We start from the raw sequence: 57,671 nt of genomic DNA on the forward strand, positions 1-57,671 counted from the left end.
TATCCAGGAAGGTCTGGTTGGTTGATGAAACGGTGAAGATGGATTTCAATATGTGGTTTTGAAGGTATGTTCCTTCAGTATTCCTCGATAGCTCAGTCGGTAGAGCACGCGGCTGTTAACCGCGCTGTCGTAGGTTCGAGTCCTACTCGGGGAGCTTTTTTCGTACTATCCGATGAACCTGATGACTGGTAATACTACCCGGTTGACAGAGGCATGTAAATATGGTAGTATATATTTAAGGCCCCATGGTCAAGCGGTTAAGACATCGCCCTTTCACGGCGGTAACACGAGTTCGAACCTCGTTGGGGTCATTTAACTAAATATGGCGACATAGCCAAGTGGTAAGGCGTGGGTCTGCAACACCCTGATCACCAGTTCAAATCTGGTTGTCGCCTCTCTTATGAGAGCCTCAGAATCCTTTATTTATAAGGGTTCTGGGGTTTTTGCCTTATAATTTTGATGTTTGCGCGTGTTTGCGGTCTGAAAACAATGTGTTGTATGGGCAGTTATTTATCTATATTCATACAATAAATTGATTTGATCTTGAATATGGCACATTTCCAATGCATTAAAGAGACTATATATCGTTTGCGCAAGCGGGCCTATCAATGGCAATGAATATTACTGATCCGCTCATACATATAAAAAATTTGCGGATCAATAAGATCCTTTGTCTCAGTTATCTCTCGTAAAAAATATTTTGAAGAGTAGTTGTTTGCGCAAACAGCCATTCATAACTCGCTCATTAGGTTAGTAAAATGGTCACTATACCTTTAACCAAGGATAGCGGCCATTTTATTTGCAGTCTCTTCGTTGGAAGTGATATTGCATAAATAGTGTCGTGTCATGGAAAGCGTCGTATGTCCAAGCAGTTTTTGTAATTCGGTGTCTTCCATACCGTTCTTATACATGATAGATGCTGTCGAGAAACGCAGCTTATGAGAGGAACGGTATTCAATCCCTAATTCGTCACAACATTTTTTCAAATGCCGATTGAAGGTAACGGTTGCCAAAGGGCTGTCGCCACGATAGAAAATAAATTCCTGATCGTCAGGCTGTAACTTCCGGACCTGGCTAAGAATCGCTTTTGTTGCAGGTGTCAGCGGCATAGAGCGAATTCCATCTGCTGTGTTGCCCTTAATGGAATTGATGACACGGTTCTTGTCATCTATAAAGCGCTGTATACGTATGAAATCCCCATCAATGTCGGACCATTTTAATCCCTTTAGTTCTCCGATTCGCAGTACCATGTGAAAATCAAAGAGAATGGCCAGGGAGTAGAAGTCAGTCTCACCGGATAAAGGCTCAATGATCCGTAGCCGATCTGCCTCTGTGTAAGGGGTTATTTGCGTATTTACAGGCTTAAAATCGAACTGCTTATAATTAATGCTAACGGAAATTAGCTCAAGCTTCCGGATCTGCCATTCTCAAGGCTGGATGAATCATCTCTATTTGTAGTGAAGTGCCAAATTAAAAGTTATTCTGGTGAAACCGCTCCATTACAGAACAGGGGCTGTTGCCTAGCAAAAATATTTGTTAATGCAACAGCCCCTATAATATTCATACAAAATCTCTAAAAACAAGAATTATTAGGCTAGTTATTATGACTATGCTCCATACTTTTTGAATATGTTGAAATTTGGTTAGCGTTTGATTATTCCCTTCTATTTTTGCAATTGTTTTTAATTTTAATCCAAACAGTAAAAATATAAGCAAACAACATATCATTAAAATTCTGGTAACCGCAAAAATAGTATCATTTAACATTATAAAGCTATTAAGCAAATATACGCTAACAGATAGCATATAAGCAAAGGATGTTAAAGAAAAAAATATATACAATTTTTTGTTCATCAGTATTCACCCTCTTATACTTATGACAATTTTGTATAAACAGGTCCCACATTCCATCCCGGAACACCGTCATTAGTAATTCCTTCAAAAAAGTTCATTTATTCATTGGCATCATTCCTTTCACGTTTAAATATTTCAAAATTAGGCGCATCATTTATTGTGTGTAAATTTTATCATAATTATTTTGAATATGCAATATTTGTAAATAAATCATAAAAACGCTGTAAGTTTTTGGCTAAAATGTAAGGGATTATTCATTTTTATATGTGTATGTAGTAATACTATTCGCTTAACTATATTGTTTGTTTTATATCTTTAGCGTTATGCATAGAGTAAAGGGGGAAAGTTTTCAAATACCTTCAGATCTGAAGTCCAGAATATCCGCATCTCAGAAAATGTTTTTTACAACCGATTTATTTTAAGCAGTTAAAGAAGCCGGATGATTACGTGTAGTCATCCGGCTTTAAATATTGTGGGAATCTTCGCCCGCCTGTATTTCCTCACTAAGTAAAAGCAGATTCCGGTTAATCCGCTCAATTCGTTGCATCTGCTCTGCAACGAACTGTTCTCCCTTTTTTGTATTCCGGATTCTGGTTCTGGATTGTTGCCTGGCATCAGTTAATCCATATCTGACCTCTGACAGTGGAAGATCCTGGTGCAGTAAAATATATGCAAGTGCCGCTCAGAACGGTTCGCTGATATAAAAGCGATATGCCTGATACACGGCCGACTCCAGCTCTCCCAGTTCAGTCTCTATAAGCAACTTACATATATGATCTAATTCCTCATCTGGAATTGCAAAGCGGAATACTATCAATGCCGCTGTTTTTCGGCATTCAACAGGTATGTTTTCCGGAAAATACTCCCGATAGCAACCGATCAGGTCCATTAAAAATTTTTCTTTCATCGTTGATCACCTCATGGCTTTTTTTCTGTTATATAAAGAAATCATACCATAAAAAATTTCATTAACAGGATGCATATCGGGGAGCAAATAAACATGGGAGATTTCCCCCCCCCCCTGCATGCGGAAAGCACAGCTCTTTCCAGTGCGCGCCTGGGTAACATGCGAATGCACCATTTCCGTAATAATCGCAATACAATGATACCGTACAGAATTCGAATGGCGCGATTATTTTAATTATACGAGAAATTAAATTAAAAAAGGAAACTATTAGGTATACAGAAAAAAACATACATGTTATACTAATGTTAGGCTGCCGTTAGGCAAAAACGACAAAAGTGCTCAAGTAATATGTGAAAAATCCCGGAGGTTGCAACTCCGGGGTTTTTCTATTTTGTGGTTACAGGATGGATTGATCTCCCCGGCCTGAACCAGGCGTGGATGCTGTCCGGGATACTGATGCTCCCAGGAACCTTCCGCACATTCGTTCATCAGATATGCTTATCAAGTAAACGGTAACTGGAAAATTTCTGAATCTTATTTTTTCTGAACTATATTTTCTTATTTGACACCCATAACGTTACACGGTATAATATAAATATGATTAAATCATTTGCACACAAAGGCTTAAGGGAATTTTATGAAAGTGGTTCCAAGAAGGGAATCCAACCAGAGCATGCGCCAAAACTAGGAAGAATGCTTGATCGTCTTGATGCAAGTATAAGTCCACAGGATATGAATTTACCAGGATATCGATTACATCCTCTGAAAGGAGATAAACAGGATATGTGGGCTGTTACTGTTAATGGCAACTGGAGATTAACATTTTATTTTGAAGGACAGGATGCGTATCTCCTAGATTACCAAGATTATCATTAGAAGGAGGAACATGTATGACCAATAGAAAACCAACACATCCGGGAGCTGTCCTCCTGGAAGATGTTATAAAGCCGCTGGGTCTTACCATCACAGAGGCTGCCAAAATGCTTGGGGTCAGTCGAAAGACATTGTCAGAGTTTGTAAATGAAAAAGCAATGCTAAGCCCTGATATGGCAATTCGCATCGCGAAAGCAACGAATACTTCTCCAGAGAGCTGGATGAATATGCAACAGAAATTGACACTATGGGAAGCTGAACAGCATCTTCCAGAAAATGTCATTCCATTTCCATCCGTGCACTCTGAAGAGGCCGCTACATTACAAATGTAATAATAAATGGGGCTGTCGCCTAGCAAAAATATTGCTAATGCGACAGCCTCGTTGTATTTGGTCCATAAAATGGGTTGCAAGTTTTGCTAGAAATATGCCCTGTACAAAATGTCCGCTTAGATATCCGTCTCAAGCAGCACCGTCTAATTGCGCAACATGGCAGGCGGTTTGCCCCTCTGCGTAGGGACTGTGACCCTCCGATTACATAAATTTATATCTTTTTGAGACATTTTTATAAACAACGCACCATTACAATGTACCGGTATATTAAATCAGAAAAAATGAACTTAGAGCCAGAAAAGGTGAGATTTATGTGTTTGCGCACTGTTTGCGCCCGCAAACACAAGCATCAATCGGCATGTAAACTCCTTTCTTTATCTGGGTTTCGAGAGATGACAGGAGGTTCAAATCTGGTTGTCGCCTCTCTTATGAAAGTCTCAGAATCCTTTGTTTATAAGGACTCTGGGGTTTTTGTTTTACCAGAAAAAGTATGCAAAATATATGCGGGCAAGCGGATTGAGGAAGGAGCATCGAAAAAAAGAAATATAGAGACATAAGTACTTGAAGTCCTAAAAAAAGTGTACTATAATAATAAATGTCCCGCACTGACATATGTGTAGCGCGGGACATTTTTAGAAATGGACACATCAGCAGTTAAAAGCGATAAAGTGCTTAAAAATAAAATACGTGCTTAAAAGGTGATGATTTGGTTTTGCCAGCATTTGGATATTGAATGATGCAGTCTGGAACAGTTTGTTCGCGGTTCATATTCGATATAGAAAGGCAGGGCTGAATCTACATGAAAATAATATTTTGGGGGAGAAAATTATGTCATTCAATTACAAAAGTTTACTTCCGACACCGGCGCAGATCAAGGCGGAATTTCCGCTGACACCGGAGTGCGTGGAGTTAAAAGCGGCAAGAGATAAAGAGGTTGCGGATGTTATCACGGGAAAGAGCAAAAAGTTCCTCGTGATCATTGGACCGTGCTCCGCGGACCGCGAGGACGCTGTATGTGAGTACATGAGCCGTCTCGCCAAGGTAAATGAGCAGGTTAAGGATAAGCTGGTTATCGTACCGCGTGTATACACAAATAAGCCGCGTACCACAGGCGGCGGATACAAGGGAATGCTTCATCAGCCGGATCCAGAGAAGAAGCCGAATATGTACGAAGGACTTGTAGCGATCCGTAAGCTTCATATGCGCGTGATCGAGGATTATGGATTCACGACAGCCGATGAGATGCTGTATCCGGAAAACTACAGCTACCTTTCCGATGTACTTTCCTATGTCGCGATCGGTGCGCGTTCTGTTGAGAACCAGCAGCACCGCCTTGTATCCAGCGGTATGGACGTTCCGGTTGGAATGAAGAACCCGACCAGCGGCGACCTCGGTGTTATGTTAAATGCCGTTTACGCTGCACAGCATGGTCATGATTTTATCTACCGCACATGGGAAGTTGAGACAAAGGGTAATCCGCTGGCGCACACGATCTTAAGAGGCGCAGTCAGCAAGCACGGTCAGTGCCTGCCGAACTACCATTATGAGGATCTGGAGCTTCTCTACAGCCTGTATCAGGAGCGGGAGCTGTTGAATCCGGCCTGCATTGTTGACGCTAACCACTCCAACTCCAACAAGCGTTACATGGAGCAGATCCGTATCGTGAAGGAAGTTCTTCACAGCCGCCGTCACTCGGAGGAGATCCACAACTTCATCAAGGGCGTTATGGTTGAGAGCTACTTAGAGCCGGGCAGTCAGAAGATCGGCGAGCATATTTACGGAAAATCCATCACGGATCCATGTCTTGGATGGGATGATACGGAGAAGCTGATCTATGACATTGCGGATGAGATCAAATAAGAGATAGAAATTGCCGGTGCCGGCACATGAAATGTGTGCTGGAACGGGAAATAGAGTAAATATTAAGCCATCGGGATGAAAGTGAAAATTATCATTCCGGTGGCTTTTTATAGTCGTGCATCTGGAAGAAGCTGCCGGCAGCAGGTCCTAGACGTTAGCAGTCTGGGCTGCTTTTGATGAGAACTCTCTCTCATAAAAGAAGATATACTGCTGCAGCACACCGGCGAACCCCGGATATTTCGAGAAATTTTCTTCGATCAGCGCCTCGCAGAGCCGTGATTCGGGAACATGACTGGTGCAGCGGCTTTTCGGGGCATACTCCCGCAGCAGGATCTTTTTGATCCAGGTGTCCACCGGGAAGGCACCGATATGGTGCAGACCGAAGAGGCAGATGCAGTTGGCAACTTTGACGCCTATTCCGTAGCAGGAGAGAAGAGCTTCCATGGAGTCGGAGTAATTCAGTCCCCGCAGACGGTCAAGATCCATCTTTCCGGAGCAGACGTCTTCGCAGGTCCGCTTGATATACTTGGCACGGTAACCGAGTTTTAAGGCGAGGAGATCATCCAGGGAGGCGTGGTTTAACTCTTCAGGAGTTGGAAACGCATAATAATATCCGGAAGACAACTCATACCGTGTTCCATATTTCTCACTCAGCGCCTCCACTAGCGCTCGGATCGCCGGAATTGTCTTTTGTTGTGAGATAATAAAGGTGATGATCATCTCCCAGAGATCCTGGTTCAGGATCCGTATTCCACTGCCGAAAGCCGCCGCTTTTGAAAGATATTCATCCGCAGGGTCAACAGAGCGGATATAAGCACCATAATCCGTCCCAAGATCAAAATAATGATTCCAGAATGCAGACTCGTCATCGGGACAGTGAAAAATCACCTCATCCCTATTCTGCTCCACAATAAGAAAATGTCCGCTGCTGATGACCCGGTAAGCTGTCTGCGGATCATTCGGGGCACAGGGAATCATACGGAAACACTGACCGGAGTCGGCGATCTGGCGGAGGTTGAAGTCCTTTAAGTTTTTTGAAATCATAGAGTACCTCCTGACTGGTCAGCGGGTCTGCCTAGGAACAAAAGAAATTTTTAAAGTCATTCCCATTCCTTCGGCAAGGCGCTGAAGCAGTTTGATGGATGGATTTCGACTTCCATTTTCCAGACGGCTGATCTCAGTCTGGTTGATTCCTGTTCTTTCGGAAAGTTCTTTTTGCGTCATGTTCTGACTGATTCTGGCATCGATAATTGCCCGGATGATATCCATTTCCGGTTGAATCTCGTCATATGCGGCGGAAAAATCTGGATTTTGCATTTTCTGTTTTTTATATTCCTGAAGTGTCATGCATGTTCTCCTCTGAATATAGTTTCTTTTTCTCAAAAGTGTGGTCAATAATTCTTTCTTTGGAATTTTGTGTGTCTCCTTATATGATATGAGATATATCTCAATAAGTCAATAGAATTGTAATTTAGAAATAAAAAAGGTTAATAAATCATGAATCAAAAGATTTGATAAAGATTAAAAGAACCAGATTAAAACGAATTGAACATCAGAAGAATATTTATGAAATAAAAAAGAAAGCTGTCTCCCGCCAAATTTAGAGATGGCGGGAGACAAAAAATTATTCAGCAAGTGCCTTCTTGTTCGCTTTCGCCTGGAACTTTTCGTTCTGGATAATAAAGCGCTCGTGGCGGCCTCCGCCGATCTTTCCTTTGGCGTCGTAAGCGGCAACATCGAATACGAGACGACGTCCGTCTACCTCGACAAGTTCAGTCTCGCACCATACGGTCATTCCAAGCGGTGTCGGTGCGTCGTGTGTTACGTTTAAGAGTGTACCCACAGTACCACAGCCCTCGTCGAGCTGATCAGCAACGCTCATCCAGGCGGTCTTTTCCATTAAAGCGGTCATAGCCGGTGTCGCGAACACGTCGAGTGTGCCGCTTCCCATTGTTTTTGCGGAGTTTGCGTCAGAGACAACAACCTCCTGTCTTCCTTTTATTCCAGTTTCCAGCATAAGTTTGTCCTCCATGATTAAATGAATACCGTAACTGTTCAGTACCCTCACAGTTACGCGCAAAAATCCATTCTAAATCGGCTGTACCGATATGATTTTTGCCTTCTAGTCTAAGTTTTCTTACGGTCAGCGCAGTAAATGCGCAGACCTACTGAATAGTTACTGAATACCACAGTTTACAATACCGGAGATCCTGACAGTGACAGCAAAGATCCGGGATTTAAACCGGGGAAGTGTGATCAGCGCGGCGTTTTCCCGCCTGACACTGACATATAAAGTATAGAATACTCGTACACGAATTGCAAGAAAAAGACTTACTGGTCTGTGATCATTTTTTTCAGATTCTCAAAAAGTTCCAGATCGGATTTGGTCACGCGGATGTTGGAGGCGAGTTCTTTGCCGTCCGGTTCTGTAACCTTAAATTCGATGATCATGTTTTCCTGAATGCCATGTTTGTAGACCGCACGCCAGAAAGCCGGGAATTTCGGGTGGTTTCTTGTAAAGGTCTGCCAGGAGTTTTTGAACTGCAGAAACATCATTGGGTTTATACTCAAAATATTTTCCTCTTTTATAAAATTGTGTTTCAGGTAGTTGCGCAGCGGGTCGGATGGACGCCGATGCCACTGTTTGCGCAAGGCACGAACAGTAACATGCTGATGGATTCCAGTATAAAATATTTGAGCAGGAATTGCAAGATATGGGAATAGTATGCTACAATTAGCACTGAGAAAGTGGTTACTGTATACGAATCGAAATTTTCTGAACTGAAAATTCCGTACAATACAGTGGTGGTAGATTTTACCGATTTGGAATGCGAAGCATCGGGAAAACGATGGTCAGGCAGTTGTAAAGGAGAGATACGATGTTGGAGGACGCAAAAAAACGGATGGCAGAAAATGTCATTTGTAATTTGAAAAAAAGAAATATGGAGGGAATCTATTGCCGGGATAAGAAAGAGGCAGTGGAAACGGTACTCTCGCTGATCGAACCCGGTGCTTCCATCGGCTGGGGCGGCTCGGCATCGGTCCGGGAGCTGGGGATTCTGGCTGAATTGGAGAAATCCGGACATGAGATGCGGGATTATCCGATGAAAGATAAAGAGACGATGGGAAATCCTTCATATCTCGGCTCCTGCAGTGCGGACTGTTTCCTTATGGGAACGAATGCGATCACCGTAAAAGGCGAACTGGTCAATATTGACGGTGCGGGAAACCGTGTGGCCTGTCTGATCCATGGACCCAGACAGGTGATCATTGTTGTCGGAATGAATAAGATAGTGCGGAGTATTGAAGATGGGATCGACCGGATCCAGACGCAGGCTTGTCCGATCATTGCAGATGCTACCGGCCGGAAAACGCCATGTGGTGTAAAGGGAGTCTGCATGGATTGTCAGTCCCCGGACTGCATGTGCTGCTCGATTGTTGTCACACGGAGATCCCGATATGACGGACGGATCAAGGTTGTGATCGTTGGGGAAAATTTAGGCTACTAAAATAAGATTACTGGAGGAACCCAATGTTTTTTATTGGCGGAATTACTCAGGGGACAAAAGAGCTGGTTTATAACGCGGCGGCGATGATCTGTGGCCGCTGCGGGAGATATGGACGGTATCAGGTGTTTATGACCTATATGTGCCTGTCCTTTTTCTTTATTCCGATCTTTAAATGGGGACGGAAATATTATGTGAAGACAAGCTGCTGCGGGACTGTCTACCAGCTGAATGAGGAAGTCGGAAAGCGGATCGCCGCGGGAGAGGATGTTTCGATCCGGGAGGAAGATCTGACGCTCGTCTCAGAGGGACATGATGCCCCGGCCTGGGATGTGCCGTTGAAGCGGTGTTCGAACTGCGGTTATGAGACGAAGGAAAACTTTGAATACTGCCCGAAGTGCGGAAAGAGGTTTTAAGACATGAAGATCACATACATTCATCACAGCGCGTTTCTCGTGGAGACGGAGTCGGCGTACCTGCTGTTTGACTATTTCCAGGGGAAGCTGCCGGAGTTTTCGGAGGAAAAACCGCTCTATGTGTTTGCAAGCCACAGGCATCCGGACCACTTTTCGAAGGTGATCTTTGATCTGGAGGAAAAACATCCGAATATCCATTATATTCTGGCATTTGATATCTGGAGTAAGCGGGTGCCGGAATCTTGTAAAGGAAAGACAGAATTTTTAAATCCGGGACAGATCCTGAAGGATGGGACACTGAAGGTCGAGGGATTTAAGTCTACAGATGAGGGCGTCGCGTTCTGGTGCAGTGTGGATGGTCTGGAGATTTACCATGCAGGCGACCTGAATCACTGGTATTGGGATGGGGAAGATCCGCAGTGGAATAAGAACATGGCGAAAGCGTACCAGGAAGAGATCTCGAAGATGCACGGGCGGACAGCGGATATTGCGTTCCTGCCGCTGGATCCGAGACTCGGTGAATATTTTTACCTGGGAATCGATGATTTCGTGAGGGAAGTCGACACAAAACTTATTTTCCCGATGCATTTCTGGGGAGAATATGATGTGGCAGAGCGGTTGAAACAGCTGCCGTGTTCAGCGGGGTACCGCGAGAAAGTCATGGAGATCCATGAAGAAAGTGAAAGCTGGGAGATCTGACCGGCGATCAGAGTGCCGGAAAAGCTCTCTTTGAAAAAGCAAGTGTAAAGCTTAGGACGCGGCGAGACCGGGATTGAGGCTCAAAAAGAGTCGGAGAATCAGAAGCTGTTGATTATATAAAAAATGAATGGAGAGGAGCACGTTATGAAATTCACATTCGCGCACAACAATTTTAATGTAACAGATCTTGACAAATCCTTAAAATTCTATGAGGAAGCTCTTGGATTAAAGGAAGTAAGAAGAAAAGAAGCGCCGGACGGGAGCTTTATCCTGGTTTACCTCGGAGACGGTGTGACACCGCACCAGCTGGAGCTCACATGGCTCAGGGACTGGGAGAAGGATCACTATGATCTTGGAGACAATGAGTTCCATTTGGCATTCCGTGTGGATGATTTTGAGGCGGCCCATGCGAAGCACAAGGAGATGGGATGTATCTGCTTTGAGAATGAGAAGATGGGAATTTACTTTATCACAGATCCGGATAATTACTGGCTGGAGATCGTGCCGACAAGAAAGTGATAAAAGGTTCGACAGCCAGATATATAAAAATTCACACATCAGGCAGAGAGGAAGGAAAACATTCTCGCTGAAAAGAAAAATAGCAGCTGGTCAGAGATAGGAAACATAGAAACAGATAAAACAGGAGGAACTAAGATGATTCTGATTAAAAATGGACGTGTGGTAGACGCAAAGAGCAATACAGACGAGATCCTGGATGTTGTTATTGATGGCGGGAAGATAAAGACCATCGGAAAAGTGGAAGATGACGGAAGCTATGAGCAGGTGATCGACGCAGACGGCTGTGTCGTAGCACCGGGCCTCATTGATGTCCACGTTCACTTCCGCGATCCGGGACTTACATACAAAGAGGATATCCAGACAGGCTCCGCCGCGGCGAAAAAGGGCGGATACACAACGGTTGTCACCATGGCAAATACAAAACCGCCGGTAGACAATGTGGAGACCGTAAAATATATCATCGAAGAAGGAAAGAAGACAGGCATCAATGTTCTTCCGGCCGCATGCGTTTCTGTTGGAATGAAGGGTCAGGAGCTCACGGATATGGACGCTTTAAAGGCAGCAGGAGCCGTTGGATTCACAGACGATGGAATCCCGCTGATGAACGAGAAACTCGTCTACGAGGCCATGAAGAAGGCGAAAGAGCTAAATGTACCGCTGAGCTTCCATGAGGAAGACCCGGCATTCATCTCCGAGAACGGAATCAACGCAGGTGCAGTCGCAAAAGAGCTTGGAATCACAGGTTCCCCGGCACTTGCTGAGGATTCTCTCGTGGCCCGTGACTGCATGATCGCCCTGCACACAGGCGCGTCAGTCAATATCCAGCATATCAGCTCCGCCACATCCGTAAAGGCTGTGAAGCTTGCGAAAGAGCTTGGAGCAAACGTGACAGCGGAGGTCACACCTCACCATTTCACATTAGATGAGACTGCTGTTTTAGAACATGGCGCAATGGCGAAGATGAACCCGCCCCTTAGAACCGCGAAGGACCGCGAGGGCATTATCGAGGGAATCAAGGACGGTTCCATCGACATGATCGCCACAGACCATGCACCGCACAGCATGGAGGAAAAGGCAGTTCTCCCGGTATGGAAAGCGCCGAGCGGAATCATCGGTCTTGAGACCGCTCTCGGACTTGCTGTGACAGAGCTTGTGAAGAAAGGCCATCTGACCACCATGCAGCTTGTCGAGAAGATGTGCGTAAACCCGGCGAAGTTGTATCACTTTGATAAAGGATACCTCGCAGAGGGCGGGGATGCCGATATCGTGATCTTCAACGAGGACGAGGAGTGGACCGTCACAGACGATGAGATCGCATCCAGGTCCCACAATACACCGTTTATCGGAAGAACGCTTTTCGGACGCGTGAAGTATACGATCTGCGGCGGAAATATTGTATACAAGGATTAAAAAAATACAGCAGAATTCCCTGGCATCGGACCAATAAGTTCCACGCAGTCGGGACTGGTCCGATGGACGGGCAGTACAGATATTTTCAGTATGAGAGAGCAGATAGAACTGAAAATTGCAAGAAACAAAGAACAGGAGAAAATAAGTCATGAAAAAATACCAGGTGCTTCTTTTTGATGTGGATGGAACACTTCTGGATTTCGACAAGGCGGAGAGGATCGGCATCGAGCGGGTGCTTATCCACTTCGGCGTGCCAGCCACCGGGGAGAATATACAGAAATACCACCATCTGAATAAAAGCTACTGGCAGAAGTTAGAGCGCGGGGAGATCACGAGAGAGCAGGTTTTAAGCCTGAGATTCGAAGATTTCTTCAGTGACTTCGGGATTAAGGTAAATGGCGCTGAGGTCGACGGTCTGTATCGTCAGACATTAAATGAGAGCGCGTTCCTTTTGGACGGTGTTATGGACCTTCTTGGCGGCTTAAAGGAGCGTTATGAGCTTCATATCGTCACAAACGGCGTCGCGGAGACCCAGTATAAACGCCTTGCGGCAGCAGGCCTGGACAAGCTGTTTAAGGGAATCTACGTCTCCGAGGAATCCGGTTTCCAGAAGCCGCAGCAGGAGTACTTCGATTACTGCTTTAAAAAGATGGGAAGAAACGATGTGGAGAACATGCTGATCATCGGTGATTCCCTGACATCCGATATCCGCGGCGGAAATAACGCGGGGATCGACACGCTGTGGTATAATCCGCACCACCAGGAGAATATGGCCGGGGTGCATGTGGATTATGAGGCGGATACGCTGGAGAAGATCGGTGAGATGTTAAGCTGATTACAGAATGGCAGCAGCAGTTGACCTTTCACAGCAAAGTTATGTGAACTAAAAGAACCTAGAACGAGAAATATTGTCAGACATCTTGACAAATACGAAGATTTTTCTTATAATTATGCTTTCCCGGAAGGCATTGTCCGCCGCATACGGATCCGGTGAAGGGACAGAAAGAGCGGCGGCGAATATATAGAAATGAGGGGTGTATTTCATGAACAAGAACACGACAGATATCACATTATCGGCTTATTTTAATGACATCGTAATCGGATACTACGAGGACGAGGATCTGGTAAAACAGTTTGGAAGACAGCTTGGTTTCGACGTGGATATGGACACCTTTATGGCGGTATCTTTCCAGTATCCGTCTGATATGAATGTAAAACCGGAAGACCGTGAGAAGCTCACAGACGCGGCAAACGCGATCATCGCTCTCTCCGATATCAACAAGAAGATCGGTGGAAAGCAGATTATCACCTGCGACAGCGGCGTATGCGTGATCCTGATCATGAACGACAAATCCGCAATGCGTGACCTGATCCCGCAGATCAAGGAGACAGCCCTTGAGCAGGTAGAAAAGATCAATTCTGACAGAAAGATCCGCGTCGGCATCGGTACGATCGAGAGCGGAATCAAGGGAATCAAGCATACATACATCAATGCCCAGGATGCGGTAAAGGCCGGCGAGATCTTCAAGAAAGACCGTGTGATCCTTGAATACATGGGTATGGAGATTTACAGCAGCATCAACCAGATGGTTGTAAACTTCGGTGACCGCCTTACCAGAACCGTTTTAAAACAGCTCGGTGAGACTGAGAAGCGGGTTCTCGCGAAATACTACAAATGCAAAGAGGACATCGCTGAGACTGCAAGACAGCTCGGAATGTCTGAGGATGATGTAAAGACAAGCTTAAATATGGTCCGCATCAATACCGGACTTGACGTAAACGATACAGAGGATAACTTCAAGCTCCACTTTATCATGATCGCGAAGAAAGTCCTTGAAAACGACGAGAGAATCAAGAAGAATCGTTAATTCACCAGAAAGTTTCTGTTGCTGTCTGCCAATGGCATGAACAGCGGAGTGTAGAAGGTGGACGATACAGAAGAAATCAGCAACAGCCCTGCGCATAATATGTGCCGGGCTGTGAGCCGTTATGGATGGTAAAATGCTGAATGGTAAAAGATAAACAGGCGGGGATCTGCCGGACAGAAGGGGATACAAATATGAAGACAATGCTGGAGCGCGGAGCCGGAATTCTGATGCCGGTGTCAAGCCTGCCGTCACCATACGGAATCGGTACATTTGGCAGTGCGGCCTATGATTTCGTGGACTTCTTAAAGAAAGCAAGACAGAAATACTGGCAGGTTCTGCCGGTGGGACCGACAAGCTACGGGGACAGCCCGTACCAGTCATTTTCCGCTTTTGCGGGAAATCCGTACTTTATCGATCTGGATACCCTGGTGAAGGAGGGACTTCTCACACAGGACGAGATCAACGCCTGTTACTGGGGGGATAATCCGACCCAGGTGGCGTACGACGCGGTGTTCTGGTACCGGTTTCCACTGTTGAAAAAGGCGTACGCGAGAAGTGAGTACCGCGAGGAACAGGGCTACGAGAAGTTCTGTATGGACAGCTGGTTCTGGCTGAATGATTACGCATTTTACATGGCGTTAAAGTTCCATTTTGATAATAAAGAATGGCTGGCATGGCCGGAAGATATCCGGTTCCGGAAGAAAGAAGCGGTGGAGTCCTACCGCGAGGAATTGAAGGACGAGATCGACTTCTGGAAGTTTTTACAGTATAAATTCTACCAGCAGTGGGGAAAGCTCCGCGCATATGCGAATGAGCAGGGAATCTCCATCATCGGTGATATTCCGATCTACGTGGCACTTGACAGCGCGGATGTCTGGACCCACCCAGAGTTATTCCTTTTGGATGAGGAGAACCTGACTCCGATCAAGGTTGCCGGAGTTCCGCCGGACGCATTCAGCGAGACGGGACAGCTCTGGGGCAATCCGCTTTACCGCTGGGATGTTCAGGAAAAGACCGATTTCGCATGGTGGAAGGAGCGCATGAAAGCGTCTGCCCGCCTGTATGACGTGGTCCGTATCGACCACTTTATCGGTGTAACCCAGTACTACGCGATTCCGGCGGGTTCCGAGGACGGAAAGACAGGCGAGTGGTTAAAGGGACCTGGAAAGAAGCTCACAGATGCCATCAACATGGTCATCGGTGACACGAAGATCATCGCGGAGGATCTTGGAATCTTTGTTCCGGAGGTCAAGGAGCTTCTTGAGGAGACAGGATATCCGGGAATGAAGATCATCGAGTTCGCCTTCAGCGGCGACCGCTTCAACGAGCACCTGCCGCATATGTACTCCCCGAATTCCGTCGTTTACGGCGGAACCCATGACAACGAGACTCTGGTGGGCTACTTTAAGCCGGAGGCGCGCCAGTGGTGGGAGTTGCAGTATATCGCAGACTACATGGGTGTCTCCCATCAGCATGAGGTCGTAGACAAGGTCTTAAAGACCGCCTACGCGTCTGTAGCCAGCGTCGTGATCTTCCAGGCGCAGGATATCTTAAAGCTCGATAGCTGGGCGAGAATGAACACGCCGGGTACGGTGGGGAATAACTGGAGATGGAGAATGAAACCGGGAGAGCTGACGCAGGATCATATCAACCATCTTTCATGGCTGGTCGATACATTTGGACGGTTTTAGATTGAAAAAAATGCAAAAATCACGGCAGAATTACCGAAGGGAAAAGTCAATTTTTGTCGAGAAAAACAGATGTTTGCGGTACGCGGTACAGTGCCGAGAAATAAGGAAAAACGGGCGGTTCGTAAGGATAAAACAGACCGCCCGTTTCTTGGAAATTCGATTGACACAAGACCAGAAGTGTGATATTGTTAAGTTAATTCCGATGCACTATTGAACTCACATGTTTTTGTAAGTCATTTGCGCGATACGATGAATTACAAAAGCATGTGAGTTTTTTGAAATAAAGACCAACAGCGATGTGTGGGGATTTCCAATAGTCTTAGTACGGAAAAATTCAATTTTTTATGGAGGTACCAAAATGAACAACGGTACAGTTAAGTGGTTCAATTCTGAGAAAGGCTACGGATTCATCTCCAACGATAATGGCGGCGACGACGTATTCGTACACTTTTCCGCAATCGTAGGCGACGGCTTCAAGACTCTTGAAGAGGGCCAGAAGGTTACTTTCGACACAGAGCAGGATCCGAAGAACAGCAAGAAGCTTCGCGCTGTTAACGTAGTTAAACTCTAATTCGAATAGAAGAGAAACTAAGAGAACTGCCGTTCCGAGTTGTACTTGGAGCGGCAGTTCTTTTGTTGGATAGGATTTTTCCTTGAAAAACAGGCTTTTTTCGCGAAAAGCCTTGCAAAAACTTGTGTTCTTTAATAGAATAAGAAGGACTTTGATAACTGACCGGCAGGCTAGAGACATTTGCGGAAGGTTATCGTTTTAAGTTCTGCCAGGGTTTAGATCCGAGGCAGGCTGTTTGTGCCCGGCGCGGGGGATGCGCTAAGGCGCATTTCACAGATACCCCTTGTCAGTTAAAAGGAGATTTAGAAAATGATTAGTGCAAATAATGTGACACTCCGTGTCGGTAAAAAAGCTTTATTTGAAGACGTAAACATTAAATTTACAGAAGGAAACTGTTATGGTCTGATCGGTGCCAACGGTGCTGGAAAGTCCACATTCTTAAAGATCTTATCCGGTCAGCTCGAGCCGACAAACGGTGAGGTTGCGATCACTCCGGGTCAGCGTCTTTCCTTCTTACAGCAGGACCACTTTAAATACGACGAGTACACAGTTCTCGATACCGTTATCATGGGAAATAAGCGCCTTTATGACATTATGAAGGAAAAAGACGCGATCTACATGAAGGAAGAGTTCACAGACGAGGATGGAATCAAGGCTGCAGAGCTCGAAGGCGAGTTCGCAACCATGAACGGATGGGAAGCGGAGTCCGACGCTGAGAACCTGTTAAACGGTCTTGGTATTGAGACAGAGCTTCACTATAAAACAATGAAAGACCTTCTCGGACCGCAGAAGGTTAAAGTTCTCCTCGCCCAGGCATTATTTGGAAACCCGGATATCCTGCTCCTCGATGAGCCGACGAACCATCTGGATCTCGACGCGATCGCATGGCTTGAGGAGTTCCTGATCAACTTTGAGAATACTGTTATCGTGGTATCCCATGACCGTTATTTCTTAAATAAAGTCTGCACGCAGATCGCTGATATCGACTACGGCAAGATCCAGCTCTATGCCGGAAACTATGATTTCTGGTTCGAGTCCAGCCAGTTGATGATCAAGCAGATGAAGGAAGCAAACAGAAAGAAAGAGGAGAAGATCAAAGAGTTGCAGGAGTTCATCCAGAGATTCTCCGCCAACGCTTCCAAGTCCAAGCAGGCGACCTCCAGAAAACGTGCCTTAGAGAAGATCGAGCTCGACGAGATCCGTCCGTCCAGCAGAAAATACCCGTATATCGACTTCCGTCCGGCCCGTGAGATCGGAAACGAAGTTCTCTCCGTTGAGGGACTTACAAAGACCATCGATGGCGTAAAGGTTCTCGACAATATTTCCTTTACCCTGGGAAGAGAGGACAAGGTTGCCCTTGTAGGACCGAACGAGCTTGCGAAGACCACACTCTTCAAGATCCTCTCCGGTGAAATGGAGCCGGATTCCGGAAGCTACAAATGGGGTCTCACAACGACTCAGGCGTACTTCCCGAAGGATAACAGCGCAGAGTTCAACAATGATGATACGATCGTAGACTGGCTGACCCAGTACTCCCCGGAAAAGGATGTCACATATGTCCGCGGCTTCCTCGGAAGAATGCTGTTTGCCGGTGAAGATGGCGTAAAGAAGGTAAAAGTTCTCTCCGGTGGTGAGAAGGTGCGCTGCATGCTCTCCAAGATGATGATCTCCGGCGCGAACGTGCTGATGTTCGATGAGCCGACGGACCATCTGGACATGGAGTCCATCACAGCCCTGAACAACGGAATGAAGAAGTTCCCGGGCGTGATCATCTTCTCCTCCCGTGACCATCAGGTCGTAGAGACGACCGCAAACCGTATCATGGAGATCATCAACGGCCAGCTGATCGATAAGATCACAACCTACGACGAGTACCTTGAGAGCGATGAGATGGCGAGAAAGAGATTCACCTATACGATCACTGAGAGTGAAGAGGATGATGACTGATTCTGCCGCCTGAATTGAGATAGAAAATGGCAGTGTAAACTGCCTGCAGAAAAAACAGAGCATATATTCAACCATACCCTATGTAAAACATTGGCATGCGAAGATATATGCTCTGTTTTTGCGTATTTACACTTAGTTTTGGCGGAACCGGTTAATTAGCCCCGGCTTTCGCCAGAACCTTCTTCATTGAAGTGAGATACACGATCACCGAAGCAATCGGTCCAAGGATATCAGATACCGGTTCTGCGTAAAATGCCGCTTCAGCTCCGAACATTGCGGGAAGCAGGAAAAGGGATACGAAGTATGTGCCTTTTCGGAAGAAGGAAAGCGGCAGGGCAACCTGTACCTGACCGAGGCCGGTGAAACCGTCGACGATCTCATACTGGAATGCCAGCGGAATGATCGCCAGAGTGAAGATCCGGATCGCCCGGATCGCCTCTGCGGCAACAACCGGGTCTGCTGTAAAGAGACGGACAAACAGGCCGCCGATGGTACGCGCAAGGACGAAGAGCAGAGCGGTGTATGCCGCAGCAAGGCTAAAGATGTACTTCTGCGCATTCTTTACGCGGTCGGTCTTTCCGGCTCCGAAATTGTAGGCAAGAACAGCCTGAGTTCCGCTGGTGATACCGCCGAGAGGCATGGTGACTACGAGCATGAAGCTCTGGGCAATGGTCGCGCAGGTGATCAGAAGGTCTCCGCGCTCCGCACCGCCGTATTTTTGCAGGATCGCGTTCATGGTGATGATCATGACGTTATCCATGGCGATGATGATAAATGGGGTAAAGCCGATGGTGAGCACTCTGCGGATCAGCCGCCAGCTGTAACCGCCGAAGGTGATACGCACCGGCATATTTTTTCCGAACAGTGTATTCAGGACGAAAGCGCAGCTCGCCATCTGGGAGATGACGGTTGCGACGGCGGCACCGGAGACGCCCATGTGGAGGCCGAAGATGAAGATCGGATCCAGAATGATGTTCAGCACCGCGCCGAGGACGACGGAGTACATGCCGGTCTTTGCAAAGCCCTGACAGATGATAAACTGATTCATACCTGTGGACATCAGGGCGAATACGGTTCCAGTCAGATATATTGTAAAATATGCGTTTGCGTAGGGCAGCGTGATATCGCTGGCACCAAAATACCGCAGCATCGGAATGCGGATTGGGTAGATGCAGGCCACCATGAGGAGGGAACATACTGCCAGCATGAGGAAGCAGTTTGCAAGGATCCGCTCGGCGGCCTTTTTATCGCCCTGTCCCATCTTCATGCTCATAAGCGGGGCACCGCCGATTCCCACGAGAAACGCGACGGAGCCGACCATAGTGACTACCGGACCGCAGACACCGGCCCCCGCCAGTGCCATGTCGCCGGAGCCGGGGATATTTCCGATATACATGCGGTCTACGATACTGTAAAGGACGCTGACAAACTGTGCCAGCATACTGGGAATTGCGATCCGGACGACGAGTTTTTTTATGTCGTCACGGCCGAGATCATTTTCAGCAGCCATAATAAAACTCTCCTGTATAAAATCCGCAGTACAGAAAAACTGTACTGCGGAATATTTGTGTACTTGCGTGAAGATGTAGATTGTCGCAAGTGACCTCGCGAATGTGCCAAGGCACATTCTTATTTTGTATTAAGCATTGTGGATAGGGGATCCGGCTTTTGGCGTGTCTATAGCCTTGCCGGTCTGTTCCAGCATATCCAGACGATGGTTGATCTTTTTCTGGTTTTCGATGATCAGATCCATTTTTTTGTGCAGGTCATCGATAATGAGTTCGCTCTTTAAATTGACCTTAAAGTCGTTTTCCGCGCGTTGTCTGTCCTTTGCCTCCTGTCGGTTCTGGCTCATCATGATAAGGGGAGCCTGAATGGCAGCAATGCAGGAAAGTACCAGATTTAAAAGGATAAACGGGTAGGCATCAAAGGCCTTCGTTCCAAGGATAACGTTGACAGCCATCCATCCGACCATGACAGCGATAAAGCTGAAGATAAATGCCCAGCTTCCGGCAAATTTCGCTACTGCGTCGGATGCTCTCTGGCCGAAGGACAGTTTTTCTGTCTCATTGGAATTTTCTGTGATGTTTGTCATGATCAGCTGATGGATCAGCTCTTCATCTGTAAATTCCTGATCAGTCCTGTTCAGGAGTTCCCGGATGATTTTTTTTCGTTCGTTTCCGCTTTTCATTTTCATAGTGAATCTCCTTATGTCCGGCATATAAAACGCGTGCAGCGCATCGGTGATGTATGCGGACACTGTTCTATACTGATAACGGGTAACTGCTAAATTCTCCCAGTTGGCGGTGGGAGGACAAGTACATAGAGTATAGCACGTTTTTCTGGGCGGGTAAATGGCACACAGGAAGATTATAGGCAAAAAAGAAAAGGGGAAAAATGTAAACCAAATAATTAAAATGGGTTGACAAATGCACGGAATCTGCGTATGATAGGAAAAGAATCGATCAGAACAATTCCATTTTGTGATATGCGTACCGGAATGTAGAATTTAAGAACGATAGAATTTAAGATCCGGCGGCAGAAATGATGGATGTTGGGAGGAAAACAAAGATGGAAAAGACAACAGCAAAACACATGTCCACCGCGCAGATGACGGTGACAGCACTTATGACAGCGATTACCTGTATCCTGGCACCGATGGCACTTCCGATTCCGATCAGCCCGGTACCGATCAGCCTGACAAACCTTGTCATCTTCTTTATGGCGTATATTCTCGGAATGAAGCTTTCCGTAGCGAGCTATGTATTATACCTGCTCTTAGGAACAGTAGGACTTCCGGTATTCTCCGGATTTAGTGGCGGTGTCGGTAAGCTTCTCGGACCGACCGGCGGCTACCTGATCGGATTTATCTTTCTGGCAGCGATCGCAGGCTTCTTCGTTGAGAAGTTCCCGGCAAAGATTTACATGCATGTAGTCGGAATGATCATCGGAATGGCGATCTGCTATATCTTCGGAACCGCATGGCTTGCGGGACAGCTCGGAATGAGCTTCGTGGCAGCTCTCGGCGTCGGCGTTATCCCGTATCTTCCGGGCGACACAGCGAAGATCATCATTGCGATCATCGCAGGTCCGCAGATCCGCAAGGCGGTTTCCAGATTTATGTAGGCTGGAAAGTAAGTGTTCAATAGGTCTGCGCATTTACTGCGCTGACCGTAAGAAAACTTAGAATAGAAGGCAAAAATCCTATCGGCACAGCCGATTTGGAATGGATTTTTGCGCGTAACTGTGAGGTACTGAACAGTTACGCTGGAAAATATTAATCAGGTATTTCATAAAAACTCATACATCCTAAATAAAGATTCACAGCGAAGATCATAGAAAATGATTTGCTGTGAATTTTTATTTATGTTGAAAAACGTACGATGCTGGCTTCTTATAGCTGATGCGGTGAATGACCCAAATAAGTGTTTACATGGAATCCCGATGTTGATAAAGCATAGTATGTTGACATTTATTAGCATATGAACAAATTATTTATAAGCAGTACAAATATATATTTTGTACTACGGAACAAAAGCCTAAAACTGTCAAAAAAACATAGAAAAATCTTGACATTTGCCTATAAAACTCGTTATGATATTTTCTGCACTATACTGACTCATTAGTTGCCTGAGTAACCCGTAAAAAAGTCTGCATTTGCAGACCTTTTTTGTGTAATGGGGAATTTCCGGGAACTCCCAGAAATTTCAGGCAGACTGTCGTGAAGGGCTCTGCATCCGGCCCGCACAGGTATAGTGAAGGAGGAAACACCATGAAATCAGTTCATGAAGCATTAGATCAGATCCTTCCGGAGATCATCGCAATGAGCGAAGATATTTACTGTCATCCGGAGCTTGGATTTAAGGAATTCAGAACAAGAAAAAAGGCGATCGAGGCACTCGACAAGGCGGGGATTCCGCATGAGGATGTCGCGTACACGGGAATCCGGGCAGTCTTAGATTCCGGAAAGCCGGGGCCGAATATCGGCCTGATCACGGAATTCGACGCGGTTCCGACCTTCGGACATCCGTATGCCAGTGAGGACAGCTGCGCAGCCCATACCTGCGGCCACTACGGTCAGCTTGGCGTTATGATGAGCTTATTTTTAGCCATCAGGGAATCCGGTATGTTAAAGGATCTCTGCGGAAAGGTCACACTTCTCGTGACGCCGGCGGAGGAGTTCTGCGATATGGATTACCGGAAGGGACTTATTAAGGAAGGAAAGATCTCCCACCCGTCAGGAAAACAGGAGATGATCGCAACAGGTATTTTTGACGATGTGGACATCATGTTATCCTGCCACGCTATGGGGATCGATATGACAAAGTATCATGCGGAGATCGGTTCCAGCTTAAACGGCTTTATCATGAAGCGGGCAATCTTTACAGGAAAGGCGTCCCACGCAGGAGCGAACCCGGAAGGCGGCGTAAACGCGCTCAACGCGGTAAACCTTGCCATGACAGGGATCAATTTCCTGAGGGAGACCTTCCGCGCAGATGACGCGATCCGCGTCCATTTCTATGTGCCGGAAGGTGGCCAGTCTGTCAATACGGTTCCGGGAAGAACACAGCTTGAGATGTATGTCCGGGCGAAGACAGTTCCGGCGATCTTTGAGACAAACGCGAAAGTGACCCGTGCGATCCGCGCCGGAGCACTTGCGATCAACTGTGATCTTGAGATTCAGGATACACCGGGTTATTTCCCACTCCATCAGGACGAGAATCTGACAGAGCTTGTGAAGAAACACATTTTAGATTATATCGACGAGAGCATGGTCGCTCAGGGAACTCACGGCTTCGCTTCCGGAGATATGGGAGACTTATCCCTCATGTGGCCGATCGTTGAGATCGGTGTTGCCGGATTTGAGGGCAGTATCCACGGAAAAGATTTTAAGACGGCGGATCCGGAGCAGGCATACTGTGTCCCGGCTCATTATTTCGCAGATACCGTGGCAGATCTCTTATCCGATGGCGGTGCGTCCGCGTGGAAGATCAAAGAGGCGTTCAAGCCGGTGATGAACAAGAAAAATTATCTGGAAACTCTGGATAGTTTGAATAAATCAACTTTTTACGAAAAGGAGAACAACTAATTATGAAAAAGAAATTCTTATGTAGCACACTTGCAATGGCGATGGCAGCTTCCATGCTGTTCGGATGCGCAAGCGAGAGCAAGAACGAGACAACCGCAGCAGCAGGCGAGACAACCGCAGCGGCTGCTGAGACAACTGCAGAGGCAGCAAAGGCTGAGACAAACGGCGAGAAGTTAAAAGTAACACTTCTTGTTACCGGCTCCTTCGGCGATAAGGCATTCAACGACTCCGCACAGGCCGGTATGGAAAAGCTTGAGGCTGAGCTTGGCGATAAGGTTGAAGTAAACATGGTCGAGATGGGCAGCGACAAGACAAAGTTTGAAGGTTCCATGTTAGACGCTTGTGAGTCCGATGCAGACCTTATTATCACAGGTCTCTGGGACATGAAGGAGATCACAGAGAAGGTTGCTCAGGAGTTCCCGGAGAAGAAGTTCATCATCTTTGATACAGATGTTGACTACACGCTTGGTGATTTAAGCAACGTATATTCCATGAGCTACAAGCAGAACGAGGGCGCATTCCTTGCAGGCGTTCTTGCAGCAAGTGCGACAAAGTCCGATATGGAATACGCAAACGAGGACAACGTGATCGGTTTCGTAGGCGCAAAGGATACAGCAGCCGTTATCAACGACTCTGCAGTCGGCTTCATCGAGGGCGCTCAGTTCGTAGATCCGGATGTGAAGGTACTTGTTTCCTACGTTGGTTCCTATGTTGACTCCGCAACAGCAAAAGAGCTTGCGATCACTCAGTACTCCAACGGCGCTGACGTTGTATTCGTAGCAGCAGGTCCGGCATCCGTAGGTGTTATCGAGGCAGCAGCAGAAAGTAAGAAGTACTGCATCGGTGTTGACTCCGACCAGGCACTTGCTTACGAGGGCAAGGACGAGGCAAACTTCATCATCTCTTCCGCGATCAAGGGCGTTGGCGACAGCATCTACAATGCAGTTGAGAAGGCAGTTGACGGAACACTTCCGTACGGTGAGTACCAGATCCTTGGAATCGAGGACGGCGTTGTAGGTCTTGCTGACAACGATATTTACCAGTCTGTTGTTTCCGATGATGCGAAGAAGGCTGTCGAGGATGCAAAAGAGAAGCTGCTCGCAGGCGAGGTTACCGTTGATTCCGCTTATGGTATGGATGAGGCAACTCTGAAGGGAATCATCAACGGAGCTCAGTAAAACCCATCTCCAGTTGAGACATGCATCGGATCGGGCGTAGAAAGGTGTTGCAAGCTTGCTTGCATAAGCCTTTTTACGATCGGGTTGGTATATGGGCATGTCGGAGCAGCGAGTCTTTGTCTCCTGTATTCATGCGGAGAAAACCGAGATATGGTGTTTTTGCCCGGTTCCCGGAACATCTGGGGATGGGCAGGATACCGTATCGCGGCTCCGCGAATCGCAGGAGATTTTTACATTTACGCGGGCGTAGCCCAATGCCCGCATTTGCATTATATTTGCGATTCAGGCAGTTACGAACAGGAACCACTTTCACAGGCAGACAAAGATGCCTTACTTGGAGGAAACAATGGAGCAGGAGATCATTTTAGAGGCCCGGAACATCACAAAAGTCTATCCGGGCGGCGTTGTGGCAAACCATAATGTCAATCTGCAGATCAAAAAGGGTGAGATCCATGCCCTCGTCGGCGAAAACGGCGCGGGAAAATCTACCTTAATGAAGATGCTGTTTGGTATGCTGGCACCGACGGAGGGCCAGATCTTCGTGGATGGAAAAGAGGTACATTTCTCATCATCCAGCGACGCGATCGCGGCCGGACTCGGCATGGTACACCAGCATTTCATGCAGGTCCCGTCCATGACTGTGGCGGAGAACCTGATTCTCGGCGCAGAGACAGGAACTGCATTTAAAGTAGACCGGAAAGAGGCGGTGCGGATCACTACGGAGCTTTCCGACAAATATAATCTGAAAGTAGAGGCAAAGGAAAAGGTCGAGGACATTTCTCTTGCCATGCGTCAGAAGCTTGAGATCTTAAAGGCACTCTACCGGGGTGCCCATATTCTGATCCTGGACGAGCCGACAGCCGTGCTGACACCACAGGAAACAGAAGAATTATTTGAACAGTTAAAACTTTTAAGAGAAAACGGCCACACGATCATCTTTATCTCCCACAAATTAAACGAAGTCAAGGCACTCTGCAACCGTATGACGATCCTCCGGGACGGAAAGACCATGGGAACATACGAGATCTCCGATCTTGATGAACAGGAGATCTCCCGCCTGATGGTCGGCCGCGATGTCAGCCTGAATATTGAGAAAGAGGAGATGGAGTTCGGAAAGAACGTATTCTCCGTCAAAGACCTTGTCTACGTAGACCAGTTTGGAAAGACGAGACTGGACCATGTTTCCTTCACGATCAAAGAAGGACAGATCTTAGGTATCGCCGGAATTGACGGAAACGGCCAGTCGGAGCTCGTCGAGGCCATCGTCGGAACCTTAAAGCAGCAGCAGGGAACCATCACCATGAACGGAAAGGATATCTCCAATGCCCCGGTGCTTGCGCGTCAGGAGACGGGAATCTCCCACGTTTCCGAGGACCGTATGAAATTCGGTACGGCACCGAAGCTTTCCCTGGAGGACAACGCGATCTCCAAGGTCTACTATACCGATAAATTAAAGACCCACGGACTCCTGGACAGTAAAAAGATCAGCGAGTTTACGAACCGGATCTTAAAAGAGTTCCTTGTAAAATTCGATAACTCCAAGCAGTCCATCGCGGAGCTTTCCGGCGGTAACGTCCAGAAGGTAGTTGTCGGTCGTGAATTTGACTATGAGCCGGATCTTCTGATCATGAACCAGCCGACCAGAGGTATCGACGTCGGAGCCATCGAGTTTATCCGTAAGAAGATCGTGGACATGAGAAGCAGAAAGAAAGCGATCCTGCTTGTATCCGCGGACTTAAGCGAGATCCTTTCCTTAAGTGATACGATCCTTGTCATGCATGAGGGCCGCATCGTCGGACATATCTCCGATGTGAAGAATACGTCAGAGAACGAGCTTGGTCTTTATATGCTGGGTGTAAAAGAAGATTCCAAGGAGCAGATCGGAGGTGCTTACTGTGAATAAAAAATTTACGATCGTAAGACTTCTCTGCGCGTTTGCCATTGCCATCGCCTTGTCGGTAGCGGTGATCTTCGCAGTCAGTGAGGAGCCGGTGACCGCGATCTATAACCTGTTTTTAGGACCGCTGCAGTCCAAACGTCACTTTTTTGAAGTGTTTGCCAGCAGCGTGCCGTTGATCTTTACGGGACTTGCCCTGGGACTTGTATTCAAGTCCGGCAACTTCTCCATGATCGCGGACGCATGTCTCTACACGGGCGCTGTTGTGACAGCGGCTCTCGCCATCAAGACATCCCTGCCGTTCGCAGTACACCCGATCGTGATCATGATCGCGGCTGCGGCTGTGGGTGGGCTGATCGGAAGTATCCCGGCGCTCTTAAAGGTGTATTTCCACACGAATGAGCTGGTAACTTCCTTAATGTTCAACTATGTGTTCTTTTACCTTGGGATCTACAACGTGACAAAGTTCCTTGCTGACCGTGAGGCGGGAACCTTTGCATCGAAGAAATATCAGGCAACAGCATCTCTCGGAAAGCTGATCTCCGGAACGAACTTCCATGTGGGATATCTCATCGCCATTGCAGCGGTGATCCTGTTATATATTCTTGTATACAAGACGAAGTTTGGTTATGAGGTGCGCATTTCAGGAAGCAACCCGGAGTTCGCGAAGTATTCCGGAATCCGTACCAGCCGTGTCATCATCATGACCCAGGTCATTGCGGGTGCCGTTGCGGGGCTTGGCGGTGCAGTCGAGCAGATGGGAATGTACCAGCGTTTTAACTGGCAGGATTCTCCGTCCTACGCTTGGGATGGTGTTATTATCGCGATCCTGTCCGGCAATAATCCGAAGATGGTACCGTTCGCGGCATTTTTCCTGGCATACATCCGTGTCGGCGCGGACCTGATGTCCAGACGTTCCGATGTCCAGAACGAGCTGGTATCCATCATCCAGGCGGTTCTGATCCTGTTTGTGACGGCCGAGCGGTTCATGGCAGGCTGGAAACAGCGCGAGGAAGCGAAAAAAGCACTGAAAGGGGAGGCGTAACAGATGGGAATCTTACAGGAAATTTTAAAAACATTGAGTCTCCCGGAGTTCTATTTCGCAATGTTTCGAAGCGCGACACCGGTGCTTTTAACGACACTGGGGGCTATGATCTCCTCGAGATCCGGAACCAGCAACATCGCCCTTGAGGGAACGATGCTGATCTCCGCCTTTGTGGGCGTTGTTGTCAGTGCGTTCTCCCAGAGCGCCTGGATCGGATTTTTGGGCGCGGTGCTTGCAGGCTTTATCGTCAGCAACATCCTCGCCTACTTTATCCTGAAATTAAACTCCAACGCGGTCATCTCGGGTATCGCGTTAAACACCTTCGCCTCCGGCGGAACGATCTTTGTCCTGTACCTGATCACAGGCGAAAAGGGTGCGTCCACATCCCTGTCGTCCTTAAAGCTCCCGAGTGTGACGATCCCGGTCGTCAAGGATATCCCGGTGATCGGCACGGTGCTTTCCGGCCATCATGTGCTGACCTACGCGGCGCTGATCCTGGTGGCAGTTGTGTGGTACATGTTTAAGTATACAAGACTCGGCATGCATATCCGTGCCGTCGGTGAGTCCCCGGATGCGGCGGAATCCGTCGGAATTCCGGTAAAGAGGATCAAGTACATCGCCCTCTGCTTAAGCGGAATGATGACCGGTATGGCTGGCGCGTTCCTGTCCATGGGATATGTGGGACTCTTCTCCTCCGGTATGACAGCGGGGCGTGGTTACATCGCTCTGGCAACTCAGGCCATCGCGGCGGGAAATGCCGTGATCGGCATGCTGGCATCTCTGTTATTCGGATTCTGCCAGAGTCTTGCGAACTATCTCCAGAACTCTTCGATCCCGCTGCAGTTTATCCAGATGATGCCGTATCTGATCATTATTATCGCGTATACGGTTTACTGCGCGATGGTGGAGCACAATAAGAAGAAAAAACAGATGAAGGCGGCGGCCGGGAAATAAATTTGCTATTACTCACCACCTAAAGAGGTGGGAGGCTTCTCGACTGAGATAAAAAACGGCAGCAGAGTGCGGTCGGAAAGAATTGATGCAAGCAGCTCCTGACATAGGGGCTGCTTTGTAGTAAATTAGAAGATCTGTGCAGCGATTGTGCTGACTGTACGAAAACACAACATAGAAGACACAATATAGAAGACACTGAATAGTTTAGAAGGGAGAATATTGTCAGATATGAGCCATATCGTAGAACTTCACTTACATCTGGACGGATCGCTCCGCCCGGAGACCGTCTGGGAGCTTGCAAAAGAGCAGGGCGTGGAGCTTCCGGCAAAGAGTGCGGAGGAAGTAAAATATATGATGGAAGTCCCGGAGGACTGTAAGACTCTGGAAGAATATTTGGAACGTTTCGATCTTCCGTTACTCGTCTTACAGAAGGCAGATGCCATCGAGCGTGTGACCTTTGAGCTGGTGGAGGATCTTGCGAAAGAGGGCGTGGAGTATGCGGAGCTTCGATTTGCACCGCAGTTTTCCATCAAAGACGGACTAACTCAGGATGAGGTCGTCGAGGCAGCCATCCGCGGAGCAGAACGCGGCATGAAGATGTATCCACAGATTCGTGTGGGTCTGATTCTCTGCTGTATGCGTGGAGCGGATAATGAGGAGCTGAACATGCAGACGGTAGAAACTGCGAAGAAATATCTTGGGGATGTGGTCTGCGCGGTGGACATCGCAGGCGCGGAAGGCCTGTTCCCGACTGAGAATTTCGCCCCGGTATTTGCGAAAGTCCGTGAGTACGGCGTTCCGATGACGCTCCATGCCGGGGAGGCGGCTGGTCCGGACAGCATGAAGACAGCGCTTTCCTTCGGAACAAAGCGGATCGGACACGGTATTGCAGCCATCGATGATCCGGAACTGATCAAGAGACTTATCGACGAGAATGTGACCCTCGAGGTCTGCGTTACCAGCAATTATCACACAAAAGTAGTTCCGGCGATCAACATGCACCCGATCCACAAGCTTCTTGAGGCAGGTGTCCATGTAACCGTAAATTCCGACAACCGCACCTGTTCGAGAACTACACTTCAGAAAGAGAAGGAAGTGCTGAAGGAGGAACTTGGTTTCACCGACGAGGAGATCGAGAAGATGCAGGAATACGCGTGGGAAGCACGTTTTTTAAAATAACAGGATATCGGAGCGAAAAGCATATAGCAATCCGGCATCAAAGAATCATAAGAAGGAAACGTGTGAATGTAAGGGGGCAGAGTATTGCCTCCTTTTTCCATGCCGCGGAATGACAAAAACCTGATTTTCCGCTGGCTGGAACATGTTTCCGTGAAATTATACGAAAAAAAATAGGGGAATTGTAGCATATGCCAAAACTCCGGCTCGATGTAGCAAAAGCTTTGCATTGAAGATTGGATAATGCTAAAATGAAATTGTAATATTTCGATAAACGGAACAGTATTCCGATACGCGGAATAGCATAGAAACGATAACTCATTGACATAAGCCAGCCACGGATCCTGTGGCTGCGCACATTACAGAAATTGGAGGAGACTATGCAATTGATCGACCGGGCATTGAATGCCCTGGAAATACTGAGCCAAAATATGAATGGAATGTCGGTGACGGATCTAGCGGAGCAGCTTGGGATCCCGGCAAGCTCCACTCACAGGATCCTTTCAAGCTTAAAGGGAAATCATTTTGTCGTTCAGGACGAACATACGAAAAAATATCGTCTTGGATATAAGATCTGCGCAATCGCTACCGGGGTCGTAAAGGGAAGTGCGCTGACGCAGGCGGCACAGATGCCTATGCGGAGACTGGCGGAAAAGATCGACCGGAATGTGGTCCTCTGCATCATGGAGCATGGAGCAGTGATGAATGTGGCATGCAGCGAACGCGGCGATTCCAATATGTATATGGTTAAGATCGGACATGAGATCCCGTTCTATTCCACGTCGGCTGGCCGTGTTTTTATGGCTTACATGAACCGGAGCGAGGCATTGGATATTCTTGATCGTGAGAAACGCACGAAAACGACGCCGAATACGAAAACGGATCTGAAGGAGCTGAATGAAGAGCTGGACCGCATTCATAATCAGGGGTATGCGGTCATTGACGAGGAATTACAGATGGGGATCATCGGCGCAGCGTGCCCGGTATTTGACAGAAACGGAGAGCTGGCGGCTGCGATCGCGTTTACGTCCATGAAGGATGGGGATACGGAAAAAATGTTCCAGAGGATCTGTCAGCTTAAGAAATGTGCGAAAGAAATTTCCGAGGCAATCCGATAGAAAAAAGGAGATTTGTTATGAGCGAGTATAGTGTAGAGTTAAAGGGCTTAAATAAGGTGTACAGTAACCTGCTAAAAGAGGATACGATCGCACTGAAGGATATCAACCTCCAGATCCGTCCGGGGGAGTTTATTTCTATCATCGGCCCGTCCGGCTGTGGAAAATCGACACTTTTGCGGATCATTGGAAACCTTGATAAACCGACCTCCGGTACGATCGAGTATCGCGACGGGGCAGACCAGCAGATGGGATTCGTATTTCAGGATTCCGTTCTTCTCCCGTGGAAAAATGTGAGACAGAATGCAGAATTTCCGTTAGTGATCCAGAAAAAGCAGACGAAAGAGAATGAAGAGAAACTTGACGAGCTCCTGGAACTTGCAGGGCTTTCGGAGTTTAAGACTGCGCTTCCGAGAGAGCTTTCCGGCGGTATGAAACAGCGTGTGTCCATCGTCCGGGCGCTTTCCTACGACGCTCCGTTACTTCTGATGGATGAGCCCTTCGGAGCTTTGGATGCCCTGACCCGTGACCACTTAAATGAGGAGCTTTTAAAGATCTGGCAGAAGACGAAAAAGACGGTTATTTTCGTTACCCACAGCATCGAGGAAGCCACCTTCCTGTCGGACCGCGTTCTCGTCATGTCTGCGAGACCGGGAAGAGTCAAGGAGATGGTGGAGATCGATCTGCCGCGTCCAAGGGGAGAGGCAACGAGAAATGATCCGAAGTTCACGGAATACAATAAGTATCTGAGGGGGATCATCGGATGAAAAAGAACGGAAAACTTCAGGGACTCCTGAGAACCATCGGGGAATACGCGCTTTCCGTCGGCGTGTTTATCGCGCTCTGGTGGATCTACGTTGCGGTAAAGCATGTCCCGGCGTACATCCTGCCGTCTCCGCCGAAGGTCTGGAGCAGCCTTGTCAAAATGTTTGTAAAAGGAACTGTATACGCACATCTCTGGACGACGACTTATGAGGTCATTCTCGGATTTGTGATCGGCGCCTTTTTAGGAATTGTTCTGGGATATGTGTTTATCAAGATCGATGCCTTAAAAACGATGCTGATGCCGTACCTGATCTTCCTTCAGACGGCACCGAAGATCGCACTTGTCCCGTTATTCGTCGTATGGTTCGGAATCGGACTCGTATCAAAGGTTGTTTTGATCATATCCATGGTCCTGTTCCCGGTATTGTCGGGAATGATGCTGGGTCTGGAATCGATCCCGCCGGATGTCAGAAACCTGATGAAGATCTTAAAAGCGTCAAAATGGCAGGTGTTTTCACAGGTTGAAATGCAGTATTCATTACCGGCGCTGTTTGCAAGTCTGAAGGTCGGTATCGTTCAGGCAGTCATCGGTGCGATCGTTGCCGAATGGATGTCCGGAAAACAGGGTCTCGGATATATCCTGACTTACGCGTCATCGACCTATGACACCCCGATGCTGCTCGCGGGCATCATCGTCACGATCATTCTGGGAATCGCGACGTATCAGGTGATCAGTGTGCTGGAGGATAAGTTCCTGTACTGGCACGAATCGAAAAATTAGTGCTCAGCCCGCCGCTTCTGACAAAATGCGGTGTGCTGGATGAGAGAAAGATTTTGGGAGGAAATGAGTGTGAATTTTACATCGGCTTCATCACCGACGATGAATGGAAAAATGCCGCATATCCAGTGTACGGCTGAGGAGATCGGAGAGATCGTACTGCTTCCGGGTGATCCGGGGCGCGTTGCCATGTTCGAGAATCTTTTAGAGGATTATAAGATCGTCAGCAACTACCGGGAATATGTGGTTGGAACCGGATATTACAACGGAATCAAAGTTACAGTGTGCTCGACTGGAATCGGTGGTCCATCAACAGAGATCGCTGTGCTCCAGCTGATCGCCCTCGGCGCGAAAGCTCTGATCCGCATCGGCGGGACCGGCGTGCTGAAAGAAGATGTACCGTGCGGGGCGATGGTCTTGAACACGGGTGCTGTCCGGAAAGGCGGTGCTTCCTGCTTCTACGCTCCGTCTGAGTATCCGGCATTAGCCTCATTTGAAGTGCTGGATTGCTTAAAGCGCGCGTGTGAGGAGAGAAAGAACGAATATTCCATGGGAATCTGTATGTCGGTCGGTTCCTTCTATCACGGACAGGGACGTCAGATGCCGTTTGAGACAGGATATGATGAAAATGCTGTTCTGGAACAGTATGAAAAATGGAACATTCTGAACATGGAGATGGAGGCGGAGACGATCTTTACGCTGGCATCGTTAAACAATGTTCTTTCCGGAAGTATCTGTGCAGTACACTGCAACCGGATCACGGACCAGTGGCTGGTGGATTTTGAACCGGCCCAGAAGGAGATGTGCAGAACGGCTCTTGCCGCGGGAGAAAAGCTTTATAAGGAATATCTGCACAGAAAGTAACGGATTGTAAGGCCTGCGGGCCCGCCCGCTGACCGCAATCAAATAAAATATAGATAATGACCCGGCCAAAAATGGCGAGGGAAATTATAGATGCCGGAAATGCAGTTCCGGTAAGACAAAGAACCAATGTATTTATAAAAAGGAGAAGGAGAGTACCATGAAGAAAAAAATTCTTGCAACCGTACTGACAGCGGCAATGGCAGTGTCCATGCTCGCAGGATGCAGCTCTGAGAGCGCAAGCAAAGCAAGCGAAGCAGCAGCAACGACCGCAGAGGCAACGACAGCCGCAGAGGAGACAAAGGCTGAGGAGACAACGGCGGCAGAAGCAAAGGACACAGGCGATTTAAAGACGGTTTCCATTCAGATCGATGGTTCCGCAGTTCCGTATTACGCACCGTTATACCTTGCGCAGGAGAACGGATATTTTGCGGAAGAGGGACTGAATGTTGAATTTTATTATGCAGCAGCCGCCGATATCGTAAAGAACGTTGCAGCAGGCAATGTTGAGTTCGGTTTCCCGAACGCAGATGCAGTTGTAGCGGCAAAGGCACAGGGTATCCCGGTTAAAGTTGTTCATACAACCTATCAGGAAGGTCTCGGCGCGATCATCTTCGGAAGCGATTCCGGAATCAGCACACCGGCTGACTTAAAGGGCAAAAAAGTAGCAGTTACAAGCCTTGGAAGCGCAAACTACTTCCAGCTTCAGGCAGCTATGGAGTCTGCAGGCCTTACGATCGACGATGTACAGGTTGAGATCGTTGGTACAGGCGCAATTCTGACAGCACTCACAGAGGGTCAGGTTGACGCGATCGTGTTCTCCAAACTCAGAACCATCGAGTTAAACAACTCCGGTTACGCGGCAAGCGAGATCACATGCGACCAGTTCCTTCCGTCCTTCGGCAACGTATTAGTTGCAGGCGACAAGTTAGTAGCAGAGGATCCGGAGACTGTTGACGGATTCTGCCGCGCGTTAAACAAGGCGATCGAGTACATCATCGACGGTCACGTTGAGGAAGCTGTTGATATGTCCATCGAGAAATATGCACCGACCTTCGCTGAGAAGAGAGATGTTGTTGTCCAGATCTTAAACGATGTATTCGTAAAGACCTTATGGCAGAGCGATTACACGAAGGAGAACGGAATCGGCGCGTCCAACCCGGAGAAGTGGCAGGCACTGATCGATGAGTCCAAGGAGATCGGCAATATCGACGAGACCTTCGATGCATCTGAACTCCTTTACACACCGGCAAAATAAAGAATTTTCCCCGCTTCGGACGGGAAGAGCTATGAGGTGAGAGATGTTTTACAGAAAATATAGAAAAACCATTCTTCCGGCACTGTTTCTGCCGCTGTTTCTGATCGTGTGGGAACTGTATATCCGGATCTTTCATGTACCGAACTACCTGCTTCCCGGTCCGGCAGAGCTGGCGAACTCGATGGTAAAGCTGTTTGTGAGCGGTGATGTGATGAAACATATCCGCGTTACAATGGAAGAGATCCTGGTGGGAACGGTGATCGGTATCGTGATCGGACTGGTCCTCGGCTATATTATGGCGAAGATCCGCTTTATTGAGCGTCTGATCATGCCGTTCGTCATCATTATCCAGACAGCTCCGAAGATCTCTCTGGCACCGCTTTTCATCCTCTGGATGGGACTCGGAATCGAATCCAAGGCGGCGTTAGTTATTCTGGTTGTATCGTTCCCGATCATGATCAATGAGGTATCGGCGATCCGCTCCATAGAGGATAATGTATACAATCTGATGAAGGTGTTAAAGGCCAGCAAATGGCAGACCTTCTGTAAGATCGAAGTTCCGTATTCGATCGAGATGATGTTATCTGGAATTAAGCTTGCCTTAACGCAGGCGATGACAGGCGCGGTCATCGGTGAGATGATCGGAGCGAAAGCAGGTCTTGGATATCTGCTTACGCTGGGCAGTGAGACATACGATATCAAGATGATCCTGAATGCGGTCATTCTTTTAAGTGTGATCGGTTTGGCGCTTTACCTGATCTCGGAGCTGATCGAGAAGAAGGCGCTTTACTGGAAAGTGATCGATAAGAGTGTGGTAGGCTGAAAATAGACAGGTCCTCATATGGCGGTATGCTGTGTGGGGACCTGTTTTTTGTAACAGGAAATTCCGGGGAATTTTGTCACAAGCGACCGGGCGAGGCGCGAGAATGTGCCAAGGCACATTCTTTTAATATTATATGGGATTATTTTTTCGATGGTAAAACATTAGGAATAATGTTATACTGAACCTATATGCGGGCCACACATTTTCTGAATGTTCCGGCATTTATCGAAGAAAATCCGGAGCAGTCCGGTGGCTGAAAAAGTGCGATAGAAACGGAGAAGTTGTCTATGAAAAAAATGATTTCCTGGAATGTAAACGGGCTGCGTGCCTGCCTGGGAAAGGGATTTTTAGAATATTTGAAGGAGTCGGATGCAGATATTTTCTGTATTCAGGAGAGTAAGCTGCAGGAAGGGCAGGTGGAGCTGGAGCTTCCGGGATATCACCAGTACTGGAATTACGCGGAAAAAAAGGGATATTCCGGTACGGCGATGTTTACGAAGGAAGAACCTGTCTCAGTGACCTACGGTCTTGGGATCGAGGAACATGATCATGAGGGCCGGGTGATCACGGCAGAATTTCCGGAATACTATGTGGTCACCTGCTATACCCCGAATTCCCAGGACGGCTTAAAGCGCCTCGATTACCGGATGCAGTGGGAGGACGCATTCCGGGCGTACTTAAAGGAACTGGAGACGAAGAAACCGGTAATTTTCTGCGGTGATCTTAACGTGGCACATCAGGAGATCGACTTAAAGAATCCGAAGACGAACCGGAAGAATGCAGGTTTCTCTGATGAGGAAAGAGCGAAATTTACGGAGCTTTTAGAGGCTGGATTTGTTGATACGTTCCGATATTTTTACCCGGATCAGGAAGGGATCTACTCCTGGTGGTCTTACCGGTTCTCGGCAAGAGCGAAGAATGCAGGGTGGAGGATCGACTACTTCTGCGTTTCAGAGAGTCTGAAGGACAGGCTTGTGGACGCGAAGATCCATACGGAAGTATTAGGAAGTGATCATTGTCCGGTGGAATTAGATATCCGGTAGAATAGATTTTGTGCAGTGATCGGCTTAAGGCAAAATTGTATATATGGGTAAAAGCCTTGTGCAGTTATCTGCACAAAAATACGTATTTTCAGATTTAGAAAATCAATGTGCCTAGAACATACCTGGTGCAGATATTAATTTTAGAAAGAGATAGTAGGTTGACATAACATGAATTTAGTGACGGCAGAACATCTGACGAAATCATATACGGAGCGGCTGCTCTTTGACGATACCGATTTTTCCATCAACGAGGGTGACAAAATCGGTCTCATCGGAATCAACGGAACAGGAAAATCGACGTTATTGAAGCTGGTGGCGGGACTTGAGGAGCCGGACTCCGGCCGGATCGTCCGCGGACGGAATCTGGATATCCGATATCTCCCTCAGAACCCGGTATTCCATCCGGGCGAGACGGTGCTGGAGAGCGTTTTAAGGGAAAATGAGGGACATGAACATGTCTGGGATATCGAAAGTCAGGCAAAATCCATGTTAAACCGCCTCGGAATCCCGGATTTCAACGAGAAGGTGGAGCATTTATCCGGCGGACAGAAGAAGCGCGCGGCGTTGGCATCTGTACTTTTATCGACGGCGGAGCTTCTGATCTTAGACGAGCCGACAAACCATCTGGACAGCGAGATGGCGGACTGGCTGGAAGATTATTTAAAGAAATTCAAGGGCGCACTCCTTATGATCACCCATGACCGGTATTTCCTTGACAGCGTGACGAACCGGATCGTGGAGCTGGATAACGGAAAGCTTTACAGCTATCAGGCAAACTACGAGGGATTCCTGGAGCTGAAGGCAGAGCGCATGGATATGGAAAAGGCCTCTGAGCGCAAACGTCAGTCGATTTTGCGGACAGAACTCGCATGGATGCAGAGAGGCGCCCGTGCCCGCTCTACAAAGCAGAAAGGCAGAATTCAGCGGTTTGAGGCACTGCGGGATAAAAAGGGACCGGTGGAGGACGGAAAAGTCGAGATGGAGTCCATCTCCAGCCGTCTCGGCCGTACCACCATCGAGATCTCGGATCTCTGCAAATCCTACGGGGACAAGGTTCTTGTAAAGGATTACACCTACTTTTTCTTAAAGGATGACCGCATCGGCTATATTGGTCCCAACGGAAGTGGAAAATCGACGTTGATGAAGATGATCGCCGGCTGGATCAAACCGGATTCCGGAACGATCGAGATCGGACAGACCGTAAAGCTTGGATATTTTTCACAGGAAAATGAGGACATGGACACGAGCCTCAAGGTCATCGACTATATTAAGAATGTTGCGGAGTATGTAAAGACAAAGGACGGCAGCATCAGCGCGTCCCAGATGCTGGAGCGGTTTTTATTCCCGCCGTCTGTCCAGTATACCGTGATCGAGAAGCTGTCCGGCGGCGAGAGAAGACGCCTTTATCTTTTGAAAATCCTCATGAGTGCACCGAATGTCCTGATTCTGGACGAGCCGACGAATGACCTTGATATCCAGACGCTGATGATCCTGGAAGACTATCTTGACAGCTTTCAGGGGATCGTCATCACGGTATCCCATGACCGGTATTTCCTGGACCGCGTGGTCGGCAGGATTTTCGCCTTCGAGGGAGATGGAAAGCTTCAGCAGTACGAGGGCGGATTTACGGATTACCAGGCAGCGAAGGCGGAGCGGGAAGCGAAGCTTGCGGAGAGCGCGGCGGAGAATCCGGCGGCAGCGAAGAAGTCTGCGGATAAGGGAAATGACGCGGCTGAGACAGACAGCGCATCCCGCGGAAACGGGAAGCCGAGAGAAAAGAAGCTGAAATTCAGCTACAAAGAGCAGAGAGAGTGGGACACCATCGAGGACGATATCGCGCAGCTGGAAGAGGCGGTGGAGAACCTGGAAAAGGAGATCGAGGCGTCCGCGACAAACTTTACAAAGCTCAATGAGCTGATGAAGGAAAAAGAAGAGAAGGAAGCGCAGCTCGAGGAGAAGATGGACCGCTGGGTATACTTAAACGATCTGGCGGAGCAGATCGAGGCGCAGAAGAACAATAAATAAAAGACAGGATCGTCTGATTGCTGCGGCCGGAATAACTTTGAGCCTGACGGCAGGCGGAACTGGTCAAGAATAACTATGTCGGGGAAAACGGGGGATTTTAGAATGGCAGAATATCGAAACAAAAACAGAATCCTGTATCCACTTGGTGTCACGCAGGAGGCAGATGGAGTTCGGATCCTGGTGCAGGGGCGTGCGAAGGAGGTTTGTCTGCTCTTATACAGACCGGGAGAAAAAACGCCATGTGAGGAGATCCCGTTTGATCCGAAATACCAGATGGGAGATGTGTGGGAACTGGCACTGGACCGGACAGATTTTGCATCATTTGAATATAATTTCATGATAGATGGGAAAATTGTGACAGATCCTCATGCGCGGATCATCACAGGCCGGGAGAAATGGGCAGACTGCAAACGTGCCGGAAAGCCGGTGCATGGACGGGTGCTGTCAGAGGAGTTTGACTGGGAGGATGATGTAAACCCGGAAACCCCTTATGCAGAAACGATCCTCTACAAACTCCATGTCAGGGGATTTACGGCACATGCGTCCTCCGGGGTATCTGCCCGTGGAACGTATGCCGGTGTCGTTGAGAAGATTCCATATTTAAAGGATCTTGGGATCACAGCGGTGGAGCTGATGCCGGTGACGGAGTTTGATGAGATTATGATGTCAGCCTCCGGGAGCGGATTCCACGACGCGAAGCCGGAACCAACAGGATACTTAAACTACTGGGGGTATGGCCCGTCCTACCTCTATGCAGTAAAGTCGGCGTACGCGTCCCATGGGGAGATGTCGGCGGAGTGTGAGTTTAAGACACTGGTAAAAGAATTACATAAGGCCGGGATCGAGTGCATCCCGGAGATCTATTTTACCGGAAAAGAGCTTCCGGGGGAGATATTGTCTGTACTCCGGTACTGGGCGGAAGAGTACCATGTGGACGGCTTTCACCTGTCAGGATTCCCGGATCTCTCCCTGGCTGCGGAGGATCCGTTCTTAAGGCGGACGAAGCTCTTTGCGGAAAATTGGAATGAGGTCATGAACCGCCGCCCGAAGCAGGGCTATATTACGCCGGGGGACGGCGTGGTTTCCGTGGAGGAGAAGAACCTCGCGGAGTACAACATGCAGTTCATGGAGGACATGCGCCGGTTCTTAAAGGGCGATGAGGGAATGTTGTCGGCCTTTGAGTTCCGGAACCGCAGAAACCCGGCGGAGTATGCTGTGATCAACTACATGGCGAACACCAATGGATTTACGCTGATGGACGCTGTCTCCTATGACAGGAAGCACAACGAGAAGAACGGCGAGGAGAACCGGGACGGAAGCGATTACAATTATTCCTGGAACTGCGGCGCGGAAGGTCCGACGAGAAAGAAAAAGATCGTGGAGCTGAGGAAACAGCTCTTAAAGAATGCGTATCTGCTCCTGTTTTTAAGTCAGGGTGTTCCGCTTCTCATGGCGGGCGACGAGTTCGGGAACAGTCAGGACGGAAACAACAATGCCTACTGTCAGGACAATGCGGTTTCCTGGTTAAACTGGAAGCTTTTGGAGCCCCACAAGGATCAGGTGGAATTCGTAAAACGTCTCATTGCGTTCCGGAAAGCCCACAAGATGTTCCACATGGACCGGGAACCGCGGATCATGGACTACAAGTCCTGCGGAAGACCGGATGTGTCCTACCACGGGGAAAATGCCTGGAAGCCGGAATTTGAGAACTTCCGCCGCCAGTTCGGCATCCTCTACTGGGGCGCCTACGCAAAACGCCCGGACGGAACCGATGATGCGAACTTCTATGTTGCCTACAACATGCACTGGGAACCTCATATGTTCGGACTGCCGCATCTGCCGAAAGGCGCGAGATGGCGCGTGATCTGCAGCACCGCGGATCCGGATGTGGAAGATATTCCGGCAGACGGAACCAGTGAGACGTTGAAAAACCAGATGATGCTAGCGGTGCCGCCGCGGGGGATCATGATCCTCGAGAGCTTTGCGGATCCGGACGGGGAGAAGGAAGCAAAGCACAGTAAAGGAAAAAAAGAGAAAATGGAAAAGACTGAAAAAGCGGGCGCTGCAGAGGCAAAGAAGTTATCGCAAGAACCTGAACGAAAAGAATAGAATTCGTAACTATTCAGTACCTTCATAGTTACACGCAAAAATCCCTGTCACCAGGACAAATAATAGTCTGTTTGTAAAACGCTATTATATGCCAACCTGGGTGACAGGGATTTTATATAATAATGGATTCACTCAGAACCCGGCATGTTTGCAGTCTGCTCTATTTATTCCGGATAAACAAGCTGTTCGTCGCGGATGTCTTCAAGCACCTCATCATAGAACTTTCCAGCAAGATATTTTGCCATCGGGAGGTTCATATCGAGGTAGTTTCCACAGTCGCGGGCAGCGGCACCCGGAACTTCGCCCTCGTAGTCACGGATGAAGAGGAACATCTCCTGGAGAAGCGGGATGATGTCCGCAGACTCATAATCGCCAGCGAGAAGCAGATAGAATCCGGTGCGACATCCCATCGGGCCGAAGTAGAGCACTTTATCTTTGTAAATACGGTGGTTTCTTAAGAAGGTTGCGCCGAGATGTTCGATCGTATGGACCTCTGCAGTGTTCATAACCGGCTCAAAGTTCGGACGGGTCATACGGATATCGAAGGTCGTAACATGGCTGTCTCCGGCGACATCCCTGCGGGAAACGTAAACGCCGGGAATCAGTTTCAGATGATTGACAGTGAAGCTTGTGATCTTTTCCATAATCAGATACACCCTTTCGTGAGTTTTGCTGTTTGTTGTTGTACACAGGTTGGAATTTTCCGAACTGAAAATTCTGTACAATACAGAGGCAGATGCCGTCTGACTGTACCAACTTTTATTATAAAGGGGAGACCGTGTGGTTACAAGATGGAATTTGTAAATTGTCAGTACCTGTTCAGCAGATCTGCTCCCTTCAATTGTCAATTTATTCTTGTCTCACTTTCTGATTTGTACTATAATAACGTGTAACGGGATTTTTGAACTGAAACATATCCCATAAGGAGTGGCTATGAAATTACTGGCATATGAAGTAGACAAAAGATCTTTTTTAGGTGTATTGAATGAGGATGAAACCTGGGTTTATCCGGTTTCTGCTGCGGGAATGGAATATCGGTCCATGAAGGATCTGATCCGCGAAGCGGGACCGTCTGAGATGGAAATGCTGGATTATATTTCAAAGAAGATGCCGGGAGATGTGACCGGTGCGGCATCGGTGGAAGAGATCAAGGTCGTATCTCCGATCGCGGAGCCGGATCAGGACATTATCTGCCTGGGAATCAACTATATGGATCATGCGAAAGAGTCTGCGAGATTCCAGAAAGAGGAATTCTCAAAGCCGGAGAAAGCAATTTATTTCTCCAAGCGCGTAAATCGCACAAATGATCCGGACGGAATCATTCCGGCACATAAAAACCTGACAAACCAGCTGGATTATGAGGCAGAGCTTGCCGTTATCATCAAGAAAGACGCGAAGGACGTAAAGCCTGGAGAGGTAAAAGATTATATTTTCGGTTACACGATCATGAACGACGTCAGCGCCAGAGAGGTGCAGACGGAACATAAACAGTGGTATTTCGGAAAGAGCCTGGATGGATTTACACCGCTCGGTCCGTGTATCATGACCGCGGATTCCACTGCGTTTCCGCCGGTGTTAAAGATTCAGTCTAAGGTAAACGGAGAACTCCGCCAGAATTCTAATACAGGGCTCTTTATCCATGGAATTGAGGAAGTGATCTGTGAACTCACACAGGGCATGACCTTAAAAGCAGGAACGATCATCGCGACAGGAACGCCGGCAGGAGTCGGCATGGGATTCGTTCCGCCGAAATTCCTTGAGACCGGGGATGTTGTGGAGTGTATTATTGAAGGAATCGGTACGCTTAGAAATACGGTCGGTGAATAAATAATCAGACGGTATGCGATACAGGATATAGACATGGAAGAGCCATGCCGCAAAAATAAGATAAGATCAGCATAGCTGCCATGAAGGGAGCAGGAAGCCGGTCAGGATGACGGGCTGCTCTTTTCATGGCTTTTTGTTGCCGTGTGCCGTGCACCTGGAAGCCAGGGAAGCTTTCAGCGGCTGTATCTGCGCGAAAATTCAGATGGCGGAAGACGGCTGCGCCGGTGCGGACATGAGCAGCAGAACTTTTTGGAAAAAGGAGAAATTCTATTATACATGGAAGATATACGCGAAATGTTGAAAAAGGTGGCGGCAGGCGAGCTGTCTGTGGATAACGCTGTCCTGGAACTGAAGAAAGAGCCGTTTACGGCAGCAGGATACGATGACCTGGGATTCGCGAAGCTGGATACCCACCGGAAGCTGCGTCAGGGAGCGGCGGAGGTGATCTACGGAGCGGGGAAAACACCGCAGCAGATCGCCGGAATTGTGGAAGCGATGAAAAAAAGCGGACAGGAGACGATCCTGATCACCCGCGTGGATGAGGAGAAGAGCCGGGAGACAGAGAAACTTCTCGCTGGAAAGTACCCGGAAGGAAGCGGCTACACATATTTTAAGGACGCAAAAGTAGCAATCTGCGGAAAATTCCCGGAAAAAGACGGCGTCGGAACCATCGTTGTTGCGACGGGCGGAACCAGTGATATTCCGGTTGCGGAGGAAGCGGCACTTACGGCAGAGGCACTTGGAAACCAGGTGGAACGCCTCTATGATGTGGGGGTTGCGGGCCTGCACCGCCTGCTGTCCCACATGGATTCTATTATGGATGCCCGTGTAATTATCGCCATCGCGGGGATGGAAGGCGCTCTCGCCAGCGTCATCGGCGGTCTCGCCGACTGCCCGGTGATCGCGGTGCCGACCAGCATCGGATACGGCGCGTCCTTCGGCGGTGTATCAGCGCTGCTCTCCATGCTGAATTCCTGCGCCAGCGGTGTCAGTGTGGTGAATATCGATAATGGATTCGGCGCCGGATATCTGGCGAGCATGATGAATCATATGCGTGGATAAGACTTCTGTTAACGTTGTCGGATCTGTCCGATCCGTAAATGATATGGCGGAATCGTCGAATAAAGCTGTCGATTCGAATGGAATGAAAGAAAATAATTTGTACTTTTTTAATGAGGTGGAATCAATATGAAAACATTATATTTTGACTGTGGAATGGGCGCTGCCGGAGATATGCTGATGGCATCTCTCTACGAGATCTGCCCGGATAAAGAGAAATTTTTAAAGAGCATGAACGAAATGGGTCTGCCGGGACTCTCCATTGAGGCGGAACCGTCAGTAAAGTGCGGAATCACAGGAACACATATGAAGGTGACGATCCACGGGGAGGAAGAGGAGAGCGTGGATGTCGATCTGCAGGGGCATGAGCACGAGCATCATCAGGAGCATAACCATGAAGATAGTCAGCATAGCCATGCTCACGATCACCACCATGATCATGAAGATACCCACCATGACCATAGTCACGAATCCCATCATCATGCCCACGAAATGGCAGAGTCAGCAGCAGAACAGACAGTTCACGAATGTATATATGATAAACAGGCTGATCAAAACCACGAGAATCAAAACGATCTCAATCACCCCCACACCCATGACCACGATCATAATTGCGGACATGATCATACCCACGATCATGGTCACCCCCACCACCATCACGCCAGCATGGCAGGTATTTCCCATATCATCGAGCACTTAAACCTCCCGGAAGAGGTAAAGAACGACATCGTGGCAGTCTACCGCCTGATCGCCGAGGCCGAGTCCCACGTCCACGGAAAGACCGTCGAGGAGATCCACTTCCACGAGGTGGGCACCGCCGACGCGATCGCGGATATCGCTGGAGTCTGCCTTTTAATGCACATGATCGCCCCACAGAAGGTGATCGCATCCCCGATCCATGTCGGAAGCGGAAATGTCCGCTGCGCCCACGGGATCCTGCCGGTACCGGCACCTGCGACAGCATTTATTTTACAGGGACTCCCAATCTACAGCGGAGATATCAGAGGTGAGCTCTGCACCCCGACCGGAGCGGCATTGTTAAAGCACTTTGTGACAGAATTTAAGGAAATGCCGGTTATGCGGACCGCTGCCATTGGCTACGGTATGGGAAAGAAAGACTTTGAACGTGCAAACTGCGTGCGCGTCCTCTTAGGCGAGACAGAGGAGAATGGAAGTGAAGTGACAGAGCTCTCCTGTAATCTCGACGATATGACCCCGGAAGCCCTCGGCTTCGTTCAGGAGATCCTCTTTGCCGCAGGTGCCCTTGAGGTCTACACGATCCCGATCGGTATGAAGAAGAGCCGCCCGGGAATCCTTTTAACCTGCATGTGCCGCTGCAATGACAAAAAGAAGATGGTTTCCCTGCTCTTCAAACACACAACAACGCTTGGCATCCGTGAGAGTATCAGCAAACGCTACACCCTGACAAGAACGATAAAGGAACATGAAACTCCGTATGGTGTGGTCCGGGAGAAGGTTTCCGAAGGATACGGTGTGTGCCGCGGAAAATTAGAGTACGAAGATATTGCAAAGATCGCGAGAGAGAATGGAATGTCGTTAGAGGAAGTTAAGGAATTAGTAGAGAAATAGAGAGTGAACGTAAAAAGCAAGGAAGAACTTATTTTAGCTCTGCCTTGCTTTTTACATTGCATTGATAACCATAGAGACAAAAAGAACTAGCATCCTACTTCCCACGGTAAAAAGCTACTCTCTTGTACATATCATAACGAATAAAACACATTTTATCAAGTTACTCTAGTTTAAAATATGCGTTAAATTTAAAGAAAAAACAGGCGTAAAAGTGACCAAATAGTTCAATCGACATCCGTCGACTTATATGGTAAAATTATCCTGTGATGGAGCGGAAAGCGTGGATGCGTTTCTGATGTCCGGTGCCCTCTGGTTTTATAAGGAGGGATGTCATATGAATACAATGGAAGTATTGACTCTTTTATTGGTAATATTTTCGGCGTTGACCTATATTGACCACCATAACGACAAAAAGAACTAGCATCCAACCGACCAAAGTAAAATGCTAGTTCTTTTCACACTATAACATACTGAGGGCATCGGACGTATATCCGAGTACCTTTCTGTCTTCATTATAACTGGAGCGGCTTGTTTTTTCAAGCCGCTCCAGTTTAATTTTAACTATTTTATTCAGAAATTAGCCAAAATATCTCTTTAAGAGACCAGCAAATGCCTTGCCATGTCTAGCCTCGTCTCTTGCCATCTCGTGAACTGTATCATGGATCGCATCAAGACCAGCGGCCTTTGCTCTCTTAGCGAGATCTGTCTTACCAGCAGTAGCGCCGTTCTCAGCCTCAACTCTCATCTCGAGGTTCTTCTTTGTGCTGTCTGTGATAACTTCACCGAGGAGCTCTGCGAACTTAGCAGCGTGCTCAGCCTCTTCGTAAGCTGCTTTCTCATAGTAAAGACCGATCTCCGGATAACCTTCTCTGTGGGCAACTCTTGCCATAGCGAGGTACATACCAACCTCAGAGCACTCACCGTTGAAGTTTGCTCTTAAGTCCTCAAGGATATCTTCGCTTACGCCCTGAGCAACACCAACTACGTGCTCAGAAGCCCAGCTCATTTCATCGCTCTGCTCAATGAACTTGGAAGCCGGTGCGTTACATACCGGACATTTCTCCGGAGCAGCCTCACCCTCATATACATAACCACATACGGAACAGACAAATTTCTTCATAGCGTTTTCTCCTTTTCATTTATAAAATATTGTGTTTTGAAATCAATAATAGTAACTGTTACTGATATTATATTCTAATTGACTCTGAATGTCAATAGAATTTTTATTTTTTTAGTATTCCTTTTTCCGGCAGTCCTCACATTCGCCGTAAAAGAAAACAGTGTGGGAATCGACCCGTCCCGGAAACGGAGCGGAGAGAAGATCCGAAGTGTCACGAACCAGCTCCAGAGGCATATCGATGATCGCTCCGCAAGTCTTGCACACAAAGTGATAATGCGGATCTGTGTTGTAATCAAAATGCTCCGATCCGTCTCCGCTGGAAAAACGCTGGATCTCGCCCATATCCGCCAGAAGCTTTAAATTGCGGTATACAGTTCCCAGGCTGATCTTCGGGTATTCTTTGCTGATCGTTACATAGACGGCGTCTGCGGTCGGATGATCCTTGCGGTTTTTCAGGCACTCCCGGATAGATTCGCGCTGGCGGCTGAATTTTAATGCTTTCATGGTGAACCTCCTTTCTGGATTTGTAAAGACCAAACAACAATAATAATGATAATTGTTATCAACATAATACCATCAGAGATATCCACTGTCAAGTATGAAGTGATAAAATTTTTTTAAAACTGCTCAGATCATACATGAAATCAAATTCCTTGAAAACAGCTGATCTCAGCGCCAAAACACATGTATTTAACTGCGTACAATCTGTAGGAAAATTCCTTGAAAACACCTTAAGAAGTGTTTATACTGTTCTTATAATTGAAGGCAGCCGGAAAACTGTTCTTCAAAGCTGCTCATATTCCCTGCTTGGCACGGGAGTCCCTACGGCAGCAGGACCAGAATTTCTGTACGATCCGTCCTCAAAACCCCACGAAACGGAGGTATATCCATGTATAACAGACACATCCGCCACCTTGTGACAGAGCTTGGAAACCGTCTGTCAGACAAAGAATTTTTAAAAAAGATCGGTCTCAGCCGCCGCAGCATGCAGCAGCTCTTTGATAAAGACCGCTGGGAAGTGATCTTCGAGAAGGCATTCCCGGTAACAAGACGTTTTTCCTGCGCGGAGATTCTGGAATTCTGCCGCGTAGATATGGAAAAACTCAGCAGTGAACCGGAGGAGGGATGGCTTTCCTTCGCTTATAAATATTCGACCCACATTCTGTACCCGGATGCGGATTTCGCTGTGTCCGCAGCTCCTTATGCGCCGTCTGCGCTCTATTTCCTGAATGTTCTCCAGTACTTCTTTGATGAAGAACGGAAGGTTCTGCCGTTCGATCCATATGATGATTTCCGCTTTCTGACAGAAGAAGAATATGCCGGTTTTGAGCGTGCCGGTGAGTATGCCCACTTTATCCGTGAGTTCCGTGATCAGTACATATACGAGATGATGCGGTTAAACCGTGAGGCGACCCCGTTCGAGACACTGGGACATATCGCGGGTGTCCACTATGTTGCGATGGTGGCAGCCCGAGGGCTTTATGAGGCGGGGGTGCCAATTGACCTGGCGTTGGCGTCGGGCGCAGCAGCGGGACATGACCTCGGAAAATTTGGCTGTAAGCCGGATGAGCGGGTTCCGTACCTTCACTATTTTTATACGAACCAGTGGTTTACCGCCTACAATATGGAAGGAATCGGCCACATCGCCGCGAACCATTCCACCTGGGATCTGGAGCTCGACAATATCTCTGTGGAGTCCCTGGTTCTGATTTACGCCGATTTCCGCGTAAAACAGATGCGCGGCGAGGATGGCCGCGAGATCACGAAGATCTACACGTTAAAAGATTCCTTTGATGTGATCCTGTCAAAGCTTGACAATGTGGATGAGGCAAAACGGAACCGCTACCGCGTCGTCTACTCCCGCCTCTACGAATTCGAGCGTTACATGCGTTCCAAAGGCGTGGATGTGGATCTGACAGGAAACCCGGATCCGGCGGAGCAGCCGGTAGATATTGTCGTACAGACCGGAAAACAGGTGGTCCGCTCCTTCGTATTCTGGGGAATCGAGCATAACATCGACGTGATGCACCGCCTCGGAACCGAGCGCCAGTTCGGAAATATCCTGGAGGCGGCGAGAAGCGAAAAAGACTGGAAGAATGTCCGCGCGTACTTAAATATGTTCAACGAATATTCGATCCACCTGAACCACCGCCAGAAAGAGCAGACCATCAGATTCCTGTATGAGCTCCTCTTAAACCGCGAGGGCGATATCCGGAGACAGGCGGCGGCGCTCATCGGAAAAATGTTCGCAGATTTCAACGCCGGATACCGGAAAGAGCTGCCGAAAAATATGCCGGATCCGGACGCTAAGACGGCACTGACGCTCTGGGAGGAGTATCTTGGACAGCTCATATGCCCGGATTATCGCCTGACACTGCAGCAGAAGAACCGAATTCAGAATTCTCTGAAATTTGTCATGGTATCCGCCATGGAACGGAGTTCGGAGAAGGTCCGGGAAGAGCTGTTCGAAGTCTTCATGAAGTGGTTTGACGGACACCACCGCCTTGTGGGTGATCCGGTATTCTACCTATTAGACTGTATATTCTCCCTGCCTCTGGATCTTTGCAGCAAGGGGAGTCGTCTGGAACGTTTGATCTGCTTTGCCATCAGCCATATGGACGACCCGGATGAGAAGGTGCAGATCGCGGCCGTCCGCGTCTTAAAGGTTCTGACCCAGGCGGTGCCGCCGGAAAGCGCCTGCTACGAGATCGTCTGCGACGCGGCGCACCGGATCAATCCGAGGACGATCACGCTGCTGTTTTTACAGTACCGGATCTATACGAACCTGCGCCTGGACACCACTGCCCAACGGGAAGTCTTATACGGACATGATGTGGTCAGCGATATCTTCCTTGAAAATTTAAAATCCGCTACTCCGTGGATCTTGAAATCCGTAAACATCAAGCTTCTGGCAGATCAGGTAGATCACGGAAAGCGGGATCACCTTCTCCATATCTGTGCCCATTTTTCCAACCTGATCAAAGTCAGCGAGCAGGTTGGTGTCCGCCATGACGCGGGCCGCGCGCTCCTGCGTCTTGCCCATTTGCTGGCAACAGACCAGAGAAACGAGATCGCGGTGGAACTCTTAAAGGGACTGGAAGTGGGAGAGTACGAGTTCTCCAAATACATTCCGGAATACCTCGGCGAGTTCGCCTTATGGCTGCCGCCGGAACAGCTTGATGACATGATCGAGCGACTGCACATCCTGCTGGCGAACGGAAACGAACGGATCGTGTCCGTTGCCCTCGATACGTTAGGAGTCCTTTTGGAGTGCTATTCGCGGTATACCGTCCGTTTCCATGAGTCCGAGGAAGTATCGGAAGAACGCCGCATGAAGCTTCTCGGCCTGATTTTAAGCTGTCTTGCAAACTACCGGGAGCAGGTCCGTCAGGAGGCACTGCTTGTCATTGGACAGCATATTTTCGGCTCCCAGATCCTTGCGGAGCGGGACAAGAGCAGAATGTTCTCCCTTTGCGCAAAGAAACTCCTGTTCCTGTTAAATGAGAATAAGGGCGGCGAGCTGAGTCTCTACTACCGTGCCGCGACCCTGTCCCATATCGACCGTTTTATCGCTCACTACCAGTTGTTCGGCGGTCTGGTGGAGACCAGGACGCGGGAGAAGATCGCATTTTTCCCGGGAACCTTTGACCCGTTTACCTTATCCCACAAGGAGATCGCAAAGAAGATCCAGGAGCTCGGATTTACCGTATTTCTTGCCATTGATGAGTTTTCCTGGTCGAAGAAGACCCAGCCGCATCTGGTGCGCCGACAGATCGTAAACATGTCCATCGCGGACGAGTTTTATGTCCATTTATTCCCGGACAACACGCCGGTAAATATCGCGAATCCGGCGGACCTGCGGAGGCTGAAGGAGATGTTCCCGACGGAAGAACTCTATATCGTTGTGGGATCCGACGTGATCCACAACGCGAGCTCCTACAAGAAGGATCCGGAGGAGAATTCCATCCATTCCTTCAACCACATCGTCTTCCGGCGCCCTGGTGAGGCACACCCGACGGAGGTTTACGAGCAGATCACCGGAAAAGTCGTGCAGCTGGAGCTCCCGCAGGAGCTGGAGGATATCAGCTCCACGAAGATCCGTGAAAATATTGATAACCACCGCGATATTTCCAGCCTCATCGACCCGGTAGTCCAAGAATACATTTACCACAAGGGCATGTACCTGCGCGAGCCGGAATTCAAGCCGATCTTACGGGCGAAAGCTATCGCCTTCGAGAACGCGGCGGGCAGGGACCGTGAGGTACTGGACGAGCTTGGAAACACCGTTCTCTACGGACATCCGGACGCCCAGGCGATCCTGACAAAGATCCAGGTGGAGAATGACCGCCTGCTGATCTTAAGAAATACCGTGGAAGGTGAGCGCCCGGCGGGCTTTGTGAGCTACCGGGAGATCGGAAACGAGGATCTGTTCGGCGTCTTAAAGGACATGGAGCTGGCAAACCTGGTCCGCGGAAAGAGCAGCCGGGAGATCCTTCTGATCACAGGCATCTATGCGAGAGAGGACGGCACCGGGGACAGCGGGGTGATCCGCGATGCCCCGCAGCAGCTTCTCGTTGAAGTGCTGGCGAAAGAGTTGGAGAAAAACTACAGTTTCGCATTGTTTGTCGCGGAGCGCGGCACAGCGACGAAAGAGGTCGTGTACGTGCTGGAGAGACAGGGCTTTATCCGTCCGCATATGGCGGACGAGAACGACAAGCGGACGATCTACATGGTCGACATGCATGAGCCGTTAATGTTCCTGCATAACCTGGATACTACGATCAAGGAGCCGTTTGCCAGCAATCCGGCGGTTCTGGATGCTGTGGAGAAAAACCACAAAAAGCTTCAGATCGCTATGACGAAGCTGTATCCGGGAAATCTTGTACTGTCCTTGTCATCCGGCATCATGTATCATCGTCTTGTGGACCGGATCACGGCGCTCAACGATGTTCCGAGAGAGCCGCTGGTGCCGAGAAGACTCGGAAAGAACATGTGCGTTCCGTTCGGTAAGATCCTGCGTGGAAAGGTTGTGCCGAATACGGTGACGAAGACGCTGCATACCGATAAGGTCTATGAGCCGGATCTGAACAGCTTTACGATCGAGCCGTTCCCGTACTACTCACCGTTAAAAAGCCAGATCGAGACCATCAAGTCCTTCGATCGGCCGGTGATCCTGGTGGATGACCTCGTCCACACGGCGAACCGGCTCCAGGTGCTCGTTCCGCAGCTCAGGGAAGACGGGATCCCCATCAAGAAGGTCGTCGTGGGCGTCCTGTCCGGCTACGGCCGCGACCTGATGCAGTGCCTGAAGGTGCCGGTGGAGAGCATCTACTCGATGCCGAACCTGCGCCAGTGGTTCGTGGAGTCTACACTGTATCCGTTTATCGGTGGCGATACCGTGCGCCGTGAGGAGATGAAGGTTGCGGGACTTCAGCCGTCCATCAACATGATTCTGCCCTACGCGACGCCGAGACTTTCCGGCTGCAGCCGGGAGGCGCTTGTGGAGTTCTCGGCCTGCTGTATCGAGAATTCCAGGGATCTTTTCCAGGTCCTTGAAGCGGAATACCGGAAAATGTACGCGAAAAACCTTACCCTTTCACGCCTCTCCGAGGCCGTCATCCTGCCGCTCTGCCCGGATAAGGGAAGCTGTATGGAGTATGATGAGAACCTGGCGGCGTCAGTATATCTGGAGAATGATCTGGAGACGCTGTGGAGGATGAAAGAGTTTCTGATCAAGGGATAAAATGCTGAACGCCGTCTGGAATTTCGAGAGGCTGAGGGCTTAAAAGGAAGATCTGCGATAATCGTGGGCTGTGTATCAAAGCCGTAAGGTCGGCAGACCTGAATGGCTTTGGTGCATGGCAGTAAAATATGGAAATCAGGGGGAATGAAATTATGGTAACCTATTATAAAATCGGAGACATGTTTTGCGCGTCCGCGCACGGTGATCTGCCATATGAGAAAACAGAGAAACCGGCAGCAGGAACAAAGCTCACCTGGCTCTTTACCGGCGGACCTGGCAGCCGCCGCGCCTCATTTCTTGTAAACCATCCGGCAGAACTCTTCATGGAGAAAGAGGATGTCAGCTGGTTAAACACAAACAGATTAAATGCGTCCGCATACAACGGACAGACCAGGGAACTCCCGGCGGATCTCCTCGCGCAGCTCGATGCCGGAACACTCCGCGCGGTAAACGCGTCCCACCCGAAATTTGAGGAGATCCTGGCATATAAGCCGAAAGAGGGCAAAAAGCGTGTCCATGTTCTGGCGATCGGCGATGTGGGCAGCATGCTCTTAACAGGTCTCCATCTTCTCGGCGGAGATGTGATCTCCTCCATCGGAATCTGTGATATCTCCGACAAGGTGACTGCCCGCTGGGAGTTTGAGGAGAACCAGATCGCCTATCCGTGGGACTATGACGCGATGCCGGAGGTGGACGTTGTGGACCAGGATCACCTCTTTGACTGTGATGTGTTCGTATTCGTGGCCTCAAAGGGAATCCCGCCGGTCGGTTCCGGTGTCAAGGATGTCCGCATGTACCAGTTCGAGAACAACTCAAAGATCATCGGACATTACGCGAAGATGGCGAGAGAAAAGAACTTTAAGGGCTTATTCTGCGCCGTCTCCGATCCGGTGGACCCGCTTGCGAAGACCGCGTTCCTTGAGAGCAACAAGAATGAGGCAGGAGAGTACGACTGGATGGGGCTTCTCCCGGAGCAGATACAGGGATTCGGCCTCGGTGTTATGAATGCGAGAGCTGCATATTATGCAAAACGTGATCCGAGGTTTAAGCAGTTTTTGACGGAAGGCCGTTCCTTCGGACCGCACGGACAGGATCTCGTTATCGCGGATTCCATCGAAAACTACAACGATGAGCTCTCAAAAGAACTGACAAACCTCACCGTCACCGCAAACCTCCACATGCGCGCCATCGGCTACAAACCGTTCGTTGCCCCGGCGTTCTCATCCGGCGCGATCTCGATCCTGATGACGCTCAGAAAGCAGTGGCACTGCGGTTCCGTGTTTCTCGGCGGCGTTTACATGGGCGTGAAGAACCGCTATACAGAACAGGGCCTCGAGACGGAGGCACTGGCGCTGCCGGACGCTTTGTATGAGAGGATCGTGTTCGCGGCTGAAAATCTTGCGAAGATCGTGTAGAGGTTGTTTCTGCGGCGAAGGCTAGAATATAGAAAAATGCTGATCTGATTTGTCCCGGCAGGTTTCCCGTATGTCGGGGAGAACTGCCGGGATTTTTATACGTGCCGTGTTGAGGATGGAAAGCCGTTGTTATAAAAATATCAGTGATCATGTATATTGAGTGAAGCAGATTTATCAGGGAGAGTGATACATCATGGAGAGTGACAGATTGTTAGTTCTATATCCGCAAAAACGAGGCCCGGAGAAAGAACGGTCGCGTATGGACGAGGTTTTGAGGGCGGCGCTTGACGGGATCGATACCGAGATCGTGGAAGATATGGAAATTTTGGAGCAGGATCCCTTCAAATATCGTGGACGCAGACTCCTGTTTGCAGTTCCACTTGGGAGAAATGGCATCAACCGCGGTTACTACGAAGTTCTCGCCTGGCTGCGGGGCGGTGACCAGGTCCTCGCGGGGGCGACTGCTGGGATGATCATCGACGCGGAGAGCGAATTCTACACGAAAGCGACGGCAAGAGAGCTTGCGGTGGCGGCAAACCGCGCCGGATGTGCCTTTGTCGGCCGCCCGCTGGTGGAAGGAACCGCCTCCCTCGATAACTACCTGATCCAGGCTGCCAATATGAACACCGATCGGTTCGGCGCTTATAAAAAGAGCGCTGCGATCCTGGCACATCAAATTCTGGAAGAAACATGGCAGCCGAAAGAAGAATCGCACCTTCTGGTCCTTCACGCCTCAAACCACAGGACCTCCAATACCCTGGCGATTTGGCAGAAAGTAAAGGAGTGCCTGGATGAACGGATCAGGATTCAGGAGATCAACCTGCGAAACGGCACTCTCGTGGACTGTTCGGGATGTCCATACCAGATGTGCCTGCACTTTGGTGAGCAGGGAAAATGCTTCTACGGCGGAGCCATGGTGGAAAATATCTACCCGGCGGTCAAGTGGGCTGACGCGATCCTGCTCCTCTGTCCAAACTACAACGATGCCCTGTCCGCGAATATGACGGCGTTTATCAACCGCCTGACAGCCCTGTTCCGGACCACACGGTTCTACGACAAAGCCCTGTTCGGAATTATCGTATCCGGCTATTCCGGCAGTGACCTTCTCGCTGGGCAGCTCGTAACAGCCCTCAATATGAACAAGACCTTCTACCTCCCGGGCAATTTCTGCATGATGGAGACAGCCAACAACGCCGGTGCTGCCATGAAGCTTCCGGGTATCGAAGACAGGATCAAGGAATTTAGCGAAAAAATGACGCATATACTGATAAAAGAGACACAAAATAGCTGATACAATTTTTGAATTTCAAGCAATTGTGCGTCAAAACTTTACATCACGGAAGTGAACAACTGCAATTATGAGAAAAGCAACGAATAGCTGAAAGATTTCAGACGTTTACAAAAATTACTAATATTTGTTGCAAAAGTAACAATAGAGATGTATAATATGTTCGTAAGCTTCCTTTGCTGAAACATTGTGCAAAGGAACAGAAAAAGGAGGTAGAAAGATATGAGAAAGAGATTTTCCGTAGCAATGGCACTCGCATTATCCTGTGCAATGGTACTGACCGCTTGTTCCGGCGGCAGCAAACCGGCAGAGACCACAGCCGCAGCAGCAGCCGACACTACCGCGGCAGCAGCTGAAACAACAGCAGCCGCAGCAGCAGCCCCGAGTGGTGATGCCCAGAAGTTAACAATGGGTACTGGCGGAACCACCGGTACATATTACGCATTCGGTGGTGTAATCGCGAATGTATTAAACAGCAAAGACATCGGAGTGAACATTAACGTTCAGTCTACTGGTGCTTCCAAAGCAAATATCTACCTTGTAAACGACGGTGAAGCAGACCTCGCGATCGTACAGAACGACGTTATGGATTATGCTTACAACGGAACTGACCTCTTCGCAGAAGAAGGCGCAGCAAAAGATTTCACAACAGTTGCAGCCCTCTACGCTGAGGTTTGCCAGATCGTATCCTCCGGCGATATCAAATCTGTCGCTGACTTAAAGGGCAAGAGAGTATCCGTTGGTGACGCAGGCTCTGGTGTTGAGTTCAACGCACGTCAGATCCTCGAGGCTTATGACATCTCCTTCGATGATATCCAGGTCAACAACCTCGGATTCGGTGATTCCGCAGATGCGTTAAAAGACGGCAAGATCGATGCTTTCTTCTGTACAGCAGGCGCACCGACAACAGCGATCGTAGAGCTCGCTACAACAAACGCGATCAACCTTCTTGAGATCGATGACGAGCATGCGAAGAAGCTTGCGGATGCACATCCGTTCTACACAACATACGCAATCCCGGGCGGCTCCTATAAGGGCGTTGACGATGATGTTCAGACAGTTGCTATCAAAGCTACTCTGATCGCATCCCCGAAGCTTTCCGAAGAAACAGTTTATAACCTCACAAAGGCTATTTTCGATAACAAAGATGAGATCGCTTCCACACATGCAAAGGGCGAAGAGCTTGATCTCGAATATGCGGTTTCCGGTATTTCTGTTCCGTTCCATCCGGGTGCTGAGAAGTACTTCAAGGAAGTAGGAGCAATCAAGTAATTACCTTGAAAAACAGGAAAGTAAGATTCTTTACAGTGGCAGCAATAATCACGGCAATTATTGCTGCCACTCTTGCCTATACCTTACGAAGCGGAGACTATCTGGTCCTGAGGAACGGAGACACAAACGCAGAATATGCCCGCTTCCGGGTAAAAGAGGGGGATGAGTTTTCTGTAACGTTCATCCACTCGGTAAATAAGTATCCGTTGACGGACGTTTACGAGATCCGCGACCACAAGATCTACGTGATCCGCACGATCTACAATAATTTCGGTGCGGGCGTGCAGACAGAGATCGAGGATGGGCAGACGCTTACGTATGATGAAAACGGGGAGATGGTTGTTTCCGGGTTTGACAAGGAAATGCCGTATCTCTCATATATTGTGGGTACGGTCTCGGACCACACACTCACACTTCACGGAAAAGAAATCAGTTTGAGGGATCTCTGCGGACGAAACAGCAAAGTAGAGTTCTCCTGTGAACATAAAGGATTCTAAGCGTTAAAAGAGTTTCGGACATATCCGGCGCCTGTTTGTATAGGGGGTATACAGGGGCAGCGCCGGAAACGAAATATAAAGGAGGGATTGGTATGGCAGAGAAAGACAACATGAAAGTCAACACATCTCCGGTGGCTGATGTGGAGACCGGTACCGCCGAAGATGTCGAAGCCATCATGAAAAAGTACGACCGTGAATCGAATACCCGAATCTGGGAAGGCACCCCGAAGCAGGTCATTCGTTTCCTTCTGGCAGCGTTTTCAGTTTTAATGCTCTATATGAACCTGTTTGCAAACTGGGATGAGCGTGTAAGACGTTCCCTGTTTGTCGGTTTTGTAATTATCCTTTCATTCCTGGTATATCCGATGAAAAAGGGAAGCTCAAAAAAGAATTCCGTTCCGATCTACGATATTATCCTTATGGTACTCGGAGCCGGTGCTTACTTCTATTTCGTATTTAACTTTAAAACAATTATCGGCCACGCGACACGAATCAGCCAGACAGAGGTTATCGTTGGCGTGATCGGTATCCTGATCTTAGCAGAAACATGCCGCCGCGTTGTAGGTATTCCGATCCTCTGTGTGGCGACATTCTTTGTGGGTTACGCGTTTTATAACGGACTTGGACAGGGCAGAGCCTTCGCGGTAGTCTTAAAGTCCATCGTTTACAACCTGTTCTATACGACGAGTGGTGTTATCGGTACTCCGATTGGTGTCTGCTCCACGTATATCGCACTGTTTATCCTGTTCGGCGCTTTCCTTGAGGCGACCGGTATTTCTGAATTCTTTATCCAGCTGGCAAACTCTCTGGCAGGCGCTTCCACAGGCGGACCGGCAAAGGTAGCGGTTATCTCCTCTGCTCTCTGCGGTATGGTATCCGGAAGCTCCGTTGGTAATACAGTAACGACCGGTTCCGTAACGATCCCGTTAATGAAGAAGACCGGTTATCAGGGTGAATTCGCAGGTGCCGTTGAGGCAGCTTCCTCCACCGGTGGACAGATCATGCCGCCGATCATGGGCGCCGCCGCATTCTTAATGGCTGAGATGGTAGGCGTTCAGTACGGCGAGATCGCGATGAGAGCGATCTTCCCGGCACTCCTCTACTTCACAGGTATCTTCATTACTGTACACCTTGAGGCAAAGAGACTTGGCTTAAAGGGTATCCCGAAGGATGAGCTTCCGAAATTCGGACCGTTATTTGTCCGTCAGGGTTATCTTCTTATTCCGTTAGTTGCCCTTGTTGCAATGGTTATGATGGGCTACACGATGTCCCGTGCAGCGATCATCGCTAC

Annotated in this window: 49 protein-coding genes and 3 tRNA genes (1 of these 52 running past the window's edge); 41 read left to right on the forward strand and 11 right to left on the reverse strand. The window is 48.7% G+C overall.

The window, feature by feature from the left end; genetic code table 11:
* The first annotated feature begins 81 nt into the window (after nt 1-81).
* From DW826_RS07950 to DW826_RS07960, 3 genes are all read left to right on the forward strand, one after another.
* Nucleotides 82-154, forward strand: a tRNA-Asn gene (locus DW826_RS07950).
* Nucleotides 155-239: 85 nt separating this feature from the next.
* Nucleotides 240-311 (forward strand) — tRNA-Glu (locus DW826_RS07955).
* A gap of 13 nt (nt 312-324) precedes the next feature.
* A tRNA-Cys gene (locus DW826_RS07960) sits at nt 325-395 on the forward strand.
* A 378-nt stretch (nt 396-773) separates the two neighbouring features.
* On the opposite strand, the gene DW826_RS07965 is transcribed toward DW826_RS07960, so the two are convergent.
* On the reverse strand, nt 774-1,418 hold the full coding sequence (locus DW826_RS07965) for a site-specific integrase (RefSeq protein WP_347472307.1): 645 nt from the start codon (nt 1,416-1,418) through the stop codon (nt 774-776).
* A gap of 1,118 nt (nt 1,419-2,536) precedes the next feature.
* The gene (locus tag DW826_RS07975) at nt 2,537-2,761 is read right to left on the reverse strand and encodes a hypothetical protein (RefSeq protein WP_117515968.1); all 225 of its coding nucleotides are present in this window, start codon (nt 2,759-2,761) and stop codon (nt 2,537-2,539) included.
* A gap of 597 nt (nt 2,762-3,358) precedes the next feature.
* On the opposite strand from DW826_RS07975, the gene DW826_RS07980 reads away from it, so the two are divergent.
* The 3 genes from DW826_RS07980 to DW826_RS07990 all read left to right on the forward strand — a co-directional run bounded on the left by DW826_RS07980 (nt 3,359) and on the right by DW826_RS07990 (nt 5,826).
* On the forward strand, nt 3,359-3,637 hold the full coding sequence (locus DW826_RS07980) for a type II toxin-antitoxin system RelE/ParE family toxin (protein ID WP_015552228.1): 279 nt from the start codon (nt 3,359-3,361) through the stop codon (nt 3,635-3,637).
* A gap of 14 nt (nt 3,638-3,651) precedes the next feature.
* Entirely contained in the window at nt 3,652-3,966 is a 315-nt protein-coding gene (locus tag DW826_RS07985) for a HigA family addiction module antitoxin (protein ID WP_015552229.1), read from the forward strand.
* 828 nt (nt 3,967-4,794) lie between these two features.
* Nucleotides 4,795-5,826: a 3-deoxy-7-phosphoheptulonate synthase gene (locus DW826_RS07990; RefSeq protein ID WP_015552230.1), complete on the forward strand. Its 1,032-nt coding sequence runs from the start codon at nt 4,795-4,797 to the stop codon at nt 5,824-5,826.
* A 147-nt stretch (nt 5,827-5,973) separates the two neighbouring features.
* Here the strand turns inward: DW826_RS07990 and DW826_RS07995 are convergent, their stop codons facing one another.
* From DW826_RS07995 to DW826_RS08010, 4 genes are all read right to left on the reverse strand, one after another.
* A complete protein-coding gene (locus DW826_RS07995) occupies nt 5,974-6,870 on the reverse strand; it encodes a DNA glycosylase (protein WP_117552470.1) in 897 nt (298 codons plus the stop codon).
* A gap of 18 nt (nt 6,871-6,888) precedes the next feature.
* Complete coding sequence (locus tag DW826_RS08000) at nt 6,889-7,173, reverse strand: helix-turn-helix transcriptional regulator (protein WP_015552232.1); 285 nt, start codon at nt 7,171-7,173, stop codon at nt 6,889-6,891.
* Between the two features lie 277 nt (nt 7,174-7,450).
* A complete protein-coding gene (locus tag DW826_RS08005; protein ID WP_117470492.1) occupies nt 7,451-7,843 on the reverse strand; it encodes a thioesterase family protein in 393 nt (130 codons plus the stop codon).
* A 314-nt stretch (nt 7,844-8,157) separates the two neighbouring features.
* On the reverse strand, nt 8,158-8,397 hold the full coding sequence (locus DW826_RS08010) for a hypothetical protein (protein WP_242994064.1): 240 nt from the start codon (nt 8,395-8,397) through the stop codon (nt 8,158-8,160).
* 308 nt (nt 8,398-8,705) lie between these two features.
* On the opposite strand from DW826_RS08010, the gene DW826_RS08020 reads away from it, so the two are divergent.
* The 10 genes from DW826_RS08020 (at nt 8,706) to DW826_RS08065 (ending at nt 18,453) form a co-directional block, all read left to right on the forward strand.
* Nucleotides 8,706-9,335: a lactate utilization protein gene (locus DW826_RS08020; protein WP_117552472.1), complete on the forward strand. Its 630-nt coding sequence runs from the start codon at nt 8,706-8,708 to the stop codon at nt 9,333-9,335.
* 23 nt (nt 9,336-9,358) lie between these two features.
* A complete protein-coding gene (locus tag DW826_RS08025) occupies nt 9,359-9,748 on the forward strand; it encodes a zinc ribbon domain-containing protein (RefSeq protein WP_117552473.1) in 390 nt (129 codons plus the stop codon).
* A gap of 3 nt (nt 9,749-9,751) precedes the next feature.
* Nucleotides 9,752-10,447: an MBL fold metallo-hydrolase gene (locus DW826_RS08030; protein ID WP_117552474.1), complete on the forward strand. Its 696-nt coding sequence runs from the start codon at nt 9,752-9,754 to the stop codon at nt 10,445-10,447.
* 144 nt (nt 10,448-10,591) lie between these two features.
* Nucleotides 10,592-10,966 (forward strand): VOC family protein, encoded by a 375-nt coding sequence (locus tag DW826_RS08035; protein ID WP_117552489.1) that lies wholly within the window; start codon nt 10,592-10,594, stop codon nt 10,964-10,966.
* A 135-nt stretch (nt 10,967-11,101) separates the two neighbouring features.
* Nucleotides 11,102-12,376, forward strand: coding sequence for a dihydroorotase (locus DW826_RS08040; RefSeq protein WP_181968022.1), 1,275 nt, complete (start codon nt 11,102-11,104; stop codon nt 12,374-12,376).
* A 148-nt stretch (nt 12,377-12,524) separates the two neighbouring features.
* On the forward strand, nt 12,525-13,211 hold the full coding sequence (locus DW826_RS08045; protein WP_117552475.1) for a YjjG family noncanonical pyrimidine nucleotidase: 687 nt from the start codon (nt 12,525-12,527) through the stop codon (nt 13,209-13,211).
* A gap of 208 nt (nt 13,212-13,419) precedes the next feature.
* On the forward strand, nt 13,420-14,244 hold the full coding sequence (locus DW826_RS08050; protein WP_117470500.1) for a hypothetical protein: 825 nt from the start codon (nt 13,420-13,422) through the stop codon (nt 14,242-14,244).
* Nucleotides 14,245-14,435: 191 nt separating this feature from the next.
* The gene (gene malQ, locus DW826_RS08055; protein ID WP_117552491.1) at nt 14,436-15,935 is read left to right on the forward strand and encodes a 4-alpha-glucanotransferase; all 1,500 of its coding nucleotides are present in this window, start codon (nt 14,436-14,438) and stop codon (nt 15,933-15,935) included.
* Between the two features lie 358 nt (nt 15,936-16,293).
* A complete protein-coding gene (locus tag DW826_RS08060) occupies nt 16,294-16,506 on the forward strand; it encodes a cold-shock protein (RefSeq protein WP_015552243.1) in 213 nt (70 codons plus the stop codon).
* A gap of 309 nt (nt 16,507-16,815) precedes the next feature.
* Nucleotides 16,816-18,453, forward strand: a complete 1,638-nt coding sequence (locus DW826_RS08065; protein ID WP_117552476.1) for an ATP-binding cassette domain-containing protein — start codon at nt 16,816-16,818, stop codon at nt 18,451-18,453.
* Between the two features lie 151 nt (nt 18,454-18,604).
* Here the strand turns inward: DW826_RS08065 and DW826_RS08070 are convergent, their stop codons facing one another.
* The gene (locus tag DW826_RS08070) at nt 18,605-19,963 is read right to left on the reverse strand and encodes an MATE family efflux transporter (protein ID WP_117552477.1); all 1,359 of its coding nucleotides are present in this window, start codon (nt 19,961-19,963) and stop codon (nt 18,605-18,607) included.
* A gap of 129 nt (nt 19,964-20,092) precedes the next feature.
* Nucleotides 20,093-20,650 (reverse strand): DUF1003 domain-containing protein, encoded by a 558-nt coding sequence (locus DW826_RS08075; protein WP_015552246.1) that lies wholly within the window; start codon nt 20,648-20,650, stop codon nt 20,093-20,095.
* 374 nt (nt 20,651-21,024) lie between these two features.
* Between DW826_RS08075 and DW826_RS08080 the strand changes: the two genes are divergently transcribed.
* The 16 genes from DW826_RS08080 (at nt 21,025) to DW826_RS08155 (ending at nt 40,569) form a co-directional block, all read left to right on the forward strand.
* A complete protein-coding gene (locus DW826_RS08080; RefSeq protein ID WP_021905875.1) occupies nt 21,025-21,579 on the forward strand; it encodes a biotin transporter BioY in 555 nt (184 codons plus the stop codon).
* Nucleotides 21,580-22,225: 646 nt separating this feature from the next.
* The gene (locus DW826_RS08085) at nt 22,226-23,542 is read left to right on the forward strand and encodes an amidohydrolase (protein WP_015552248.1); all 1,317 of its coding nucleotides are present in this window, start codon (nt 22,226-22,228) and stop codon (nt 23,540-23,542) included.
* Nucleotides 23,543-23,544: 2 nt separating this feature from the next.
* Complete coding sequence (locus tag DW826_RS08090) at nt 23,545-24,720, forward strand: BMP family ABC transporter substrate-binding protein (protein ID WP_117552478.1); 1,176 nt, start codon at nt 23,545-23,547, stop codon at nt 24,718-24,720.
* 346 nt (nt 24,721-25,066) lie between these two features.
* Nucleotides 25,067-26,623 (forward strand): ABC transporter ATP-binding protein, encoded by a 1,557-nt coding sequence (locus DW826_RS08095; protein ID WP_117552479.1) that lies wholly within the window; start codon nt 25,067-25,069, stop codon nt 26,621-26,623.
* A complete protein-coding gene (locus DW826_RS08100) occupies nt 26,616-27,662 on the forward strand; it encodes an ABC transporter permease (RefSeq protein ID WP_117503706.1) in 1,047 nt (348 codons plus the stop codon). The genes DW826_RS08095 and DW826_RS08100 overlap by 8 nt, the downstream gene beginning before the upstream one ends.
* 3 nt (nt 27,663-27,665) lie before the next feature.
* The gene (locus tag DW826_RS08105) at nt 27,666-28,616 is read left to right on the forward strand and encodes an ABC transporter permease (RefSeq protein WP_117470508.1); all 951 of its coding nucleotides are present in this window, start codon (nt 27,666-27,668) and stop codon (nt 28,614-28,616) included.
* A 228-nt stretch (nt 28,617-28,844) separates the two neighbouring features.
* Nucleotides 28,845-29,795: an adenosine deaminase gene (add, locus tag DW826_RS08110; protein ID WP_117470509.1), complete on the forward strand. Its 951-nt coding sequence runs from the start codon at nt 28,845-28,847 to the stop codon at nt 29,793-29,795.
* Nucleotides 29,796-30,172: 377 nt separating this feature from the next.
* Nucleotides 30,173-30,910: an IclR family transcriptional regulator gene (locus tag DW826_RS08115; RefSeq protein ID WP_117470510.1), complete on the forward strand. Its 738-nt coding sequence runs from the start codon at nt 30,173-30,175 to the stop codon at nt 30,908-30,910.
* A gap of 17 nt (nt 30,911-30,927) precedes the next feature.
* Nucleotides 30,928-31,674 (forward strand): ABC transporter ATP-binding protein, encoded by a 747-nt coding sequence (locus DW826_RS08120; protein ID WP_015552253.1) that lies wholly within the window; start codon nt 30,928-30,930, stop codon nt 31,672-31,674.
* Entirely contained in the window at nt 31,671-32,453 is a 783-nt protein-coding gene (locus tag DW826_RS08125) for an ABC transporter permease (protein WP_015552254.1), read from the forward strand. Before DW826_RS08120 ends, DW826_RS08125 begins: the two co-directional genes overlap by 4 nt.
* Before the next feature lie 63 nt (nt 32,454-32,516).
* Nucleotides 32,517-33,314, forward strand: a complete 798-nt coding sequence (locus DW826_RS08130; RefSeq protein ID WP_117470511.1) for a nucleoside phosphorylase — start codon at nt 32,517-32,519, stop codon at nt 33,312-33,314.
* Between the two features lie 157 nt (nt 33,315-33,471).
* Nucleotides 33,472-34,569 (forward strand): ABC transporter substrate-binding protein, encoded by a 1,098-nt coding sequence (locus DW826_RS08135; RefSeq protein ID WP_117470512.1) that lies wholly within the window; start codon nt 33,472-33,474, stop codon nt 34,567-34,569.
* 43 nt (nt 34,570-34,612) lie between these two features.
* The gene (locus DW826_RS08140; RefSeq protein WP_117470513.1) at nt 34,613-35,392 is read left to right on the forward strand and encodes an ABC transporter permease; all 780 of its coding nucleotides are present in this window, start codon (nt 34,613-34,615) and stop codon (nt 35,390-35,392) included.
* 287 nt (nt 35,393-35,679) lie between these two features.
* A complete protein-coding gene (locus DW826_RS08145) occupies nt 35,680-36,435 on the forward strand; it encodes an exodeoxyribonuclease III (RefSeq protein WP_117470514.1) in 756 nt (251 codons plus the stop codon).
* Nucleotides 36,436-36,603: 168 nt separating this feature from the next.
* Complete coding sequence (locus tag DW826_RS08150; protein ID WP_117552480.1) at nt 36,604-38,460, forward strand: ABC-F family ATP-binding cassette domain-containing protein; 1,857 nt, start codon at nt 36,604-36,606, stop codon at nt 38,458-38,460.
* 102 nt (nt 38,461-38,562) lie between these two features.
* The gene (locus tag DW826_RS08155) at nt 38,563-40,569 is read left to right on the forward strand and encodes an alpha-amylase family glycosyl hydrolase (RefSeq protein WP_242994065.1); all 2,007 of its coding nucleotides are present in this window, start codon (nt 38,563-38,565) and stop codon (nt 40,567-40,569) included.
* Between the two features lie 164 nt (nt 40,570-40,733).
* Here DW826_RS08155 and DW826_RS08160 read toward each other — a convergent pair whose 3' ends face one another.
* Nucleotides 40,734-41,213 (reverse strand): S-ribosylhomocysteine lyase, encoded by a 480-nt coding sequence (locus DW826_RS08160; RefSeq protein WP_021904447.1) that lies wholly within the window; start codon nt 41,211-41,213, stop codon nt 40,734-40,736.
* Nucleotides 41,214-41,502: 289 nt separating this feature from the next.
* On the opposite strand from DW826_RS08160, the gene DW826_RS08165 reads away from it, so the two are divergent.
* From DW826_RS08165 to larC, 3 genes are all read left to right on the forward strand, one after another.
* Nucleotides 41,503-42,396, forward strand: a complete 894-nt coding sequence (locus tag DW826_RS08165; protein WP_117552481.1) for a fumarylacetoacetate hydrolase family protein — start codon at nt 41,503-41,505, stop codon at nt 42,394-42,396.
* Between the two features lie 276 nt (nt 42,397-42,672).
* Nucleotides 42,673-43,458: a nickel pincer cofactor biosynthesis protein LarB gene (gene larB, locus DW826_RS08175; RefSeq protein ID WP_117470534.1), complete on the forward strand. Its 786-nt coding sequence runs from the start codon at nt 42,673-42,675 to the stop codon at nt 43,456-43,458.
* 126 nt (nt 43,459-43,584) lie between these two features.
* Nucleotides 43,585-45,045 (forward strand): nickel pincer cofactor biosynthesis protein LarC, encoded by a 1,461-nt coding sequence (larC, locus tag DW826_RS08180; RefSeq protein ID WP_117552483.1) that lies wholly within the window; start codon nt 43,585-43,587, stop codon nt 45,043-45,045.
* Nucleotides 45,046-45,622: 577 nt separating this feature from the next.
* Here larC and DW826_RS08185 read toward each other — a convergent pair.
* A complete protein-coding gene (locus DW826_RS08185) occupies nt 45,623-46,165 on the reverse strand; it encodes an NADH peroxidase (RefSeq protein WP_021904452.1) in 543 nt (180 codons plus the stop codon).
* A gap of 111 nt (nt 46,166-46,276) precedes the next feature.
* Nucleotides 46,277-46,669: a transcriptional repressor gene (locus tag DW826_RS08190; protein WP_117515722.1), complete on the reverse strand. Its 393-nt coding sequence runs from the start codon at nt 46,667-46,669 to the stop codon at nt 46,277-46,279.
* Nucleotides 46,670-47,054: 385 nt separating this feature from the next.
* Between DW826_RS08190 and DW826_RS08195 the strand changes: the two genes are divergently transcribed.
* The 6 genes from DW826_RS08195 to DW826_RS08220 all read left to right on the forward strand — a co-directional run.
* Nucleotides 47,055-51,908: a cytidyltransferase-related domain protein gene (locus DW826_RS08195; RefSeq protein ID WP_117552484.1), complete on the forward strand. Its 4,854-nt coding sequence runs from the start codon at nt 47,055-47,057 to the stop codon at nt 51,906-51,908.
* Nucleotides 51,909-52,060: 152 nt separating this feature from the next.
* Nucleotides 52,061-53,323, forward strand: a complete 1,263-nt coding sequence (locus DW826_RS08200; RefSeq protein ID WP_117552485.1) for a lactate dehydrogenase — start codon at nt 52,061-52,063, stop codon at nt 53,321-53,323.
* A 193-nt stretch (nt 53,324-53,516) separates the two neighbouring features.
* The gene (locus DW826_RS08205; protein WP_117470540.1) at nt 53,517-54,614 is read left to right on the forward strand and encodes an NAD(P)H-dependent oxidoreductase; all 1,098 of its coding nucleotides are present in this window, start codon (nt 53,517-53,519) and stop codon (nt 54,612-54,614) included.
* A gap of 219 nt (nt 54,615-54,833) precedes the next feature.
* Complete coding sequence (locus DW826_RS08210; protein WP_117515721.1) at nt 54,834-55,883, forward strand: TAXI family TRAP transporter solute-binding subunit; 1,050 nt, start codon at nt 54,834-54,836, stop codon at nt 55,881-55,883.
* Between the two features lie 35 nt (nt 55,884-55,918).
* The gene (locus DW826_RS08215; protein WP_158553043.1) at nt 55,919-56,380 is read left to right on the forward strand and encodes a DUF1850 domain-containing protein; all 462 of its coding nucleotides are present in this window, start codon (nt 55,919-55,921) and stop codon (nt 56,378-56,380) included.
* Between the two features lie 92 nt (nt 56,381-56,472).
* Nucleotides 56,473-57,671, forward strand: partial view of a TRAP transporter permease gene (locus DW826_RS08220; RefSeq protein WP_015552274.1) — the 5' portion only. It continues 775 nt past the right edge of the window; 1,199 of the gene's 1,974 nt are visible here — the first part of the coding sequence; its start codon is at nt 56,473-56,475; its stop codon lies beyond the right edge, outside the window.

The organism is Clostridium sp. AM34-11AC (assembly GCF_003435375.1).
GTDB classification, from domain to species: Bacteria; Bacillota; Clostridia; order Lachnospirales; family Lachnospiraceae; genus Pilosibacter; species Pilosibacter fragilis.

Excerpts from the sequence above, each read along its gene's own strand:
- DW826_RS08075 (WP_015552246.1), bottom strand. The coding sequence starts at position 20,650 with ATGAAAATGAAAAGCGGAAACGAACGAAAAAAAATCATCCGGGAACTC.
- DW826_RS08210 (WP_117515721.1), top strand. The coding sequence starts at position 54,834 with ATGAGAAAGAGATTTTCCGTAGCAATGGCACTCGCATTATCCTGTGCA.
- DW826_RS08140 (WP_117470513.1), top strand. The coding sequence starts at position 34,613 with ATGTTTTACAGAAAATATAGAAAAACCATTCTTCCGGCACTGTTTCTG.
- DW826_RS07975 (WP_117515968.1), bottom strand. The coding sequence starts at position 2,761 with ATGAAAGAAAAATTTTTAATGGACCTGATCGGTTGCTATCGGGAGTAT.
- DW826_RS08165 (WP_117552481.1), top strand. The coding sequence starts at position 41,503 with ATGAAATTACTGGCATATGAAGTAGACAAAAGATCTTTTTTAGGTGTA.
- DW826_RS08045 (WP_117552475.1), top strand. The coding sequence starts at position 12,525 with ATGAAAAAATACCAGGTGCTTCTTTTTGATGTGGATGGAACACTTCTG.
- DW826_RS08135 (WP_117470512.1), top strand. The coding sequence starts at position 33,472 with ATGAAGAAAAAAATTCTTGCAACCGTACTGACAGCGGCAATGGCAGTG.
- DW826_RS08105 (WP_117470508.1), top strand. The coding sequence starts at position 27,666 with ATGGGAATCTTACAGGAAATTTTAAAAACATTGAGTCTCCCGGAGTTC.
- larB (WP_117470534.1), top strand. The coding sequence starts at position 42,673 with ATGGAAGATATACGCGAAATGTTGAAAAAGGTGGCGGCAGGCGAGCTG.
- DW826_RS07990 (WP_015552230.1), top strand. The coding sequence starts at position 4,795 with ATGTCATTCAATTACAAAAGTTTACTTCCGACACCGGCGCAGATCAAG.
- DW826_RS07980 (WP_015552228.1), top strand. The coding sequence starts at position 3,359 with ATGATTAAATCATTTGCACACAAAGGCTTAAGGGAATTTTATGAAAGT.
- DW826_RS08040 (WP_181968022.1), top strand. The coding sequence starts at position 11,102 with ATGATTCTGATTAAAAATGGACGTGTGGTAGACGCAAAGAGCAATACA.
- DW826_RS08145 (WP_117470514.1), top strand. The coding sequence starts at position 35,680 with ATGAAAAAAATGATTTCCTGGAATGTAAACGGGCTGCGTGCCTGCCTG.
- DW826_RS08205 (WP_117470540.1), top strand. The coding sequence starts at position 53,517 with ATGGAGAGTGACAGATTGTTAGTTCTATATCCGCAAAAACGAGGCCCG.
- DW826_RS08000 (WP_015552232.1), bottom strand. The coding sequence starts at position 7,173 with ATGACACTTCAGGAATATAAAAAACAGAAAATGCAAAATCCAGATTTT.
- DW826_RS08025 (WP_117552473.1), top strand. The coding sequence starts at position 9,359 with ATGTTTTTTATTGGCGGAATTACTCAGGGGACAAAAGAGCTGGTTTAT.
- DW826_RS08005 (WP_117470492.1), bottom strand. The coding sequence starts at position 7,843 with ATGCTGGAAACTGGAATAAAAGGAAGACAGGAGGTTGTTGTCTCTGAC.
- DW826_RS08120 (WP_015552253.1), top strand. The coding sequence starts at position 30,928 with ATGAGCGAGTATAGTGTAGAGTTAAAGGGCTTAAATAAGGTGTACAGT.
- DW826_RS08150 (WP_117552480.1), top strand. The coding sequence starts at position 36,604 with ATGAATTTAGTGACGGCAGAACATCTGACGAAATCATATACGGAGCGG.
- DW826_RS08020 (WP_117552472.1), top strand. The coding sequence starts at position 8,706 with ATGTTGGAGGACGCAAAAAAACGGATGGCAGAAAATGTCATTTGTAAT.
- DW826_RS08070 (WP_117552477.1), bottom strand. The coding sequence starts at position 19,963 with ATGGCTGCTGAAAATGATCTCGGCCGTGACGACATAAAAAAACTCGTC.
- DW826_RS07985 (WP_015552229.1), top strand. The coding sequence starts at position 3,652 with ATGACCAATAGAAAACCAACACATCCGGGAGCTGTCCTCCTGGAAGAT.
- DW826_RS08050 (WP_117470500.1), top strand. The coding sequence starts at position 13,420 with ATGAACAAGAACACGACAGATATCACATTATCGGCTTATTTTAATGAC.
- DW826_RS08155 (WP_242994065.1), top strand. The coding sequence starts at position 38,563 with ATGGCAGAATATCGAAACAAAAACAGAATCCTGTATCCACTTGGTGTC.
- DW826_RS08095 (WP_117552479.1), top strand. The coding sequence starts at position 25,067 with ATGGAGCAGGAGATCATTTTAGAGGCCCGGAACATCACAAAAGTCTAT.
- DW826_RS07995 (WP_117552470.1), bottom strand. The coding sequence starts at position 6,870 with ATGATTTCAAAAAACTTAAAGGACTTCAACCTCCGCCAGATCGCCGAC.
- DW826_RS08125 (WP_015552254.1), top strand. The coding sequence starts at position 31,671 with ATGAAAAAGAACGGAAAACTTCAGGGACTCCTGAGAACCATCGGGGAA.
- DW826_RS08080 (WP_021905875.1), top strand. The coding sequence starts at position 21,025 with ATGGAAAAGACAACAGCAAAACACATGTCCACCGCGCAGATGACGGTG.
- larC (WP_117552483.1), top strand. The coding sequence starts at position 43,585 with ATGAAAACATTATATTTTGACTGTGGAATGGGCGCTGCCGGAGATATG.
- DW826_RS08185 (WP_021904452.1), bottom strand. The coding sequence starts at position 46,165 with ATGAAGAAATTTGTCTGTTCCGTATGTGGTTATGTATATGAGGGTGAG.
- DW826_RS08200 (WP_117552485.1), top strand. The coding sequence starts at position 52,061 with ATGGTAACCTATTATAAAATCGGAGACATGTTTTGCGCGTCCGCGCAC.
- DW826_RS08065 (WP_117552476.1), top strand. The coding sequence starts at position 16,816 with ATGATTAGTGCAAATAATGTGACACTCCGTGTCGGTAAAAAAGCTTTA.
- DW826_RS08115 (WP_117470510.1), top strand. The coding sequence starts at position 30,173 with ATGCAATTGATCGACCGGGCATTGAATGCCCTGGAAATACTGAGCCAA.
- add (WP_117470509.1), top strand. The coding sequence starts at position 28,845 with ATGAGCCATATCGTAGAACTTCACTTACATCTGGACGGATCGCTCCGC.
- DW826_RS08030 (WP_117552474.1), top strand. The coding sequence starts at position 9,752 with ATGAAGATCACATACATTCATCACAGCGCGTTTCTCGTGGAGACGGAG.
- DW826_RS08190 (WP_117515722.1), bottom strand. The coding sequence starts at position 46,669 with ATGAAAGCATTAAAATTCAGCCGCCAGCGCGAATCTATCCGGGAGTGC.
- DW826_RS08195 (WP_117552484.1), top strand. The coding sequence starts at position 47,055 with ATGTATAACAGACACATCCGCCACCTTGTGACAGAGCTTGGAAACCGT.
- DW826_RS08035 (WP_117552489.1), top strand. The coding sequence starts at position 10,592 with ATGAAATTCACATTCGCGCACAACAATTTTAATGTAACAGATCTTGAC.
- DW826_RS08085 (WP_015552248.1), top strand. The coding sequence starts at position 22,226 with ATGAAATCAGTTCATGAAGCATTAGATCAGATCCTTCCGGAGATCATC.
- DW826_RS08090 (WP_117552478.1), top strand. The coding sequence starts at position 23,545 with ATGAAAAAGAAATTCTTATGTAGCACACTTGCAATGGCGATGGCAGCT.
- DW826_RS08130 (WP_117470511.1), top strand. The coding sequence starts at position 32,517 with ATGAGTGTGAATTTTACATCGGCTTCATCACCGACGATGAATGGAAAA.
- malQ (WP_117552491.1), top strand. The coding sequence starts at position 14,436 with ATGAAGACAATGCTGGAGCGCGGAGCCGGAATTCTGATGCCGGTGTCA.
- DW826_RS08160 (WP_021904447.1), bottom strand. The coding sequence starts at position 41,213 with ATGGAAAAGATCACAAGCTTCACTGTCAATCATCTGAAACTGATTCCC.
- DW826_RS08060 (WP_015552243.1), top strand. The coding sequence starts at position 16,294 with ATGAACAACGGTACAGTTAAGTGGTTCAATTCTGAGAAAGGCTACGGA.